The 56,867-nt window shown below is 68.5% G+C and carries 52 protein-coding genes, 1 tRNA gene and 2 pseudogenes (1 of these 55 running past the window's edge); 21 read left to right on the forward strand and 34 right to left on the reverse strand.

Annotation, left to right across the window (positions count from 1 at the left end; genetic code table 11):
• Positions 1-67: 67 nt before the first annotated feature.
• From folB to ftsH, 4 genes are read right to left on the reverse strand one after another with little or no spacing between them, the layout of a single operon-like run.
• Positions 68-502 carry a dihydroneopterin aldolase gene (gene folB, locus F6Q13_RS00185; RefSeq protein ID WP_293050486.1) on the reverse strand — a complete coding sequence of 145 codons (435 nt, stop codon included), beginning with the start codon at positions 500-502 and terminating at the stop codon, positions 68-70.
• Positions 495-1,316 (reverse strand): dihydropteroate synthase, encoded by an 822-nt coding sequence (gene folP, locus F6Q13_RS00190; RefSeq protein ID WP_293050489.1) that lies wholly within the window; start codon positions 1,314-1,316, stop codon positions 495-497. Before folP ends, folB begins: the two co-directional genes overlap by 8 nt.
• Positions 1,313-1,921: a GTP cyclohydrolase I FolE gene (folE, locus tag F6Q13_RS00195; RefSeq protein WP_293050491.1), complete on the reverse strand. Its 609-nt coding sequence runs from the start codon at positions 1,919-1,921 to the stop codon at positions 1,313-1,315. Before folE ends, folP begins: the two co-directional genes overlap by 4 nt.
• 15 nt (positions 1,922-1,936) lie before the next feature.
• Positions 1,937-4,303 carry an ATP-dependent zinc metalloprotease FtsH gene (gene ftsH, locus F6Q13_RS00200; RefSeq protein WP_293050493.1) on the reverse strand — a complete coding sequence of 789 codons (2,367 nt, stop codon included), beginning with the start codon at positions 4,301-4,303 and terminating at the stop codon, positions 1,937-1,939.
• Positions 4,304-4,440: 137 nt separating this feature from the next.
• On the opposite strand from ftsH, the gene F6Q13_RS00205 reads away from it, so the two are divergent.
• From F6Q13_RS00205 to F6Q13_RS00225, 5 genes are all read left to right on the forward strand, one after another.
• Positions 4,441-5,418, forward strand: coding sequence for an alpha/beta hydrolase (locus tag F6Q13_RS00205; protein ID WP_293050495.1), 978 nt, complete (start codon positions 4,441-4,443; stop codon positions 5,416-5,418).
• Positions 5,415-6,608 (forward strand): LLM class flavin-dependent oxidoreductase, encoded by a 1,194-nt coding sequence (locus tag F6Q13_RS00210; RefSeq protein WP_293050497.1) that lies wholly within the window; start codon positions 5,415-5,417, stop codon positions 6,606-6,608. Before F6Q13_RS00205 ends, F6Q13_RS00210 begins: the two co-directional genes overlap by 4 nt.
• Positions 6,608-7,612, forward strand: coding sequence for a zinc-binding dehydrogenase (locus F6Q13_RS00215; protein ID WP_293050499.1), 1,005 nt, complete (start codon positions 6,608-6,610; stop codon positions 7,610-7,612). The genes F6Q13_RS00210 and F6Q13_RS00215 overlap by 1 nt, the downstream gene beginning before the upstream one ends.
• Before the next feature lie 248 nt (positions 7,613-7,860).
• The gene (locus F6Q13_RS00220; protein ID WP_293050501.1) at positions 7,861-8,091 is read left to right on the forward strand and encodes a hypothetical protein; all 231 of its coding nucleotides are present in this window, start codon (positions 7,861-7,863) and stop codon (positions 8,089-8,091) included.
• 7 nt (positions 8,092-8,098) lie between these two features.
• Positions 8,099-9,127, forward strand: coding sequence for a fused (3R)-hydroxyacyl-ACP dehydratase subunits HadA/HadB (locus F6Q13_RS00225; RefSeq protein WP_293050503.1), 1,029 nt, complete (start codon positions 8,099-8,101; stop codon positions 9,125-9,127).
• Positions 9,128-9,195: 68 nt separating this feature from the next.
• Here F6Q13_RS00225 and F6Q13_RS00230 read toward each other — a convergent pair whose 3' ends face one another.
• The 3 genes from F6Q13_RS00230 to F6Q13_RS00240 are packed head-to-tail and all read right to left on the reverse strand — an operon-like array spanning position 9,196 to position 10,113.
• On the reverse strand, positions 9,196-9,423 hold the full coding sequence (locus F6Q13_RS00230; protein WP_293050505.1) for a hypothetical protein: 228 nt from the start codon (positions 9,421-9,423) through the stop codon (positions 9,196-9,198).
• Positions 9,420-9,743, reverse strand: a complete 324-nt coding sequence (locus F6Q13_RS00235) for an AAA domain-containing protein (protein ID WP_293050507.1) — start codon at positions 9,741-9,743, stop codon at positions 9,420-9,422. The genes F6Q13_RS00230 and F6Q13_RS00235 overlap by 4 nt, the downstream gene beginning before the upstream one ends.
• Positions 9,733-10,113: a nucleotidyltransferase domain-containing protein gene (locus tag F6Q13_RS00240; RefSeq protein ID WP_293050509.1), complete on the reverse strand. Its 381-nt coding sequence runs from the start codon at positions 10,111-10,113 to the stop codon at positions 9,733-9,735. Before F6Q13_RS00240 ends, F6Q13_RS00235 begins: the two co-directional genes overlap by 11 nt.
• 115 nt (positions 10,114-10,228) lie before the next feature.
• Between F6Q13_RS00240 and F6Q13_RS00245 the strand changes: the two genes are divergently transcribed.
• From F6Q13_RS00245 to F6Q13_RS00265, 5 genes are all read left to right on the forward strand, one after another.
• Positions 10,229-11,689 (forward strand): DUF3375 domain-containing protein, encoded by a 1,461-nt coding sequence (locus F6Q13_RS00245; protein WP_293050511.1) that lies wholly within the window; start codon positions 10,229-10,231, stop codon positions 11,687-11,689.
• A gap of 1 nt (position 11,690) precedes the next feature.
• Positions 11,691-12,293 carry a DUF4194 domain-containing protein gene (locus F6Q13_RS00250; protein ID WP_293050513.1) on the forward strand — a complete coding sequence of 201 codons (603 nt, stop codon included), beginning with the start codon at positions 11,691-11,693 and terminating at the stop codon, positions 12,291-12,293.
• A complete protein-coding gene (locus F6Q13_RS00255) occupies positions 12,290-15,679 on the forward strand; it encodes an ATP-binding protein (RefSeq protein WP_293050515.1) in 3,390 nt (1,129 codons plus the stop codon). Before F6Q13_RS00250 ends, F6Q13_RS00255 begins: the two co-directional genes overlap by 4 nt.
• Positions 15,676-16,848, forward strand: a complete 1,173-nt coding sequence (locus F6Q13_RS00260; RefSeq protein ID WP_293050517.1) for a Wadjet anti-phage system protein JetD domain-containing protein — start codon at positions 15,676-15,678, stop codon at positions 16,846-16,848. The genes F6Q13_RS00255 and F6Q13_RS00260 overlap by 4 nt, the downstream gene beginning before the upstream one ends.
• A 258-nt stretch (positions 16,849-17,106) precedes the next feature.
• On the forward strand, positions 17,107-18,096 hold the full coding sequence (locus tag F6Q13_RS00265) for an ERCC4 domain-containing protein (RefSeq protein ID WP_293050519.1): 990 nt from the start codon (positions 17,107-17,109) through the stop codon (positions 18,094-18,096).
• Between the two features lie 120 nt (positions 18,097-18,216).
• Here F6Q13_RS00265 and F6Q13_RS00270 read toward each other — a convergent pair whose 3' ends face one another.
• The 5 genes and pseudogenes from F6Q13_RS00270 to F6Q13_RS20215 all read right to left on the reverse strand — a co-directional run bounded on the left by F6Q13_RS00270 (position 18,217) and on the right by F6Q13_RS20215 (position 22,453).
• Positions 18,217-18,624, reverse strand: a complete 408-nt coding sequence (locus tag F6Q13_RS00270) for a type II toxin-antitoxin system VapC family toxin (RefSeq protein WP_293050521.1) — start codon at positions 18,622-18,624, stop codon at positions 18,217-18,219.
• Positions 18,621-18,881: a type II toxin-antitoxin system Phd/YefM family antitoxin gene (locus F6Q13_RS00275; protein WP_293050522.1), complete on the reverse strand. Its 261-nt coding sequence runs from the start codon at positions 18,879-18,881 to the stop codon at positions 18,621-18,623. Before F6Q13_RS00275 ends, F6Q13_RS00270 begins: the two co-directional genes overlap by 4 nt.
• A gap of 535 nt (positions 18,882-19,416) precedes the next feature.
• Positions 19,417-19,914: a DEAD/DEAH box helicase gene (locus tag F6Q13_RS00280; RefSeq protein WP_367140742.1), complete on the reverse strand. Its 498-nt coding sequence runs from the start codon at positions 19,912-19,914 to the stop codon at positions 19,417-19,419.
• Positions 19,903-22,020: pseudogene (locus F6Q13_RS20210) on the reverse strand (DEAD/DEAH box helicase); the annotation flags it as partial. The gene F6Q13_RS00280 and the pseudogene F6Q13_RS20210, both read right to left, overlap by 12 nt.
• An 82-nt stretch (positions 22,021-22,102) precedes the next feature.
• On the reverse strand, positions 22,103-22,453 hold the full coding sequence (locus F6Q13_RS20215; protein ID WP_367140712.1) for an SWIM zinc finger family protein: 351 nt from the start codon (positions 22,451-22,453) through the stop codon (positions 22,103-22,105).
• Positions 22,454-22,783: 330 nt separating this feature from the next.
• On the opposite strand from F6Q13_RS20215, the gene F6Q13_RS00290 reads away from it, so the two are divergent.
• The gene (locus F6Q13_RS00290) at positions 22,784-23,458 is read left to right on the forward strand and encodes an SIMPL domain-containing protein (RefSeq protein ID WP_293050524.1); all 675 of its coding nucleotides are present in this window, start codon (positions 22,784-22,786) and stop codon (positions 23,456-23,458) included.
• Positions 23,459-23,463: 5 nt separating this feature from the next.
• On the opposite strand, the gene hpt is transcribed toward F6Q13_RS00290, so the two are convergent.
• From hpt to dacB, 4 genes are read right to left on the reverse strand one after another with little or no spacing between them, the layout of a single operon-like run.
• Positions 23,464-24,066 carry a hypoxanthine phosphoribosyltransferase gene (hpt, locus tag F6Q13_RS00295; RefSeq protein WP_293050783.1) on the reverse strand — a complete coding sequence of 201 codons (603 nt, stop codon included), beginning with the start codon at positions 24,064-24,066 and terminating at the stop codon, positions 23,464-23,466.
• Between the two features lie 25 nt (positions 24,067-24,091).
• Positions 24,092-25,054, reverse strand: coding sequence for a tRNA lysidine(34) synthetase TilS (tilS, locus tag F6Q13_RS00300; protein ID WP_293050526.1), 963 nt, complete (start codon positions 25,052-25,054; stop codon positions 24,092-24,094).
• Complete coding sequence (locus F6Q13_RS00305; protein ID WP_293050785.1) at positions 25,033-26,070, reverse strand: zinc-dependent metalloprotease; 1,038 nt, start codon at positions 26,068-26,070, stop codon at positions 25,033-25,035. Before F6Q13_RS00305 ends, tilS begins: the two co-directional genes overlap by 22 nt.
• The gene (gene dacB / locus F6Q13_RS00310; protein ID WP_293050528.1) at positions 26,067-27,452 is read right to left on the reverse strand and encodes a D-alanyl-D-alanine carboxypeptidase/D-alanyl-D-alanine-endopeptidase; all 1,386 of its coding nucleotides are present in this window, start codon (positions 27,450-27,452) and stop codon (positions 26,067-26,069) included. The genes F6Q13_RS00305 and dacB overlap by 4 nt, the downstream gene beginning before the upstream one ends.
• A 102-nt stretch (positions 27,453-27,554) precedes the next feature.
• Here dacB and F6Q13_RS00315 point away from each other — a divergent pair, with 102 nt between their 5' ends.
• Positions 27,555-28,043 (forward strand): inorganic diphosphatase, encoded by a 489-nt coding sequence (locus F6Q13_RS00315; protein WP_293050530.1) that lies wholly within the window; start codon positions 27,555-27,557, stop codon positions 28,041-28,043.
• Positions 28,044-28,075: 32 nt separating this feature from the next.
• On the opposite strand, the gene F6Q13_RS00320 is transcribed toward F6Q13_RS00315, so the two are convergent.
• Complete coding sequence (locus tag F6Q13_RS00320) at positions 28,076-29,122, reverse strand: DUF475 domain-containing protein (RefSeq protein ID WP_293050532.1); 1,047 nt, start codon at positions 29,120-29,122, stop codon at positions 28,076-28,078.
• A gap of 220 nt (positions 29,123-29,342) precedes the next feature.
• Here F6Q13_RS00320 and F6Q13_RS00325 point away from each other — a divergent pair, with 220 nt between their 5' ends.
• The 3 genes from F6Q13_RS00325 to F6Q13_RS00335 are packed head-to-tail and all read left to right on the forward strand — an operon-like array spanning position 29,343 to position 31,616.
• Positions 29,343-30,584: a hypothetical protein gene (locus F6Q13_RS00325; RefSeq protein WP_293050787.1), complete on the forward strand. Its 1,242-nt coding sequence runs from the start codon at positions 29,343-29,345 to the stop codon at positions 30,582-30,584.
• A 7-nt stretch (positions 30,585-30,591) separates the two neighbouring features.
• A complete protein-coding gene (locus F6Q13_RS00330; RefSeq protein ID WP_293050534.1) occupies positions 30,592-31,278 on the forward strand; it encodes a glycosyltransferase family 2 protein in 687 nt (228 codons plus the stop codon).
• Complete coding sequence (locus F6Q13_RS00335) at positions 31,275-31,616, forward strand: DUF2304 domain-containing protein (RefSeq protein ID WP_293050537.1); 342 nt, start codon at positions 31,275-31,277, stop codon at positions 31,614-31,616. Before F6Q13_RS00330 ends, F6Q13_RS00335 begins: the two co-directional genes overlap by 4 nt.
• Here F6Q13_RS00335 and F6Q13_RS00340 read toward each other — a convergent pair.
• Positions 31,613-32,557 (reverse strand): NAD-dependent epimerase/dehydratase family protein, encoded by a 945-nt coding sequence (locus F6Q13_RS00340; RefSeq protein WP_293050540.1) that lies wholly within the window; start codon positions 32,555-32,557, stop codon positions 31,613-31,615. The genes F6Q13_RS00335 and F6Q13_RS00340 overlap by 4 nt on opposite strands.
• Between F6Q13_RS00340 and F6Q13_RS00345 the strand changes: the two genes are divergently transcribed.
• Positions 32,523-34,370: a hypothetical protein gene (locus tag F6Q13_RS00345; RefSeq protein WP_293050542.1), complete on the forward strand. Its 1,848-nt coding sequence runs from the start codon at positions 32,523-32,525 to the stop codon at positions 34,368-34,370. The two genes, F6Q13_RS00340 and F6Q13_RS00345, sit on opposite strands and share 35 nt — an antisense overlap.
• 94 nt (positions 34,371-34,464) lie before the next feature.
• On the opposite strand, the gene F6Q13_RS00350 is transcribed toward F6Q13_RS00345, so the two are convergent.
• Together F6Q13_RS00350 and F6Q13_RS00355 are read right to left on the reverse strand one after the other, a co-directional pair.
• Positions 34,465-34,537, reverse strand: a tRNA-Thr gene (locus F6Q13_RS00350).
• Between the two features lie 50 nt (positions 34,538-34,587).
• A complete protein-coding gene (locus F6Q13_RS00355; protein WP_293050544.1) occupies positions 34,588-35,805 on the reverse strand; it encodes a DNA polymerase III subunit delta' in 1,218 nt (405 codons plus the stop codon).
• Positions 35,806-35,823: 18 nt separating this feature from the next.
• On the opposite strand from F6Q13_RS00355, the pseudogene F6Q13_RS00360 reads away from it, so the two are divergent.
• A pseudogene (locus tag F6Q13_RS00360) lies at positions 35,824-37,504 on the forward strand (adenylate/guanylate cyclase domain-containing protein).
• Between the two features lie 207 nt (positions 37,505-37,711).
• On the opposite strand, the gene F6Q13_RS00365 reads toward F6Q13_RS00360, so the two are convergent.
• The gene (locus tag F6Q13_RS00365; RefSeq protein ID WP_293050546.1) at positions 37,712-38,644 is read right to left on the reverse strand and encodes a Brp/Blh family beta-carotene 15,15'-dioxygenase; all 933 of its coding nucleotides are present in this window, start codon (positions 38,642-38,644) and stop codon (positions 37,712-37,714) included.
• Positions 38,645-38,814: 170 nt separating this feature from the next.
• Complete coding sequence (locus F6Q13_RS00370; RefSeq protein ID WP_293050548.1) at positions 38,815-39,705, reverse strand: bacteriorhodopsin; 891 nt, start codon at positions 39,703-39,705, stop codon at positions 38,815-38,817.
• 193 nt (positions 39,706-39,898) lie between these two features.
• Here F6Q13_RS00370 and F6Q13_RS00375 point away from each other — a divergent pair, with 193 nt between their 5' ends.
• On the forward strand, positions 39,899-40,450 hold the full coding sequence (locus tag F6Q13_RS00375; RefSeq protein WP_293050550.1) for a TetR/AcrR family transcriptional regulator: 552 nt from the start codon (positions 39,899-39,901) through the stop codon (positions 40,448-40,450).
• Between the two features lie 90 nt (positions 40,451-40,540).
• Here F6Q13_RS00375 and topA read toward each other — a convergent pair whose 3' ends face one another.
• From topA to cspA, 3 genes are all read right to left on the reverse strand, one after another.
• Positions 40,541-43,303 (reverse strand): type I DNA topoisomerase, encoded by a 2,763-nt coding sequence (gene topA / locus F6Q13_RS00380; protein ID WP_293050789.1) that lies wholly within the window; start codon positions 43,301-43,303, stop codon positions 40,541-40,543.
• 231 nt (positions 43,304-43,534) lie between these two features.
• Positions 43,535-44,113 (reverse strand): hypothetical protein, encoded by a 579-nt coding sequence (locus F6Q13_RS00385; RefSeq protein ID WP_293050552.1) that lies wholly within the window; start codon positions 44,111-44,113, stop codon positions 43,535-43,537.
• Positions 44,114-44,282: 169 nt separating this feature from the next.
• On the reverse strand, positions 44,283-44,486 hold the full coding sequence (cspA, locus tag F6Q13_RS00390; RefSeq protein ID WP_083088599.1) for a cold shock protein CspA: 204 nt from the start codon (positions 44,484-44,486) through the stop codon (positions 44,283-44,285).
• Between the two features lie 272 nt (positions 44,487-44,758).
• Between cspA and F6Q13_RS00395 the strand changes: the two genes are divergently transcribed.
• Entirely contained in the window at positions 44,759-47,086 is a 2,328-nt protein-coding gene (locus F6Q13_RS00395; RefSeq protein WP_293050562.1) for a DEAD/DEAH box helicase, read from the forward strand.
• A gap of 306 nt (positions 47,087-47,392) precedes the next feature.
• On the forward strand, positions 47,393-48,427 hold the full coding sequence (locus F6Q13_RS00400; protein ID WP_293050564.1) for a PAS domain-containing protein: 1,035 nt from the start codon (positions 47,393-47,395) through the stop codon (positions 48,425-48,427).
• A 45-nt stretch (positions 48,428-48,472) separates the two neighbouring features.
• Here the strand turns inward: F6Q13_RS00400 and F6Q13_RS00405 are convergent, their stop codons facing one another.
• The 7 genes from F6Q13_RS00405 to ssd are packed head-to-tail and all read right to left on the reverse strand — an operon-like array spanning position 48,473 to position 53,001.
• Entirely contained in the window at positions 48,473-48,760 is a 288-nt protein-coding gene (locus tag F6Q13_RS00405) for an Rv3654c family TadE-like protein (RefSeq protein WP_367140745.1), read from the reverse strand.
• A gap of 31 nt (positions 48,761-48,791) precedes the next feature.
• Entirely contained in the window at positions 48,792-49,139 is a 348-nt protein-coding gene (locus F6Q13_RS00410; protein WP_293050569.1) for a TadE family type IV pilus minor pilin, read from the reverse strand.
• Positions 49,139-49,339 (reverse strand): DUF4244 domain-containing protein, encoded by a 201-nt coding sequence (locus F6Q13_RS00415; RefSeq protein WP_293050571.1) that lies wholly within the window; start codon positions 49,337-49,339, stop codon positions 49,139-49,141. Before F6Q13_RS00415 ends, F6Q13_RS00410 begins: the two co-directional genes overlap by 1 nt.
• Positions 49,340-49,387: 48 nt before the next feature.
• Positions 49,388-49,978, reverse strand: a complete 591-nt coding sequence (locus tag F6Q13_RS00420; RefSeq protein WP_293050572.1) for a type II secretion system F family protein — start codon at positions 49,976-49,978, stop codon at positions 49,388-49,390.
• Positions 49,979-49,997: 19 nt separating this feature from the next.
• The gene (locus tag F6Q13_RS00425) at positions 49,998-50,798 is read right to left on the reverse strand and encodes a type II secretion system F family protein (protein WP_293050573.1); all 801 of its coding nucleotides are present in this window, start codon (positions 50,796-50,798) and stop codon (positions 49,998-50,000) included.
• Entirely contained in the window at positions 50,795-51,958 is a 1,164-nt protein-coding gene (locus tag F6Q13_RS00430) for a TadA family conjugal transfer-associated ATPase (RefSeq protein WP_293050574.1), read from the reverse strand. The genes F6Q13_RS00425 and F6Q13_RS00430 overlap by 4 nt, the downstream gene beginning before the upstream one ends.
• The gene (ssd, locus tag F6Q13_RS00435; protein ID WP_293050791.1) at positions 51,955-53,001 is read right to left on the reverse strand and encodes a septum site-determining protein Ssd; all 1,047 of its coding nucleotides are present in this window, start codon (positions 52,999-53,001) and stop codon (positions 51,955-51,957) included. The genes F6Q13_RS00430 and ssd overlap by 4 nt, the downstream gene beginning before the upstream one ends.
• A 471-nt stretch (positions 53,002-53,472) precedes the next feature.
• On the opposite strand from ssd, the gene F6Q13_RS00440 reads away from it, so the two are divergent.
• The gene (locus tag F6Q13_RS00440) at positions 53,473-54,330 is read left to right on the forward strand and encodes an HAD-IB family hydrolase (protein WP_293050576.1); all 858 of its coding nucleotides are present in this window, start codon (positions 53,473-53,475) and stop codon (positions 54,328-54,330) included.
• A gap of 554 nt (positions 54,331-54,884) precedes the next feature.
• Here the strand turns inward: F6Q13_RS00440 and F6Q13_RS00445 are convergent.
• Positions 54,885-55,628, reverse strand: a complete 744-nt coding sequence (locus F6Q13_RS00445) for an oxidoreductase (protein ID WP_293050792.1) — start codon at positions 55,626-55,628, stop codon at positions 54,885-54,887.
• Positions 55,629-55,630: 2 nt separating this feature from the next.
• Positions 55,631-56,867: the 3' portion of an ABC transporter ATP-binding protein gene (locus F6Q13_RS00450; RefSeq protein ID WP_293050578.1), read on the reverse strand. The gene runs 383 nt beyond the window's last position; only the last 1,237 of its 1,620 coding nucleotides appear in the window; its start codon lies beyond the right edge, outside the window; the stop codon is at positions 55,631-55,633.

The following is a 56,867-nucleotide window of genomic DNA, read 5'->3' on the forward strand; positions in this document are numbered from 1 at the left end:
CCACGCCGGCATCATCGTCGTCGTCGCGGGTCATCAGCGCCGCTCCTCGATCCCGGCCACGCCGGCATCATCGTCGTCGTCGCGGGTCATCAGCGCCGCTCCTCGATCCCGGCCACGCCGGCATCACCGCACCACGGCCCCCGCGCCGGGACCGCCGCGCCACCACCGCCACGTCGGCGAAGGCCTGCCGGATGGGTGCCTGGGGTTTGTGCACCGTCACTTCGGCGGCATGCACCCGGTCGTCATTCATGATGTCGTCGGCGATCGCCCCGGCAACTGTTTCGATGAGGTTGCGCGGCGGACCCGAGACAATATCGGCGGCCCGCTGGGCCAGCACGGCGTAGTCATAGGTGTCCGCCAGGTCGTCGCTGGCGGCGGCGTCGAGCAGGTCGATCCACACGGTGATATCGACGACGAAGTCCTGCCCGTTGGCGCGCTCGGCGTCGAAGACCCCGTGCCGCCCGTGAATCGTCAAGCCACGCAACTCGATTCGATCAGCCATCGGCCCAAGCCTCCACGACCTTGAGCGCATCGACCGACGCCCGGACGTCGTGCACCCGCACACCCCACACTCCGTTCAGCGCAGCCAGCGCGGAGATCACCGCGGTGGCCGTCTCACGTCCGGCGGGCGGTCGCGCCACGCCGTCGGAACCAGCCAGCAACGTGCCGAGAAACTGTTTGCGGGACGCTCCCACCAGTACCGGGAAACCGGTCGAGACCAGCCGGGGCAGCGCGTGCAGCAGCGCCCAGTTATGTTGACCGGTCTTGGCAAATCCCAGGCCGGGATCGATGATCAGCTTCGCCGGGTCGACGCCCGCGCTCATTGCCTCGTCGGCGCACGCGAGCAGCTCGGTGCGCACCTCGGCCACGACATCCCGATACCGCGGCACCCGGTGCGGCTGGTCAGCTGCCACCGATCGCCAGTGCATCAGCACCCACGGCACTTGCGCCTCGGCCAGCAGCGGCGCCATGTGCGGATCGACCCGCCCGCCGGACACGTCGTTGACGACCTTGGCGCCACTGTCGAGCGCCGCCCGCGCCACATCCGCGTGCATGGTATCGATACTGACCGTAATACCTTCTGCCGCAAGCGCTTTGACGACAGGAACCACGCGACCGATTTCGACGTTCGGCTCGACGCGGACGGCGCCGGGCCGGGTCGATTCGCCGCCGACGTCGATGATCGCCGCGCCCTCGGCGGCCAGCGCCAACCCGTGCTCGACGGCGCTGTCAGAGTCGCGGTAGCGTCCGCCGTCCGAAAACGAGTCGTCGGTGACGTTCACCACCCCGACGACGCGCACACGTGTCGTGGTCACTTGCGCAAGATCAGTTCGAGCGCCTCGGCCCGCGATGCCTGGTTAGTCTTGAACAGGCCGCGAACCGCCGAGGTGGTCGTGATCGCGCCGGGCTTGCGCACTCCGCGCATCGCCATGCACAGGTGCTCGGCCTCAATGACGACGATGACGCCGCGCGGGTCGAGTTTGCGCGTCAGGGCGTCGGCGATCTGGGAGGTGAGCCGCTCCTGCACCTGGGGGCGCTTGGCATAGAGATCTACCAGCCGGGCGATTTTGGACAGCCCGGTCACCCGGCCGTCGTTCCCGGGGATGTAGCCGACATGGGCGACACCGTGGAAAGACACCAGATGGTGCTCGCAAACGGAGTACAGCGGGATCTGTTTGACCATCACCAGCTCGTCATGCTGCTCGTCAAAGGTGGTGTTCAGCACGGTGTCGGGGTCGGTGTAGAGCCCGGCGAACATTTCCCGGTAAGCGCGAGCGACCCGCGCCGGAGTGTCCTCCAGGCCATGGCGGTCCGGATCCTCACCGACCGCGAGCAGAAGCTCCCGGATCGCGGCTTCGGCGCGCGCCTGGTCGAACACCGGTGTGCCCAGGATGGCCGTCCGGGAATTCGGCTGCACCATGAAGCCTCCGTTGTCTCAATCGTGCGCGGGCGGGTCGGATCGGCCGGAGTCTCCGGCTTGCTGGTCGGGCGACGGGCCGGCCCCCGATGCCGGCGAACCAGGTGGCTGAGGCGGCTCGTAAGGAGGATACGGGTGGCCCGGCTGACCCGCGTACTGACGTTGCGGCGGGGGCGGCGGCCAGTACGCCGGCGGCTGCGTCGGCGGCGGATACCAGTAGCCCGGCGGCTGCGGTGGCGGTGGCCACCCCGGCGCGCGCCAGCCGGCCGGTGCACCGTAGTCGGGCTGGGTCCGGGTTTGCGGCGCAGCAGCATCGCGGCCGGGATGAGAGCCATAGCCGGCCGGTACCGCGTGCGAGCCGTTGGCGCCGTTGGTGCCCCGATCACCCTCTGTGCTCGCCGCCTCGGCGGTCGCCCGGGCGATGGCGGCCTTGAACGCAGGCTCGGGGGCGGGCTTGGGCCACGGTTCCCCGCGCTCGATCGCCAACTCGCCGGGAGTTTTGATCGGCGGCTTGTCCGACGGAATACGGCCGCCGAAGTCGTCGAACATGGTCAGCCGCGGCCGCTTTTCCACGTCGACGAAGATTGCCTCCAACTCCGCGCGGTGCAGGGTCTCCTTTTCCAGCAGTTCGCCGGCCAGGACGTCCAGTACGTCGCGGTACTCGGTGAGGATCTCCCAGGCCTCGGTGTGCGCGGCTTCGATGAGCTTGCGGATCTCCTCGTCGATTTCGCGGGCCACTTCGTGCGAGTAGTCCGGCTGGGTACCCATCGTGCGGCCCAGGAACGGGTCACCGTGTTCGGTGCCGTACTTGACCGCACCCAGCCGCGAACTCATCCCGAACTCGGTGACCATCGCGCGAGCGACCTGCGTGGCCTTCTCGATATCGGACACCGCCCCCGTCGTGGGCTCGCGGAACACCAGCTCCTCGGCGGCGCGACCACCCATCGCGAACACCAGCTGCGAAATCATCTCCGACCGGGTGCGCAAGCCTTTGTCCTCTTCCGGCACGGCCACCGCATGGCCGCCGGTGCGGCCGCGGGCCAGGATCGTCACCTTGTAGATCGGCTCGATGTCGGGCATCGCCCAGGCCGCCAGGGTGTGCCCGCCCTCGTGGTAGGCGGTGATTTTCTTTTCCAGCTCGCTGATGATCCGGCCCTTGCGGCGCGGACCGCCGATCACCCGGTCCACCGCCTCCTCCAGGGCTGCGCCGGTGATCACGGTGCCGTTCTCCCGGGCGGTCAACAGTGCCGCTTCGTTGATGACGTTGGCCAGATCGGCACCGGTCATGCCGACGGTGCGTTTGGCCAGCCCATCGAGGTCGGCGTCGGGCGCCATCGGCTTGCCCTTGGCATGGACCTGCAAAATCGCCTTGCGGCCGGCCAGGTCCGGATTGGATACCGGGATCTGGCGGTCGAAGCGACCGGGCCGCAGCAGCGCAGGATCCAAAATGTCGGGCCGGTTGGTGGCCGCGATCAAGATGACGCCGGCCCGCGGGTCGAACCCGTCCATCTCGACCAGCAACTGGTTGAGCGTCTGCTCGCGCTCGTCGTGCCCGCCGCCCAGACCGGCGCCGCGCTGGCGGCCCACCGCGTCGATCTCGTCGACGAAGATTATGCAGGGGCTGTTCTGCTTGGCCTGGTCGAACAGGTCACGGACCCGGGAGGCCCCCACACCGACGAACATCTCGACGAAGTCGGAGCCCGAGATGGTGAAGAACGGCACCCCGGCCTCACCGGCGACCGCGCGGGCCAGCAGGGTCTTGCCGGTGCCGGGTGGTCCATAGAGCAGCACACCCTTGGGGATCTTGGCGCCCAGGGCCTGGTAACGCGCGGGGTTTTGCAGGAAGTCTTTGATCTCGTAGAGCTCCTCGACCGCCTCGTCGACGCCGGCGACGTCGGCGAAAGTGGTCTTGGGCATATCCTTGGAAAGCTGCTTGGCTCGCGATTTGCCGAAGCCGAAGCCCATTCTGGCTCCGCCCTGCATGCGGGAGAACATCGCGAACAGGCCGACCAACAGCAGCAGCGGCAGCACATAGATCAACAGCGACCCCAGAATGTTGCCCTGGTTGACTACGGTGCTGACCTTGGCGTCTTTGCTGTTCAACGCGTCGAACAACGGCACGGCGTAGCCGCTGGGATATTTGGTGATGATCTTGTCGGATCCGTCGGTCTCGCTGTTCCCGCTTTTGAGGGTCAGCCGCAGTTGCTGCTCGCGGTCGTCGATTTGGGCGCTCTTGACGTTGCCGGCCTTGATCTGGGCCACCGCCACTGACGTGTCGACGGGCTTGTAGCCGCGGCTATCGTCGCTGAAGTAGAAGAATGACCAGCCGACCAGCAGAACGACAGCGATCGCCGTGAGCGTGCGGATCACGTTTTTCCGGTTCATCAATCATCGGCCGTGCCCGGCCAGGTCCTTCCCCGATACATGCAGCTCGAACATCTAGGCTACCGCGACGACGATTGCCAGCCCGGCCGAACCTGGAGACCTTCCCGGCGGACCCGACGTGTGCTTTGGTGAGACACGTGCCAGATACCGTCCCCGTCATCGAACGCAGCGTCGACACCAACGGTGTGCTGCTGCACACCTGCGAAACCGGCGAACGCGGCGCCCCCGTAGTGCTGCTCGCCCATGGCTTTCCCGAACTAGCCTACTCGTGGCGACACCAGCTTCCCGCGCTGGCCACAGCCGGATACCACGTGCTGGCCCCCGACCAGCGCGGCTACGGCCGCTCCAGCCGGCCCGACACCATCGCCGCCTACACCATCGCCGAGCTGTCGGCCGATCTGATCGGCCTGCTCGACGACGTCGGCGCGCAGAAAGCGGTGTTTGTCGGTCACGACTGGGGTGCGGTAGTGGCGTGGAGCACCGCCCAGCTGCACCCCGACCGGGTGGCGGCCGTGGTAGGGCTGAGCGTTCCGCCGGTGCCGCGCGCCCAGACACCGCCGACGCAGGCGCTCCGCAAGACTTTCGGCGAAAATTTCTTCTACATGCTCTATTTCCAGGAGCCCGGAATCGCCGACGCCGAACTGGGCGCCGACGCGGCCACTACCCTGCGACGAATGATGGGCGGTCTGCGGCCGCCCACCGACCGGGAAGCGGCGCTGCGAATGATCCGGCCGGGTCCGCAGGGCTTCGTCGAACGGCTCGCTGAACCCGACAGCCTGCCCGACTGGATCAGCCCCGAAGAACTCGACCACTACATCGCCGAATTCACCCGCACGGGCTTCACCGGGGGTCTGAACTGGTACCGCAACCTGGACCGCAACTGGGAGATCATGGCCAACCCGGTGGCTCCCACGATCGGGACACCCGCGCTGTTCGTCGCCGGCGCCGATGACCCCGTGCTGGGCTTCACCCGCCGCGACCGCGCTGCCGAGGTGGTGAGCGGGCCCTACCGGGAAGTGATCCTTGACGGTGCCGGCCACTGGGTGCAGCAGGAACGCCCCGAAGAGGTCAACGAGGCGCTGCTAGACTTCCTCGACACGTTGGCCCTGTCATGAACCGTCCGCTGAACTTCGGTGTGTTCATCACGCCGTTTCACCCGACCGGTCAGTCTCCCACAGTGGCGCTCGAGTACGACCTGGAACGGGTGGTGGCGCTGGATCGCCTCGGGTTCGACGAAGCCTGGTTCGGCGAGCATCACTCCGGCGGCTACGAGCTGATTGCCTGCCCCGAGGTGTTCATCGCTGCGGCAGCCGAACGGACCAAGCACATCCGCCTTGGCACCGGCGTCGTGTCGCTGCCCTACCACCACCCACTGATGGTCGCCGACCGCTGGGTGCTGCTCGACCATCTGACCCGGGGCCGGGTGATGTTCGGCGCCGGTCCCGGCGCCTTGCCGTCGGATGCCTACATGATGGGCATCGACCCGGTCGAGCAACGCCGGATGATGCAGGAATCCTTAGAGGCGATCCTGGCGTTGTTGCGGGCCGCGCCCGGTGAACGGGTTAACTGCCACTCCGACTGGTTCGCGCTGCGCGACGCGCAGTTACACATCCGGCCCTACACCTGGCCGTACCCGGAAATCTCCACGGCGGCGATGATCTCCCCGTCCGGCCCGCGACTCGCCGGGGCGCTGGGCACGTCGCTGCTGTCACTGTCGATGTCGGTGCCCGGCGGCTACGCCGCGCTGGAGAACGCCTGGGAGATCGTGCGCGAACAGGCCGCCAAGGCCGGACACGACGAGCCCGACCGCGCCGGGTGGCGAGTGCTTGGCATCGTTCATCTCGCCGACAGCAAAGATCAGGCGCTCGAAGACTGCACCTATGGATTACAGGATTTCGCGAAGTACTTCGGGGCTGCCGGCTTCGTCCCGCTGGCAAATCTGGTCGAGGGTGCACAGTCACCCCGTGAGTTCGTTGAAGATTATGCAGCCAAAGGCAATTGTTGTATCGGCACTGCGGACGACGCGATCGGCTACATCCAGGATCTGCTGGACCGCTCGGGCGGTTTCGGGACATTCTTGCTGCTCGGCCATGACTGGGCCTCACCACAGGCGACGTATCACTGTTACGAGTTGTTCGCGCGCAAAGTAATTCCGCATTTCAAGGGACAACTGGCGGCGCCGCGCGCATCGCACGACTGGGCACGAGGTATGCGGGATCAATTATTGGGCCGAGCCGGGGAGGCGATAGTGAAGGCGATCAGCGAGCACACCGACGAACTCAAAGCCGAAAGCGAGCAGGGCTGATGCGCGCCGCGGTCCTGCGCGACGGGCGCATGGTGTGCCGCGACGACGTGCCCGATCCGGTGCCCGGCCCGGGTCAGGTGCTGGTCGCGGTACGGGTGTGCGGAATCTGCGGGTCCGACCTGCATTTCGCTGCCCACGGCGCCGAGGTGCTGTCGCTGACCGAACAGATGGGGGGCGCCATGGGAGTCGATTTGAACCGCGACGTCTTCATGGGCCACGAGTTCAGTGCGGAAGTGCTGGAAGCCGGACCCGACACCGACACCTACCGGCCGGGAACTTTGGTCACATCCATCCCGGTTCTCTTGTCAGACAAGGGTTTCGAACCGATCGTCTACTCCAACAGCACGGTCGGCGGCTACGCGGAGCGCATGCTGTTGGCTGCCCCGCTGCTGCTGGCGGTTCCCGACGGTCTGGACCCTCGGTTCGCCGCGCTGACCGAACCGATGGCCGTCGGTCTGCATGCCGTCAACAAGTCGGGGATTGCGCGCGACGAGCAGGCGCTGGTGTTGGGGTGCGGTCCGATAGGTATTGCCATCATTGCCGCGTTGTGCGCAAAAGGTGTGGAGTCCATTGCGGCAGCAGATTTTTCCCCGAAGAGACGCGAGTTGGCGATCACCATGGGAGCACACCAGGCGTTCGATCCCGCCCAAGGTTCCCCGTTCGACGCGGTGACGCCCCGAGTGGTTTTCGAGGCGGTAGGCGTACCCGGAATCATCGACGACGTGATGCGCAGAGTGCCGCCCGGCAGCCGCATCGTGGTCGCCGGGGTGTGCATGCAGCCCGATACCGTGCATCCGTTTTTCGGTATCTCCAAAGAGATCAATGTCCAGTTCGTGCTGGCCTACGACCCAGCCGAATTCGCAGAGTCGCTGCACGCGATCGCCGAGGGCCGCATCGACGTTTCCCCGGTGATCACCGGGGAGGTCGGCCTGGAGGGGGTCGCTCGCGCGTTCGACGAACTGGCGGATCCCGAACGTCACTGCAAGATCCTCGTTACTCCCTAAAGTGCGGCGCGTAAATCGTGGAGAAGGAAGAGACCTTTTGTCTAGCTGCGTTACCCACAACCGCACTCGCCGCGGGGTTAACGCAGCGGTGGCGGCGGCGATGTGGATCGTCGCGGTCGCCTGCTCCTCGGCGGCGGCACCACCGGCTTCCCACTCGACACCGCGCACAGCTTCGGCGCCGGCCGGCTCGTTTCAGGTTCGGACCTTTCCCGCCGGCCCGCGCCGACTCCGGCGCCGACACTGTCTTGGTGCGACAGCCCGCCGGCACGCTATGGGTCAGCGCCACCGAGCACAACGATATTGCCCTGATCACCGGCGCATTCCGTCCCGGCGAGGCGATCACCGTCGTCACGCCGCGCGGAAAGGCCCATTATCTCGGGGAACTCAACCTCGACAAGGGCACGATTGCGCAGCTTTCCGGACTGTCTGCGGTGATTCCGGCGGGAGGTCTGCTGATGGTGTCCCCCGATAGGAGTTAGGCACGCGATGACGGCAGCAGAACCATCGGTGGTCGAATCGCGGGTCGGCCACTACTACCAGATGGCCGACACCTATCTGGTCGGCCGTGAAAAGCTGCGCGAATACGCCCGTGCCGTGCAGGACTATCACAGCGCACACTGGGATCTCGCCGCCGCCGCGGAGCTGGGCTACCCGGATCTGGTGGCGCCGCTGACATTTACCTCGGTGCCGGGCATGGCCTGCAATCGGCGCATGTTCGAATCGGTGGTGGTCGGTTACCACACCTATGTGCAGACCGAAGAAGTCTTCGAGCAACACCGGCCGATCGTCGCCGGCGACGAGCTGTGCGTGGACGTCGAACTGTCGTCGGTGCGGCGGATCGCCGGAAGAGATCTGATCACGGTGACCAACACCTTCACCGACACCGCCGGCGAGCGGGTGCATACCCTGCACACCACCGTCGTCGGTGTCACCGCCGAGGACGTCGATCCCGCGATCACGGCGGCGGCGCAAAAAACGATGATGCACGACGTGGACATCGCCGCGATCGGCCGATCGACCACCGCCTACGAAAAGACGGTGCGCCCGCACGGCGATGCTCGTATCGCCACCGGCGGAACCACCCGCACACCGGGGACACCGCTTTTCGAGGACGTCCGGGTAGGCGACGAGCTGCCGGTGCACCATTGTCGGCTATCGCGCGGTGACCTGGTTAACTACGCCGGTGTGGCCGGTGACGCCAACCCGATTCACTGGGATGAGGGCATCGCCAAGCTGGCAGGGCTGCCCGATGTGATCGCCCACGGGATGCTTACCTTGGGGTTGGGCGCCGGGTACGTCTCCGCATGGTCGGGCGACCCCGGCGCGGTGACCCGTTACGCGGTGCGGCTGTCGCAACCGGCGATCGTGTCGGCCGCCGAGGGCGCCGATATCGAGCTCAGCGGCAAGATCAAGTCGCTGGACGCGCAAACCCGCTCCGGTGTGGTCATTGTCGCCGCGAAGTCCGGTGGGCGGAAAATCTTCGGCCTGGCCACGGTGAACATCCGCTTCCGCTGACCGAGTTTCGCAGTCTGGCCGCTGGCCCGGTGGTCGTTCAGCGCGCTTGTCGACCAGGGCTCGTGCGGTTATCGCGGCGGCTGTGAGCACTCGACGAAGGCGTTGAGGGTGGCGATCAGCCGCATGTCTTCGACGGCGCGGGCGTTGAGCACCCCCTCGGTGCACACCAGGTAGGCCAGGTGTCCGGCGCAGGTGATCACAATGTCGAACCGGTTGCGGGAGAATAGGAAATCGGCGCTACAGGTGATGTCTTTGCCGGTGGAGGTGCCATGCTGAAGAACACCACCGCGGCTCACCGGCCCTGGAATTTGTCCACGGTCCCCACGAGCACCTCGGCGGTGTGGGTGTCGGCGGCCAGCCGCTGGCGAAGGAGGCGGACCTGTTCGTTGTAGGGGGTTACCACCATGAAATCCTCGGTGCCCAACGGGTTGACCTCGCCGTGTTGGTTGGTCCACGGGGTTGCGATCAGCCCGGCGATTTCGGCGGCGATCAGCTCGGCTTCCTGCGCGGAGCAGGTGGCCCGGCGGGTCTCATCAGCTGCGGATTCGCGGCGCAGAATGGTCAAGTCATCGGTAACGCCGCGCAGCAGCCGAAGAACTCGGACCTCATCGACCACGACGCACCGCCTCGGCGAACTCCTTGTGCGCCCTGGTGATTTGCGGCAGTTCGTCGAGACAGATCTTGCGCGTCGTTGCTTCCCACCCCACACGTGCCGCGCGATCCGTCTCGAATAGCAGCTTCCCGCGCAGGGCGACTCTGCCCGCAAGTTCAAGGGGAGCGTTGTCGAGCACCAGCAGATCGACACCCGGGGGCACAAGCACCTCGAAGGCAGCTGGAGGCGCACCACCGAAGTACGCGGCGATATCGATGTCGGAAGTGGGCCGGGCCGTGTGCTCAGCCCGACTGCCGTGCAGGTAGGCAAACACAGCGCCGTGCCGCCGCAGCACCTCGAGAGCCTCAGCGGTTCGCGTCGCGACGTCGTCCACGTGGGCAATTGTCGCACCGCCGGGGTGGCTAACCGGAACAGCGGCGCATTTGCTCGTCGCGGACAAGCCGGTGCGCTTGGGCCGCGGTGTCGGTGCCCGGCGATACGGTTGACCGGTGCGACATGAGGAGATCGGGGCGCTGTGCGCCGGAAGCCCGGCCTGGCGGCTGCTGCGCGCCGACAACGCGCCGCTGGTCTTGTCGTTTTTGGGCCGGGTGTTCGTCGAGGAGAACGTCCGCGACATCGCCGCATCCCAGCTGATCAGCCAGCTCGACGACGAGCTGTTCACCCTCGGTGAGCAGCTGGGTGAACACGCTTACCCCAAATCGGCGCGGGCCTACCTCGATGATTGGTCGGCGCCGGAGTGCGGCTGGCTGCGCAAATACTATCCACCCGGCAGCGACGAACCGCACTACGATGCCACCCCGGCGGTGGAGAAGGCCGTGGCCTGGGTGCGTGGGCTGCGAGAGCGCTCGTTCGTCGGCACCGAGTCGCGGCTCAACACCGTCTTCGAGCTGCTGCGCCAACTGGTATTCGGGTTGCAGACCGACGCCCGGACGCGCCTTGCCGAACTGGAACGCCGGCGCGCCGAGCTCGATGCCGAGATCGCCGCGGTCGCCGGCGGCGACTTCACGGTGCTGGATCCCGCCTCGGCCCGTGACCGCTATCAGCAGTTCGCCGACACCGCCCGAGGGTTGCTGGCCGACTTCCGCGAGGTCGAGGCGAACTTCCGCCGTCTCGACCGAAAGATGCGCGAGCGCATCGCCACTTGGGACGGCGCGAAGGGGCAGCTGCTCGACGACGTCGTGGGCGGGCGCAACCACATCAGCGATTCCGACCAGGGCCGCAGCTTTCAGGCGTTCTACGATCTGCTGCTCTCGCCGGGCCGCCAGCATGAGCTGACCGAGCTGCTGGACAAGGTGCACCAACTGGATCTCATCGACTCCGACACCACCCCGGAGAACACCCGGCTGCGTTTCATCCACCACGACTGGCTCGACGCCGGTGAACGCGCCCAAGCCACGGTGCGGCAGCTATCCGAGCAGCTGAGGCGTTTTCTCGACGACCAGGTGTGGCTGGAAAACCGCCGGGTGATGGAACTGCTGCGCAGCATCGAGGCCCACGCGCTGGGCCTCCGGGATCAGCGCACCGCCGGCTTCAGCCACCAGATCGACGCCAGCGCCCCGGCGGTGCGGCTGCCGATGGAGCGTCCGCTCTACAGCAGGGCCCGCACCGTCGCGGTGGACAGCAGCGCTGTCGAGGAAGGCCGTTTCGACGGCGAGCCCGCTGCGCTGTTCGAGCAGGCCCATGTCGATCCGGAACCGCTGATTTCCTCGGTGCGCCGGGCGTTGCAACGGTGTGGTCAGGTCGGGCTGTGTGAAGTCATCGCCGAAAACCCGATCCGCCAGGGACTGGCCGAACTCGTCACCTACCTGTCACTCGACGACCACGCGTTTCGCACCGTGTTCGACGAGACCGCCAGCGACACCGTGGAATGGACCGACCCGACCGGCCTGGTCCGCGTCGCCACGCTGCCGAGGATTATTTACGCGCGCAACGGATCACACGGAGATTGAGATGGCAACCACGCGCACCGTGCCCCGAGACGAGCTCAGCCTGCCACTGGTGGTGACCCACCTGATGAAGGGGGTGGTCTACCGCGACACCCATGACAAGGTGTGGCAGCACCTGGTCGCGCTGGTGCCGCGGGTCAGCGACTACGTCGCGACGATGGGGCTTGTCGTGGTGGTCGACGAGTCCGAGGGTTATGCGTTCCTGCGCTCCAAACCCGACGATCCCGACGAAGATCGAGACATTCCCCGGCTGATCCCGCGGCACGCGTTGTCGTTTCACACCAGCCTGTTGCTGGCGCTGCTGCGCAAAAAGCTCGCCGAATCCGACGCCACCGACGACGGATACCGGGTGATCCTGAGCCGTGAGCAGATCCTCGACATGATGGTGATGTTCATGCCCACCTCCACCAACGAAGCCAAGATCACCGACAACCTCGACCGCACCATCGCCAAGGTCGTCGACCTCGGGTTCTTACGGCGAATACCTAAGCAAGACAACCAATTCGAGGTACGCCGGGTTCTCAAGGCGTTTGTCGACGGGCAGTGGCTCTCCGATTTCGACACTCACCTGGCCGAGTACGCCGCTGAGCTGGAGGCAGACCGGTGACCGGCTTGTTTTCCCCGGTCGAGCTCGACGACGGTATCGACGCGCTGACCGGTTTCCGGCTGCAGCGACTCGAGGTGCTCAACTGGGGCACGTTCGACCGGCGGGTGTGGCAGCTGCACCTGCATGGCCGTAACGGTCTGCTCACCGGCGACATCGGCTCGGGCAAATCAACCCTCGTCGACGCCATCACCACCTTGCTGGTGCCTGCGCACCGCATCGCCTACAACAAAGCCGCCGGCGCCGCGGCACGAGAACGCGACCTGCGCTCCTATGTGCTGGGCCACTACAAGTCCGAGCGCAACGAGACGACGGGAAGCTCACGTCCCGTCGGCCTGCGCAGCGCCGGCAGCTACTCGGTGGTGCTGGGCTATTTCCGCAATGCTGGTTTTGGGGCCGATGTCACGCTGGCGCAGGTGTTCTCGATGAAAGAGGGCGTCAGCGGCCAGCCGGACCGCTTCTATGTCACCGCCGATGCGCAGTTGTCGATCACCGAGCATTTCAGCGGCTTCGGATCGGAACTGTCCGCCCTGCGCAAACGGTTACGCCAGGCCGGCGCGGCGGTTTTCGACCATTTCCCCGAATACAGCCGCGATTTCCGGCGCAAGCTGTCGATCGCCTCCGAGCAGGCGATGGAGCTGTTCCACCAGACGGTGTCGATGAAATCGGTGGGCGACCTCAACGACTTCGTCCGCGATCACATGCTCGAACCGTTCGACGCCGCCGCGTGGGTGGACAAGCTGATCGCGCATTTCGACGACCTGACCAAGGCGCACGAGGCGGTCGTGATGGCGCGGGCCAAACTCACCGACCTCGGCCCGCTGGTCAACGACTGCGACGTGCACGAGGACCTGACCGAACGGCTCGCCGAGCTGCACGCCCAGCGGGATGCGCTGCGCTACTACTTCGCCGGTCTGCGGGCGCGCCTGTTCACCGAGCAGGCCCAGGCGCTCACCCGGGCAACCGCCGACGCCGAGCATCGCCGCGCCGGGATCGAGGAGAACCTGACATCGATGCGCGCGGCGCTGGGCAGCCTGCAACTGGAGCAGGCCGGCCACGGCGGCGCCGAAATCGCCGAGATCGACCGGCAGATCGAGGACCGCTCGGCACGACGCGACGACCGGCAGCGCCGGCGCGCTGCCTTCGACGACTGCCTGCGGCGGGCCGGCCTGGACGGTGTTGCCGACGCGGCGCAGTTCGCCCGGCGCCAAGCCGAGATCATCGCCGCCTCAAAAGATGTGCAGGCGGCGATGGCCGAGGTTTACAACCACAGCACCGACGCGAAAGTCCTTCAGCGCGAGTTGCAAGCCGAAGCCACCGGGATAGCAACCGAATTGGCGAGTCTGCGTCAGCGCCCCAGCAACATCCCCGATCACAACATGCGCATCCGGCAGCGCTTGTGCGCCGACGTGGGTGTGAACCCGTCGGCGATTCCGTTCGCCGGCGAGCTGATCCAGATCGCCCCCGAGCACGCCGACTGGGAAGGCGCCGCCGAGCGGGTGCTGCGCGGGTTCGGGTTGTCGCTATTGGTGCCCCAGGAGCTGTATCGGCAGGTCTCCGACTGGGTCGATGCCAACCATCTCGGCGGCAAGCTCGTCTACTACCGGGTACCGGCAACGGTATCGCGGCAGGGCGGCGAAACACCCGGGCCCGGCGCACTTGCCCACAAGCTGCACATCAAAGACGGGCCGTTCTACGAATGGATCGAGCGTGAGCTGGTCAGGCGCGCGCCGCACGCCTGCGTGGACAGCATGGCGGATTTCCGCCGACACGAGTTCGCGCTCACTCGCGCCGGGCAGATCCGCAGCCGCGGCGGCCGGCACGAAAAAGACGACTCGCACCGCATCGACGATCGCCGGTTTTACGTCCTGGGCTGGAGCAACGAGGCCAAGATCGACGCGCTGCTCGCCGACGGGCAGCGGGTGCAGGCCGAGCTCAACCGCGCCGAAGCCACGCTGGCCCGGCTGGCCGCCGAGCAGGACACGATCAGCGCCCGCAAGTCCGCGCTCGACCAGCTTGAGGCACTGGCCACCGGTTACGACGACATCGACTGGGAGTCCACGGTCGCCGAGATCGACCGGCTCGCCGCCCGCAAGCGCGAGTTGGAGGCCTCCTGCGGTGAGCTGGCCCGCATCGGCCGTGAGATCGCTTCGGTCGAGGCCGAGATCGAGGCGGCAGACGAGCAGCGTCGCCGCATCGAGCAGGACATCGGCAAACTGTCCCAGGACCAGGACCGGGCCCAGGCCGGCGCGGCCGCCGCCGCCGCGATCGCAGCGGAGCCGGGCGCAGAGAACGCCGCGCGCCACTACGACGCGCTGGCGGCCCGCATCGGCGCTGAGCCGGCCACCGCGGAAGCCTGCGCGGACGAGGAACCGAAACACTATCGGGCGCTGACCGCCGACGCGGAAGCCGTCGGCGCCAAAGCCGAGCAGCTGGGCCGGCGGATCGTCGGGCGGATGGCCGAGTTCCGCCGCAAATATCCCCACGACACCCTCGAGATGGACGACCACGTCGCCGCCGCCGGCGAATACCGCGCGCTGCGCGAGCGGCTGCTCAGCGACGACCTGCCGCGTTTCGAGGCCGCGTTCAAGGAATACCTGAACACCAACACGATTCGTGACATCGCCGGATTCCATTCCGAGCTCAACAAACAAGTCGAGCTGATCGGCTCGCGCATCGGGGTCATCAACGAATCCCTGGTGGGGATCGACTACAACCCCGGCCGCTATATCCGGCTCGAAGAATCACCGACCCCCAACCGGGAGATCCGCGAGTTCCGCGACGAGCTGCGCCGCTGCAGCGACGGCTCGATCGGCGCCGAGGTGAGCGACCAGTACTCCGAAGAGCGGTTCTTGCTGGTCAAGGAGCTGATCGAAAAGTTCCGCGGCCGCGAAGGCGTGACCGAGGCGGACCGCAACTGGGTGAAACGGGTCACCGATGTGCGTAACTGGTGTACGTTCGCGGCCTCGGAACGGTGGCGCAGCGACGACAGCGAGTACGAAAACTACACCGACTCCGGCGGCAAGTCGGGCGGGCAGAAAGAAAAACTCGCCTACACCATCTTGGCCGCGTCACTTGCCTACCAGTTCAATCTGAAATGGGGAGTCAAGCGCTCCAAGGATTTTCGTTTCGTGGTGATCGACGAGGCGTTCGGCCGCGGCTCAGATGACTCGACCCGCTTCGCGTTGTCGTTGTTCGCCAAGCTGGGCCTGCAACTGCTGATCGTCACCCCGCTGCAGAAAATCCACGTGATCGAGCCGTTCGTGTCCTCGGTGGGCTACGTGGAAAACAAGCAGGGCAACAACTCTGCACTGCAATGCTTGACCATCGAGGAATACCGCGCCCACAAACGGCTGCGCGCCATGATCGCCATCGACGGTGCGCCGTGACCGCCTGGTCGACTCCGGTGAGCATCCGCGCTCGGCTGCGCAAAAAGTGGGACACCGGCGCGCCGCTGGCGCAGCGCGCCCGCGGTGAGGCGTTCACCCCGATCGATCTGCCGTTGCGGGGCCCGACCGCGAGCGAACTGGGTCCGCGATACGCCGAGGTTTCCGCCTGGGTGCGGCAGTGGGCAGACCAGCGTGGCCCGGCTCAGCTGATCACCAAGACGCTCGGTGGGCGCCGCATCGGGGCTAACGCGATCCCCGACCGCTTCCGTATCGAGACATTCGAGGATCTCTGCTGCTTTTTGGGCACCACCGCCGAGGCGCGCCGGCATCGCGAGCTGGTGGAGTTGACCGATGCGATGTCACCGCGGCTGCGGTCCTGGGTTGTCGACAAACCCCTGCGCGCCCTGGCCCACCAGGAGCACTTCGAGCGGCTGCTGGCCTGCGTGGGCTGGTTGGTCGACAACGCCGGCCGCGGCTATTACCTGCGCCAGATCGACGTGCCCGGCGTGGACACCAAGTTCATCGAAAACCACCGCGCGATCCTGGCCGAACTTGTCGACCTGGTCACGGGTCGCCCCCCGGTCACCGACGGGCGGGATTTCGCGGGCCGGTACGGCTTTCGGACCAAACCGGCGCGGGTGCGGATCCGCTTTCTTGACCCGGCGGTGTCGCCGTTTCCGCCGGGCATCACTGACGTGGAACTGTGCGCCGAGGAACTGGCCAGCCTGCCGCTGCGCGTGCAGCGGGTGTTCGTGGCAGAAAACGAGGTGAGCTGCCTGGCTTTTCCGGCGGTTGCCCGCGCGCTGCTGATTTTCGGCGGAGGATACGCGGTGCACCGGGTGAGCCGCGTGAGCTGGCTGCACGAGGTGCCGCTGTATTACTGGGGCGACATCGACACGCACGGTTTTGCGATTCTGGACCGGCTGCGCGCCGGATTCCCGTCGGCGCAGTCGATGCTGATGGACCGCGCGACGCTGCTGGCCCACGAAACCCAGTGGGATCGTGAACCCGCGCCGGTGAACACCGATCTGGTGCATCTGAGCGCCGACGAGGCCGCGCTGTATCGAGATCTCGTCGAGGACACCTTCGGTGCGGCGGTCCGCCTGGAACAGGAGCACATCGCCTACCCGATGCTGGAAGCGGCGGTGTCGGCGGCGGCATCGGTGTAACGGCGCGCGCCGCAGGCGATGCCGCGTAGATTTCGCCCGGTTGCGAAAAGACCTCGATCGGATAGCCAGCCAGCAGATCGCCCCTCGTGGCAGGTGCAGCGGGGACTCATCGACAGTTCGGTCGTGATCGGCCTGGACCGTCTCGACGCCAAGCGGCTTCCGGTCGACCTGCCGCTCTACACCCGCAACATCGACGACTTGCGCCGGCTCGACCACCTGCTGACCATCGTCGCCGTCTGAGCGGCAGACTAGGGGTTCATGGCGGAGTTGTTGATCGCGGCCAACCCGGACCGGGATTCCCGGCTGCCCTACCTGTTGCGGATTCCACAACCCGGGGGTGACCTGCTGTTTCGGACCGCCGGAACGTGGCCTCGGGTCAAGGCGTTGTACTGCTACCCGGTCGATCTGGCCGAGTGGCCGGCCGATCCGGTGATCGTTGACCGCGTGGCGCTGCGCTCGTGTCAGCGCCGGGGCGCGGCCATCGACGTGATCGCGGCGAGATCCCGGGAAAACCGTTCGCAGCTGGTGTTCACCACCGCGCGCGGGCGCGACGCGGTGTTTTGGCAATCCCCGCGCACCCGCAAGCAGGCCCGCCCCAACGTGCGCACCCCGACCGCACGCGCCCAGGGCATCGAGCAGCTGCAGATCATCGTCGACGCCCACGAGCAGTACCCCTACCGGTTTGCCACCCAGCAGGTGCACACCGTTCGCCGAGCATTGCCGTGCGGCGACTACGGACTGGTCGTCGACGGACTGCTGGTGGCCAGCGTGGAACGCAAATCCCTGGCCGATCTGGTCACCAGCCTCACCGGCGGCACGCTGCGCTACCAGGTCGCCGACCTGGCCGCGCTGCCGCGCGCAGCCCTGGTCGTGGAGGACCGCTACTCGCAGCTGTTCAAACTCGACCGCGTGCGCCCCGCCGTGATCGCCGACGGGCTGGCCGAACTGCAGGTCCGCTGGCCCACCGTGCCGGTGATGTTTTGCGAGACCCGCCAGCTGGCCGGGGAATGGACCTACCGGTTCTTGGCCGCCGCGTACCTCTGGGCGACTACTGAACACGCTGCACTACAACGTATTTCAGCGCCTCAGATCGACGTCACCGATCTGGATCAGGCCCCCGGGGCACCGGAGCCGAGCACCGCCGAGGTGCGCGCCTGGGCCCGCACTGCCGGATTGCCGGTGCCCGACCGCGGCCGCCTGCGCCCCGACATCTGGCAGGCCTGGCACGACGCCAACCACCCCGGATGATCGCGAAGGCGCGCCCCGGTGCCGCGAAAGTGCGACTGCCGACCTATTCCCCGCGTATGGGCGTCGCCAGTTGCACTGTCGCGGTTCACGTCCCGGCGCGCTGCGTAGACAGGCTGCCGGTCAGACCTTGATGATCGTCAGGCCGGCCGCGCCGTCGAGGGCGGCGAAGTCGTCGTCCTGGGTGACGACGGGCAGCGCTCGCGAAGCAGCGATGGCTGCGATCCATAGGTCGTTGATCCGGACTCGGCGGCCAGTCTCGGCCAGATGGATGCGTAGCCGCGCCCACATGCGCGCCGCTTCCTCATCGACGGGCAGTGTTTCCATGTCCGCAACGGATTCGAGGGTCGCCAGTCGTTGCGCGCGGCTGTCGGAACTGCGTGCGGCCAGCACGCCGACGGTGAGTTCGGCGAGAGTGATCACAGTAGTCGCGACCTCGGCGGGGATCAGCGACTCCTCGAGTTGACGGCCCGTTTCGGAGGCGATGAACACCGATGTATCGAGCAGCCCGGCCGGCGGTGTCTGGCTCATCGAACCGGACCGAGATCGTCGGTGCTGTCGCCGGCGAGGAGCGCAAGGTCGTCGCGCAAACCTGGATCCGCTTGCGCACGGTGCAACCGGGCCAGAAACTCGGTTTTGGCCAGCCAGCGCCGACGCGGCGGCTCAGCTGCGGTGAGCAGTGCGACGGGGCGGCCTTTGACCGTGATGGTGATGTCTTCTCCGGCTTGGACACGGCGAAGCACACCCGCCGTATCATTGCGCAACTCGCGGGAAGCTACCTCAGGCATGCTACAAATGTACTACGTTCGTAGCATCGCGCCCGCTAGGGTCGTGCCGGCCCGAACAAACTCCGCCATGCTGGCGCAGATCGACCGGTTAGTTTGGAGCACGGACTGATTCGATGACTCATGCGCCGAGCCGGCTAACGGCTGTCACATCACCATCGTCGGCCGATACTGTCCTGCGATCAAACCCTGTGCACTGTTTGGCATCACGTTGGCCAAAAACGTCAGCTCGGTGGGTTGCGTCGCCGCGCCCCGGCGGCGATGTCGAGCACGTCAGGCGATGGACACGCACTCGCCGACGGATGGACTTACCGGTTAGGCATCGAGTCACCGATCTGGACCGGGGTGCCGCGAAAGTGCAACTGCCGACCTACTTCTCGAGGCAGGCGTCGTCAGTTGCACTTTCGCGCGGGCGGCTGGTACACCTCGCTCAGGCGAGCAACCCGCGGATGTCGTCAGCGGTCAGCGCCGAGCCGAACGCGTTACCGTCATCGATGACGCTGGCGAAGAGCTTGGCCTTGCGGGCGTTGAGGGGCCATCACTTTGTCTTCGATGGTGTCGTGGGCGATGAGCCGATACACCATGACGTTGCGGGGGTCTGGCCGATGCGGTGAGTGCGGTCGATAGCCTGCGCCTCGGTGGCCGGGTTCCACCACGGATCGAGTAAAAAGCAGTAGTCGGCCTCGGTGAGGTTCAGCCCGAACCCGCCAGCCTTGAGGCTGATCAGGAACACCGGGGCGTGGCCGTCTTTGAATCTCGCCACCGCAGCCGCGCGGTTGCGCGTGCGACCGTCAAGGTAGCAGTAGTCGATTCCGTCAGCGTAGAGGCGGTCGCGGACCCGGCCCAGGAACCGGGTGAACTGACTGAACACCAGCGCGAGGTGCCCGCCGTCGGCGACATCGCGAAGATGCTCGGCGAGCACGTCGATCTTGGCGCATCCCAGCTTGTCATAGGCGGGATCGACCAGCCCGGGGTGTAGCGCCATCTGGCGCAGCACGGTCAACGACTTGAGGATGGTGAACCGGTTTCTCGCCATGTCATCGAGCAGACCAAGCACCTTTTGCCGTTCCCGTTGCAGCCGCTTGTCGTACAGGCCGCGGTGCCGCGGCGCCAGCTCGATATCGAGGATCTGCTCTTGTTTGGGCGGCAACTCGGCGGCTACCAGTTCTTTCGTGCGACGTTTGACCAGCGGCTTGATGCGGCGACGCAACAGCGCCATCAGCTCGGGGTCGCCGGTCTTTTCGATGGGCTTGGCGAAGAAGTCGGCGAACTTCGTCGGGTTGGGGAACAGCCCCGGAGCGGTGATCGACAGCAGCGCCCACAGCTCCATCAGGTTGTTTTCCATCGGGGTGCCGGTGATCGCCAACTTGAACGGCGCCGTCAGCTTACGTGCGCACTGGTAGGTCTTGGCGTGATGGTTCTTCACCTACTGGGCTTCGTCGAGGATCAGGCCCGACCACAAACGAGCGGCGTGGGCATCGAAGTCCAGCCGAAAGAGCGCGTAGGAGGTGACCACGACATGGGCGCCCGCCGCAAGCTCGTCGAGGTCGGCACCGGCGCGGCCGAAGATCGGCACCACCGAGAGCTCGGGCGCGAACCGCGCGGCCTCGGCGACCCAGTTGGCCACCACGCTGGCCGGCGCGACGACCAAAAATGGCGCCATGTCCGGATTCTGTTGATGGGCGCGGCAAATCAGCGCCAGTGTCTGCAGGGTCTTGCCCAGACCCATGTCGTCGGCCAAGATTCCGCCGAGCCCGGAGTCGTACAGGGTCGTCAGCCACAAGAGCCCCCCGGCCTGATAGGGCCTTAGCTCGGCATGAAGGCCGGCCGGCGCTGCCACCGGTTCCACACCCTGCAGTGCGCGCAGAGCGACAACCTGGCGGCGCCATTCGCGGGCTTGGCGCGTCACGACACCCAGCTCGGCCAGCTCGTCGAACAACCCGACCTGGAACCGACCGATCCGGGGCGGCCCCTCGTCGGCGTCGGTGAGTGCGCGAGCCTCCTCGATGAGCCGACGCAGCTTGACCAGCTCCGGCTTGTCCAGCGCGAAGTAGGCGCCATCGGCGAGCAGCAGGTGAGACTGACCGGAGGCGAGCGCGGTGAACACGGTGACGAAGGGAATCTTTTTGCCTTCGATGCTGATCGTGACGCCCAGGTCGAACCAGTCCGTTTCCCCGGCCACCGCGTCGGTTCTGACCGCGATGACCAGCGAGCCGCCCGTCTCTCGGTAATCCGCCGGGTCGCCGGTGACCTGCAAGTCGACTTCGGGAAGCTCGGCCAGCAGCGGTTGCGCCTCGGTGCAAAACCGCATCGTGTCCAACCCGGATAGCCGCACCCTGTTGATCAGCGTGCCATCGTCGGCGCGCAGCCCCCATCGCTCCAGCGGTGCATCGATGTGTGCGGCCAGTCTGCGCTCCGCTTCCAGATCGCGGCTGGCCGCATACACCGATCCACCGAGCGGCGCGCGAAACTCGTCGTCGCCGACGCGGTATAGCCACTCCCAGGTCAACTCGAGTTCGTGCTGACCCTGGTAGTCGGCCCGCAACAGCAATCTCGGCCCTACGATCTCGGGCGGGCAGAACGATTCGTCCGACGACGTGATGACCGCGACGCGGCGCAGCCGCGGGTAGTACTCCGCAGCGAACCTACCCGCCTCACCGGCCGGTATGACAAGCGGCTGGCCGCTGAGCGCCATGCGTTGCAACGCTTCGGCTGCCGGCTTGTCCAGTTGAGCTAGCCGTAGTCCGCCGTCGGCGTACACCACGCCATGACCCGAGGACCCGATAAACCCGATCGGCCGGGCAGCGATGCCGTCGACGCGAAGCACGGGCTTGACCAGGAGGGTGCCGGCTGCCTCGACCGTGACGTCCAGGCACAGCTGCGCCGCGTCGTAGACCGGCACCTCCGTGGCGGGCTTAGCCTGTATCAACCGGAGCCCGACGCGCCGGGCCTCGCTCAGCAGCGGCCACAGCCGCGGAGACTCGAAATGCAGAAGCGATATCGTTTTCGGCTCGCCGTAGGCATAGCCTCCGTAGGAATAGCTGTAATAACCGTTCGAATTCGGGCTCGACGCCCGGTAGGTCGCGTAGAGTTCCTGCAACAACCGAACCTGGGCATCCGGATTACCACTGTGGCGCAACATGGTCAGCCCTGCCCAGCTCAGATCGCCGGCCACCCAGCCGCCGCGCTTACCGGGCCGCACGAGCCGGGCGTCAAGGCTTGGCTTAAGCCCGCTGCCGGATAGGTTCAGCTCGATCGCCAAGGAGTTCCCCCCTGATCGGCGGTCGAAAGCGGGGGAAGTAGCGCCTCCAGCGACTGGCGCCAATGCGAGGGTGCCGCCGCACGCAACGCATCATGCTGGCCCGAATCTCCGCTGCTCCACCAGCGGCGATCACCAATGCCGCGACATGCTTACAGGCCGCTCGTATCGGGCAACTGCAAAGCCCGCTTTCGACACGCCAGGTCTCATCGTCGACTGGCCTCAGCCGCACCGTGGTGGTGTAAGTGCGACCCCGGCTACCGCGAACACTACCGACGAGATCGTTGGCGTCGGCGTTCCACAGGCACCGCAGCACGCGGCCCTGGCGTGCATAGGCTATGCCGCGGCGATAGGACTCCCCGCCGACCAGTTCCAGCGCGCTGGCACCATCAACCGAGGGGAATATCAGCGACTACACGACCACACCGTAACGGCGGACTCCGACACGACAGCCCAGCCAGACCCACGACACGCGACATTGGTGACGATGGGGTTCTTGTGTCTGACGTGACAAATGTATGTCACCGAGGGTGAAGTTGTTGCGAAAAATCGGCTGAAATCTCGCAACGACGTCACATTCGACGCGGAGCGGGCGGGCCCGTCGGGTCCGGAAGCGTCGTGCGGCTCGGCTAGAGTGCCGGGCATTATGCTTCGTCTCCTGGTCGCATCGGCTCTCGCCGTCGCAGCCCTAGCGGCGTGCGACAGCCACCCCGGCCCAGCCGCTGGTACGCGCCAGGTCACAGTCACCGGCGCGGGCGCTGTCGAAGGCGTTCCCGACACCCTCACCGCTGATGTCGCTATCGAGTTCACCGCGCCTGACGTGGCCGCTGCAATCGACCGGACGGGCCAGCGACAGCAGGCCGTGATCACCGCGCTGACCGGGGCCGGAGTGGACAGCAAAGACATCAGCACTATCGACGTCACCGTGCAGCCGCGCTACGACGGCGGCGGCACCGTGATCGGCTACCGCGCGGCCGACTCGATCCGGGTCAGGGTCCGCAAGACCGACGCGGCATCGCAACTGCTGGACCTGATCGTGAGCACCGGCGGTGATGCGACCCGGATCGACTCGGTGAGTTATTCCATCGACGACGACTCCGAACTGGTCAAGAACGCACGCGCGAGGGCTTTCCAGGACGCCAAAGACCGCGCCGGGCAGTACGCCGCGCTGGCCGGGCTGCACTTGGGCAAGCTGATCTCGATCTCGGAAGCCCCGCCTGGCAGCACGCCACCGCGGGCGCCGATGGCCGCCGACGTGCCGCTGCCGCCCGGCCGCCAGACAGTGAACTTCTCGGTCACCGCGGTGTGGGAACTGCGCTAGCCCCGTCACCCCTGGTATACCCGCGGGTCCAGGGTCCCGATATAGGGCAGGTCCCGGTAGCGCTCGTCGTAATCCAGGCCGTAGCCGACCACGAACTCGTTAGGGATCTCGAACCCGACGTAGGCGATGTCCACGTTCGCCCGCAGCGCATCCGGCTTGCGCATCAGCGTGCACACCCCCAGCGACCGCGGGTGGCGAGTGGCCAGGTTGCGCAGCAACCATGACAACGTCAGCCCGGAATCGACGATGTCCTCGACGATCAGGACGTCCCGACCGTCGATGTCGCGGTCCAGGTCTTTGAGGATGCGCACCACTCCCGACGACGAGGTCGACGAGCCGTAGGAGCTGACCGCCATGAACTCGAACTGGGTGGGCAGTGGAATCGCGCGCGCCAGGTCCGTGACGAACATGACCGCGCCCTTGAGCACGGTGATCAACAGCAGGTCCTGGCCGTCGTCGCCGATGCGCGCCCGGTAGTCCGCGCCGATCTGCGCGCCCAGCTCAGCGGTGCGGGCCTTGATCTGCTCCTCGGTGAGCAACACCGATTTGATGTCTCCCGGGTACAGCTCGGCCGAATCTGCTGCCACGACCACAGCGTGCCATGCCAGCGGTCCGGCACCAAAGCCGGCCGCCTCAGACGGGCTCCCGCCGCAGTGTCAGCGTGCCGCCGCATCGGCCCGCGACCAGGCGCTGACCGCGCAACGTCGAGCCGACAGCCACCCCGCCCTGGCCGCGCCACGCGGTGACCAGCGCGTCGACCCCGTGAATCTGTTTGGCTGTCAAATTGATTGCCCCGCCGGCCAGCAGCCAGCGGCGGATGACGCCGCGGCGAACCGGATCCGGCAAGTCCGTCAGTGCAGCGACGGCGAGCCCGTCGTCGATCGTCGAGGTGGTCAGCGCGTCGGTGATCAGCACGTCGATGAACTGGGTCTGTTCCCGCAACGCCGCCGCGGTGCGGGCCAGCGCCTCGGCCACCCCACCGCCCAACACCTCCTCGAGCAGCGGCAGCACCTCTTGGCGCAGCCGGGTGCGGGTGAAGCGGCGGTCGGTGTTGTGCGGGTCCTGCCATGCGGTTAAGCCCAGTTCGACGCACACGGCGTGCGTTACGCTGCGCCGCACCCCCAACAGTGGGCGGTACCACGGCGGATCGCACGGACGCATCCCGGCCATCGACCGGGGGCCCGAGCCGCGACCCAGCCCGAGCAGCACGGTCTCGGCTTGATCGTCGAGGGTGTGCGCCAGCAGGACCGGCTGATCCCGGCGCGCGGCGTCGAGGGCACGGTAGCGGGCGGTGCGCGCTGCCGCCTCCGGGCCGCCATCGGCGCCGACGACGACGGAAAGGATTCGGGCTTCCACGCAGCCCAGTCCCAGCGCCTGGGTGCGGGCAGTCGCGGCCACCTCGGTCGAGCCGCTCTGCAGTCCGTGGTCGACGATCAGCGCGGTCGTTGGCAGGATGGCCGCGGCGACGGCGGTGAGCGCCAGCGAATCCGGGCCGCCCGAGAGCGCCACACACCAATGGTGGACAGCGGGCAGGTGCTCCTTGGCGAATGCCGCGACAGCGGCGTGCAGCCGGCCTAGAGCACCCGATCGATCCATCGCCCCGGATCTTCGATTTCGGCCGGCACGGGCAACGTTTCGGGGCCCGACCACACGGTATTGAACCGCTCCATCCCGACCCGGTCCACCACCGCGTCGACGAACGCCTTGCCGCGGGTGTACTGGCCGAGCTTGACCTCGATGCCCAGCACGGCGCGCAGCAGGCGTTGCAGCGGCGGCTGCTTGCGTTGACGGCGGTTGTCGAAACGGTGCCGGATGGTGGCCACCGACGGCACTACCTCCGCTCCGACGGCGTCCATCACGTGGTCGGCGTGTCCCTCCAGCAAGGTCCCCAGCACCAGCAGCCGATCCAGCGCCTGGCGCTGCGGTTCGGACTGCACGGCGCGCACCAGGCCCAACACCCCCGGCGCATGGGCGTCGGCTGATCCGCCGCGGCGGCGGAGGAAATCGGCCAGCCGGGCGGTCACCGCGACGACGTCGTCACCGCTGTCCCGGGTCAGCACGCCCAGCGCCTGCGCGAGGTAGCCCGACAGCCACGGATTGGCCGTGAATTGCACCCGGTGCGTCACCTCGTGCAGGCACACCCACATCCGGAAATCGGACGGCGCGACCCGCAATTGACGCTCGACCGCAATGACGTTGGGATACACCAGCAGCAGGCAGCCGCCGTCGGCGAAGGGGTCGTACTGGCCGAGGATTCCGGACGCGACGAACGCCAGCACCGCGCCGGTTTGCGCGCCGGTGACCCGTCCGGTGATCAGCCCGCGCGGCTTGTCGGTTCCGCCGGTCATCACCCGCATCGATTCGGCCGCCGCACGAATCCAGGCGGGCCGGTCGACGATGCGGGCGTCCGACATTGCCTCGCCGGTGTGCAGGCCGGTGATCTCGCGCACCAGCGGCTCGGCCGCCCTGGCGGCGCGGGCCAGGTCGGCGATCGCCTGCCCGCGGGTGTAGTCGGTGGCCGGCGGGCCCGGGCGGGCCAGCCGTTGCCCGACCGCGGCCGCGAAGCGCCAGTCGACGGCCCGACCGACGGTCACCTCGGTCGCCGAGATCACGTCCTGCATCCGCACGACCTTAGAGCCGCAGCCAGGTTCTCGACCGCACTGCGGCCGGTCGGCCCGGAGTCGTTGGAGATCAAGGCGAAGGTCAGCACCCGCTCGTCGATGTCGGTGACCACCCCCACCAACGCGTTGACGGCGGTCAGCGAACCGGTCTTGGCCCGCAGCCAGCCGGCTGCCGGGCCCGGTTCATAGGCCCGATCGAGGAACCGGTTACTGAGCGTGCCGCTGCCCCCGGCGACGGGCAGCAGGTCCAGCAGCGGCCGCACTGCCGGCTGGTCGGGTCCGGCCGCGGCCTGCACGACGTCATCGAGGTCTTTCGCCGTGAGCCGGTCATCGACTGACAATCCGCTGGAGTCCTGCAGCACAGCGCCTGTCACGTCGATGTGCGCGGTGCGCAACCGGTTGAGCACGGCGTCGACGGCGCCGGCGAAGCTGCGGGGTCGGTGCATGGCCGCTGCCACCTCGCGCCCGATGCATTCGGCCAACACGTTGTCGGAGACGTCCATCATCTCTTGCAGCCGAAGGCTCAACGGCGCGGACTGCACCGCGCCCAGCTGCCGGGCGCCCGCCGGCGTCGGATGCGCGGTGACCGTCACGCGGCCCGGGTCGACCCCGACCGCGGCGGCGAAGACGCGTCCGGCATCCAGGGCCGGGTGGTGCGACCGGCTGGAGTCCACGGTCGCCGGCTGGATCCGCCCGCCGTCGAGCATCAGCGACTCGATCGGAGCGACGTCACCGCCGTCGACGTCGCCCGGATCCCAACCCGGTGCCAGCGTGGGTCCGCTAAACGCCGAAAGGTCCACTTCCACCGCCGTCGGTGTCACGCCGCTGCGGCGAACCTGATCGGCGAGATCGCTGATCCGCGCCGCGCCCTGATACCAGGTCTTCTGCCCCGGCGGAGCTCCCGACAGGGTCGGATCGCCCCCGCCCACCAGCACCACGACGCCCGGCCCGTCGCCGGCGACCACCCGGGTGGTGACCCGTGCGTCGCGATGCAGCGCCAACAGGGCGGCGGCGGCGGTCAGTGTCTTGTTGGTCGACGCGGGCACCATCGGCACCCAGTCCTGCTGTTGCCACAGCTCGTGCGCGGTCAGCGCGTCGGTGACCCGCCCGGCCAGGTTGCCCAGGCCGGGGTCGGCCAGCGCCGGCGCCAGGGTCGTCGCCAGCCCGAGCGGGGTGGGCACCGGCGCGGTGCCGGGCACCGGCACAAAAGCCGGCCTGGCGGTGACGGTCGGCGGCGCCGGAATTTGGGCTCCCCGCGCCTCGCGGCGGCTGGCGGTCAGCACCGCCGCCGCGGCCACTAGGCCGGCGACTATCGCCACTACCCCGGCCCCCATTATCAGGTGGGTCGACGGTCGCCATCGGGTGGGATGCATGGCTCTCCTGACTCCTCTGGGGTCCCATTCTGCCTAATCGGCCACTCCACTAGGGTGGACCTTCAACCTGACGAACAGCGACCCCACGAAGGAGCCGAACCAGTGGAATTCGACGTGACGATCGAAATCCCCAAGGGCCAGCGCAACAAATACGAAGTCGACCACGAGACCGGGCGGGTGAAGCTGGACCGTTATCTCTACACCCCGATGGCCTATCCCACCGACTACGGCTTCATCGAAGACACTCTCGGTGAAGACGGCGACCCGCTCGACGCGATGGTGCTGCTGGCCGAGCCGCTGTTCCCGGGTGTGCTGGTCGAGGCGCGACCGGTCGGCATGTTCGAGATGACCGACGAATCCGGCGGCGACGCGAAGGTGCTCTGCGTGCCGGCCGGCGACCAACGATGGGACCACATCCAAGACATCGGCGACGTTTCCCAGTTCGAGCTCGACGCGATCAAGCATTTCTTTGTGCACTACAAGGACCTGGAGCCGGGCAAGTTCGTCAAGGCCGCCGACTGGGTGGACCGCGCCGCCGCCGAGGCCGAGGTTCAGCGCTCGATAGAACGGTTCAAGACCAGCGGGCATTAAGACCGCGCGACGCCGATCGGTCCGCTCACGGGTTACCCGGCGACATACGGGGGCCGTTCGCTCGGCCCAGGGGCGGACCGGCGACGGCTCCGCATGCTCCAACCCGTCGCCGCGCCGATGACGACGACACCGACCAGGGCGGTCACCACCTCGGGCACCCGGAACCGCTGATCGACGGACAGCAGCAAGATCACGGCCAGCGCGCCGATCGCCCAGTGTGCGCCGTGCTCGAGATAGACATAGCGTTCCAGCACGTCGTGACGGACCAGATACACGGTGATCGAGCGCACGAACACCGCGCCGATCAGACCCAGGCCCAACGCGATAATGACCGGGTCGGCGGTGATCGCGAACGCGCCGGTCACTCCGTCGAGGGAAAAAGCACCGTCGAGCGTCTCCAGGTACAGGAACACGACGAGCCCGGCCCGACCGACGATCCTGCCCGCTCCGCGACCGGGCGGGGCCAACACGCCGGCGAGGCTGGTCACCACCAGGAACGCGACCAGGCCCACCACCCCGGCTGTCAACACCTGCGCACGGTCGGCGCCGGAGTCGGTCACGTGCGCACCGATGAGCAGCAGCAACGCGCCCGCCAGTGCCACCGGCTGCTGACCGGTCCGTCCGATCCGGGCAAGCGGCCTCTCGACCCAGGTCAGCCACTTGACGTCGCGGTCGTGAAAAGCAAAGTCCAGGAACACCATCAACAGAAACATCCCGCCGAACGCGGCGATCTGCGGGTGCGCCGCGGTGATCAGATGCTGGTAGCCGGGTGAGCCCGGCGCGCCGCCGGCGAGCGGATCCAGGTCGGTGGTGAGCCACACGATGACCAGCGGAAAGACGAGCCGAGTCCCGAATACCGCGATCACGATGCCGATGGTCAAGAACATCCGCTGCCAAAACGGGCTCAGCTGCCGCAGAACCGAGGCGTTGACCACGGCGTTGTCGAACGACAGCGAGACCTCGAGCAGGGCCAGTGCCGCGAGCAGAAGCATCGCCGTCGGCCCGCCGTGCAGATATCCGGCCACCATGGCCGCTGCGGTTACCGCCACCGAGACGCCGAAGATGCGAAGCCCTGCCATGGATCCTTCCCGACCGCGGCTCACGATAGCGGGCCCCGCTCCGATGACTGTGCGGGCCGCGACACGTCCTGTGGAGAAACGATCCCCGCGAACGCGCCTTGAGTATTCGCGTTGAGTATTTTCAAACCGTGGCGATGCCGGCGGTCCCCCACCAGCTGACGGCACGGTGACCGAGGCCGGCGGTACCGCCGCGGCCGCCGGGCCGATAGCGCGAAGCAGTATGGCCCGGGTGGGGTCGGCGACCGTGCTGACCGCGCTGTGCGGCTACGCCGTGGTCTACCTGGCGGCTCGCGATCTGGCGCCGGCCGGCTTCTCGGTCTTCGCGGTGTTCTGGGGGGCGTTCGGCCTGGTGACCGGAGCCGCCAACGGCCTGCTGCAGGAAACCACCCGGGAAGTCCGGGCGCTGGGCCGCCCTCGAGGCGACCCTAACGGCCACACTAACGGCACAGCCGACGGGCGGACCCACCCGTTGCGGGTGGCCGGGCTGGTCGGCCTGGCCGCGGCGGTGGCGATCGTCGGGAGCTCACCGCTGTGGAGCGCGCAGGTGTTCTCCGACGCCCGCTGGCTGTCGGTCGGTCTCCTGGGCGTCGGACTGGCCGGTTTCTGCCTGCACGCCACCCTGCTGGGGATGCTGGCCGGTGCCGGCTACTGGACGCAGTACGGGGCGCTGATGGTGACCGATGCCGTCATCCGGGTGACGGTCGCGGCGGCCACGTTCGTGATCGGTTGGGGTTTGGTGGGCTTTTTGTGGGCCACCGTCGCCGGTGCGGTGGCCTGGCTGGTCATGCTGGCGAGTTCGCGGTCGGCCCGGGCCGCGGCCCGGCTGCGCACACCCGGGGACATCACCACATTCCTGCGGGGAGCGGCCCACTCGGTCACCGCGGCGGGAGCCAGCGCGATTCTGGTGATGGGTTTTCCGGTGTTGCTGAAGGCCTCGTCGTCGCAACTGGGCGCTGCGGGCGGAGTGGTGATCCTGGCGGTGACGTTGACCCGGGCGCCGTTGCTGGTGCCGCTGACCGCCTTGCAGGGCAACCTGATCGCCCACTTCGTCGACGAGCGCAGCGAGCGGCTGCGAGCGCTGCTCGGACCGGCGGCGGTCATCGGCGGGATCGGTGCCATCGGTGTGCTGGGGGCCGGCCTGGCCGGTCCGTGGTTGTTGCAGCTCGGATTCGGGCCCGACTATCGCACCGGCGGCGCGCTGCTGGCCTGGTTGACGGCGGCGGCGGTGGCGATCGCCATGCTCACGCTGACCGGTGCGGCCACCGTCGCGGCCGCGCTGCACCGCGCCTACGCGCTGGGGTGGATCGGGTCCACCGCGGCGGCAGCGGTGTTGCTGATGTTGCCGCTGCCGCTGCAGACCCGCACGGTCGTCGGGCTGCTCTGCGGTCCGCTGGTGGGGATCGGCGTCCATGTGGTCGCCCTCGCGCGTTCGGGTAACCGACCCGCGCGACGTGTAGCGTGAGATCGAGATGGGCTACCCCGACGTCTGGATCGTCGTTCCGGCTTTCAACGAAGCCGCTGTCATCGGCGAGGTCATCGCCGAAATCCGGTCGGTCTTCGATCACGTCGTGTGCGTGGACGACGGCAGCACCGACGGCACCGGTACGATCGCGCTGCACGCGGGGGCTCACCTGGTGCGCCACCCGGTGAACTTGGGCCAGGGCGCGGCCATCCAGACCGGCGTCGAGTACGCCCGCCGGCAGCCCGGTGCGCAGGTCTTCGCCACCTTCGACGGCGACGGTCAGCATCGGGTCGAAGACCTCGTGGCGATGGTCGCCCGGCTGGCCACCGGCGACGTCGACGTGGTCATCGGGACCCGGTTCGGCCGTGGCGTCACCCGGCCGCCACTGCTCAAACGCGTCGTGCTGCGGACCGCGGCCTGGCTGAGCCCCCGTGGACGGAGGCTGGGTTTGACCGACACCAACAACGGTCTGCGGGTGTTCAACAAGACCGTCGCCGACGGCCTCGACATCACGATGAGCGGGATGAGCCACGCCACCGAATTCGTGATGCTGATCGCCGAACACGGCTGGCGCGTCGCCGAGGTACCGGTCGAGGTGCTCTACACCGCATATTCCACGTCCAAGGGCCAACCGCTGCTCAACGGGATCAACATTCTTTTCGACGGGTTCCTGCGAGGAAGGATGCCACGGTGAATTGGATTCAGGTGCTGCTGATCTTCGCGATCATCACGCTGCTGATCTACCTGCTGCGGTCCCGGCGCAGGCCACAGTCGCGGGCCTGGGTCAAGGTCGGCTACGTCGTGTTCGTCTCGGCCGCGGTGTATGCGGTGCTGCGCCCCAACGACACCACGGTGGTGGCACACTGGGTCGGGGTGGCGCGCGGCACCGATCTGATGTTGTATGCGCTGATCGTCGCGTTCAGCTTCACCACGATGAGCACCTACCTGCGGTTCAAAGACCTGGAGTTGCGCTACGCCCGGCTGGCACGCGCGATCGCGCTGGAGGCCGCGCAGCCACCGCAGCTGCGTTAGGTCCGGTGGGCCGCACGGAAGTACTCGACGGTGCGGCGCACCCCGTCGTCGAGCGCAACCCGCGGCCGCCAGCCCAACACCCGCTGCGCCAAGGTGATATCGAGGCATGAGCGCTTCAGGTCACCAAGCCGCGGCGGGCAAAAATCCGGGTCGTCGGGCGCACCGACGGCGGCCGCTACCACGGAATGTAGTTGACGGTCCGAGGTTTCCACGCCGGTGCCGATGTTGAACCGGCGCCCGTCCCCGATCGCCGCGGCTGCCAGAACGAAAGCTTCCACCACGTCGTCGACGTAGACGTAGTCGCGGGTGTTGGTGCCATCGCCGAACACCCGGGTGGGTTTGCCGCTGAGCAGCGCCTGGGTGAAGATCGCCACAACCCCGGCCTCGCCGTGTGGATCTTGGCGCGGGCCATAGACATTGGCCGGCGCGATGTGCGAGCACTGCAGCCCGTAGAGATGCCGATACGTGTTGAGGTAGATCTCGCCGGCCACTTTGCCCGCGGCGTACGGTGACGCCGGATCGGTCGGGGCCGTCTCGCTGGTGGGGTAGGTCGGCGGGGTGCCGTAGATGGATCCCCCCGACGAGGTGTAAACGATCTTGCGCACCCCCGCCCGGTGCGCAGCCTCGGCCAGCCGTATTGTCCCGATCACGTTGACCGAGGCATCGAACTCCGGGTCGCTCACCGAGTGCCGTACGTCGATTTGGGCGGCCAGGTGAAAAACCACCTCGGGGCGCTGCTCGTCGAGAACGGTCTGCAGGTCCGCGGTCACGATGTCGGCCTCGACGAAGACGAACTCCGGTACCTCGGCCAGGTGCTCCAGGTTGGTCGCCCGGCCGGTCGCGAAGTTGTCCAGGCCCACCACGGCGTGACCGTCGGCCAACAGGCGGTCGACTAGCGTCGATCCGATGAAGCCGGCTGCCCCGGTGACCAGTGCGCGCACCGGCCCACCATACCGGCGGGCTCCCCGGATCCCGCCGCGGACGCGCGTGCCCCGGGTCGCACTGGTTGCCGCCGCACTGGTCGCGGTGCAGCTGGCGGTGCGGGCGGTGATCGCGTTCGGGGGCTACTTCTACTGGGATGACCTGATCTTGACCGGCCGGGCCGGCACGCACGCGTTGCTGTCGGCGTCGTACCTGTTCGACGATCACGACGGCCATCTCATGCCCGGCGCCTACCTGGTCGCCGGTGTCGTGACCCGACTGGCCCCGCTGAACTGGACCGGCCCGGCGGTCAGCCTGGTGGTGCTGCAACTGTTGGCGTCGCTGGCGCTGCTGCGCGCGCTGCGCGTGATCATGGGCTGGCGACCGGCGCTGCTGGTGCCGCTGGCCTTCGCGCTGTTCACGCCGTTGGGCATTCCGGGTTTCGCGTGGTGGGCCGCGGCACTGAACTCGCTGCCGATGCTCGCGGCGCTGGCCTGGGTGTGCGCTGACACGATCCTGCTGGTCCGCACCGGCGACCAGCGCTACGCACTCACCGGCACCCTGGCCTACCTGGGTGGTCTGCTGTTCTTCGAGAAGGCGGCGGTGATCCCGTTCGTCGCGTTCGCCGTCGCCGCGTTGCTGGGCCACGTTCAGGGCAGCCACGAGGCGCTATCCACGGTGTGGCGCGCCGGTGTCCGACTGTGGACGGCGTCGCTGGCGCTGACCGCAATCTGGCTCGCCGGGTATGCAGTGGCGGTCGACCAGCACCGGTGGAGCGCCGACCTGGCGATGACGGGGGATCTGGTGCGGCGTGCGATCACCCACGGCATCGTGCCGGGGCTGGTCGGCGGGCCGTGGGTGTGGGACCGCTGGGCGCCGGCCTCGCCCTGGGCAGCGCCGCCACCGCCGGCCCGAGTGCTCGGTTGGCTGGTGCTGGCGGGGCTGCTGGCGGTCACGCTGATCCGCAAACGTCGCATCGGCCCGGTGTGGCTGACCGCGGCCGGCTACGTGGTGGCCGTCCAGGTGCCGATTTATCTGATGCGCTCGTCGCCTTTCACCGCGCTGGAGCTCGCCCAGACCCTGCGGTATTTCCCCGACTCGGTCGTTGTGCTGGCGCTGCTGGCCGCGGTAGGGTTCTGCGCGCCGAACCGGCCGTCATCCGGCTGGCTGGACAACTCCACGCCGCGCACCCTGGTGACGGCGGCAGTGGCGGTGCTGTTGGTGGCCAGCAGCGGGTATTCGACGATGACGTTTCTGCGCTCCTGGCGGGACAATCCGGCCCAGCCCTATCTGCAGAACGCGCGCCGCGCTCTGGCTCAGGCGCATGCGACGTCCAACGCGCCGCTGCTCGACCAGGAAGTCGACCCGTTGGTGCTGCAACGGGTGGCCTGGCCCGAGGACCTGGCCAGTCACATCTTCGCGCTGCTGCGTGATCGGCCGCAATTCGCTTCGGCCACGACACAATTGCGGATGTTGGATAGCGCGGGTCGGCTGGTCGGCGCCCGGGTGAGCTGGGTCCGCGCGATAGAGCCGGGGCCCACCCCGCGGTGCGGATACTTCGTGCAACCCGACCGCCCGGCCCTGCTGAGGCTCGACGGCCCGCTGCTGCCGGCGGACTGGACCGCTGAGATCAACTACCTGGCCAACAGCGACGGGTCGCTGACCCTGAGCCTGTCGGAGGGGCCGCGGGTGAAAGTTCCGCTGCATCCCGGACTCAACCGGGTCTATGTCCGGCTGCCCGGTGCGGGCAACGCGATCACGGCGCAAGCCGACACCGCGGCCCTGGCGGTCTGCATCGCCGCCGGCCCGGTGGGCTATCTGGCGCCGCAGTAGGCGCGAGCGTGCGCAGAATGCGGCGCTACGCGGCGTGTCGGTGCGGCGACACGCACGCTCGCGGCGGAAGCCACGTGCGTGAGCCACCTACGTGAGCCACCTAGGAGAATCGAACTCCTGACCTGCTCATTACGAGTGAGCCGCTCTGCCGACTGAGCTAAGGTGGCGTGCCCTGCCGGGCGGGATGAGTCTACAGGCCGGCGCTGAGCAGGCGCGCTCAGCGCAGCGCCTGCCCGATGGTGGCCACCATGGCATCGACGGCGACACGGGGCTTGACGTTGACCGCCAGCGCCCGGCGGCATTCCAGAACGGCTTCGATGCAGCGCAACAGCCGTTCGGGGGTGCTCTGTGCGGCCATCGCCGCCACGTGCTCGGCCATGTCGGGATGGTTGGCTCGCACCGCGTCGGCCCCGGCGGCCACCACCAGCGCATCGCGAAAGTAGGTGGCCAGATCGATCAGCGCGCGGTCCAACGCATCTCGTGCCGCCCGGGTGTGACGTGATTTCTGTCGACGTTCGAGGTCTCGGATCGCCCCGGTGGCGCCGCGTAGCGCCCCTGCGGTGTTCCTGCCGGTGCCGCCCGCCCCCAGCGCGGTGCGCAGATCCTCGGTCTCGGCCTCGTCGCGCGCGGCGGTCAACGCCGAAGCCTCGGCCTCGGCAGCGGCCACCAACTCCTCGGCGGCCTGGTAGGCGCGCCCCGGCGTCGCCGCGTCGCGGGCCAGCCCGAGTGCCCGCTGACGTCGCTCCCGGGCAGCCGGGTCAGTAGCCAACCGTCGTGCCCGGCCCACATGTCCAGCACTGACCGCCGCCGCCCAATTCGCCGTCTCGGCGGCCAGCCCGTCGCGGTCCACCAGCACCTGCGCGATCGCGGCCGCCGACGGGGTGACCAACGCGACATGCCGGCAGCGGGACCGCAGCGTGACCGCGATGTCGTCGGGGTCCACCGACGGTGCGCACAGCACGAACACCGTCGACGGCGGCGGCTCCTCGACGACCTTGAGCAACGCGTTCGCCGCACCCTCGGTCAGCCGGTCGGCGTCCTCGATCAGCACCACCTGCCAGCGCCCGGTGCTCGGCCGCCGGGAAGCGACCTGGACGATGGTCCGCATCTCGTCGACACCGATCGACAACCCCTCGGGGACGACTCGGCGCACGTCGGTATGCGTGCCGGCCATCGTCGTCGTGCAGGCGCGACACCGGCCGCAGCCCGGCGTCCCGTCCGAGGTGCACTGCAGTGCCGCCGCGAAGCACAGCGCCGCGATCGAGCGGCCCGAGCCGGGTGGACCGGTGATCAGCCAGGCGTGGGTCATCGCGGCTTCGGCAGCGGCTCCAGCACCGGTCCTGTGAGCCGAATCACCCCGGGCCGCCTCCGCGGCGGCCACCAGCTCGGTTTCCACCCGGTCCTGGCCGACCAGCCGCGCAAATACCCCGGACATCACCGCCAACAGTAGCGACTGGCCCAAACACCCCGGGCCTACCGGCCGAATGCCGAAATTTTTGGATACTTTTTGATCTGTGCCGACCGATACGGTTGTGCCTGTGAGCACCACGAGGGCATTCGGCGAGCGAGCCGCAGCGTTCGTTCGCTGGGTGGTGCGCACCCCGTGGCCGGTGTTCTCGCTCAGTCTGCTGCAGGCCGACATCATCGGCGGGCTGTTCGTGCTCGGCTTCCTGCGTTTCGGCCTGCCTCCCGAGGACCGCATCCAGCTGCAGGACCTGCCACGGGTCAATCTGCTGATCTTTTTCTCCACAGTGTTCGTCCTGTTCGTCGGCGGGATGTCCCTGAGCCTGCGGCTGTTGATGCCGGTGTTCCGGTGGCAGCGCCGCGACGGTCTGCTCGCCGATGACGACCCGGCGGCTACCGAGCTGGCCCGGTCCCGGGCGCTGCGGATGCCCTTCTACCGAATGCTGATCAGCCTCGGTAACTGGTCGCTGGGCAGTGTGGTGTTCATCACCGCCAGCTGGCCGGTGGCCAGCCACGCCGCGCCCGTGGTGGCCGTCGCGACTGCGCTGGGCGCCGCCGCCACCGCGATCATCGGCTACCTGCAGTCCGAGCGGACCCTGCGACCGGTGGCCGTGGCCGCGCTGCGCGCCGGACTGCCGGAAAACCTGAAAGCCCCGGGGGTCATCGGGCGGCAGATGCTGACCTGGGGCCTGTCCACCGCGGTGCCCCTGCTGGCGATCGTGCTTGCGGTGGCGGCGGACAAGATGTCGCTGCTGCACGCCTCCCCCGGCGAGCTGTTCACCCCGATCCTGTTCATGGCGTTGGCCGCGCTGGTGACCGGGTTGGCCAGCACACTGCTGGCGGCGATGTCGATCGCCGATCCGCTGCGCCAGCTGCGTTGGGCGCTGGGGGAGGTGCAGCGCGGCAACTACAACGCCCACATGCAGATTTACGACGCCAGCGAATTGGGACTGCTGCAGGCCGGCTTCAACGACATGGTGCGCGGTCTGGCCGAGCGGCAGCGGCTGCGTGACCTGTTCGGCCGCTACGTCGGCGAAGATGTCGCGCGCCGCGCCCTGGAACGCGGTACCGAGCTCGGCGGACAGGAACGCGATGTCGCGGTGCTGTTCGTCGACCTGGTCGGCTCGACGAAGCTGGCGGCGACCCGACCACCCGCCGAGGTAGTCAACCTGCTCAACGAGTTTTTCCGGGTCGTGGTCGACACCGTCGGACGCCACGGCGGCTTCGTCAACAAATTCCAGGGCGATGCCGCGCTGGCGATCTTCGGCGCACCGATCGAGCATCCCGACGGCGCGGGCGCGGCGCTGGCCGCAGCGCGCGAGCTGCACGACGCGCTGCTGCCGGTGATCGGCACCGCGGACTTCGGCATCGGGGTATCGGCCGGGCGGGCCATCGCCGGGCACATCGGCGCTCAGGCCCGATTCGAGTACACCGTGATCGGCGACCCGGTCAACGAGGCCGCGCGGCTGACCGAGCTGGCCAAGCTCGAAGAAGGCCACGTGCTGGCCTCGGCGGTTGCGGTCAGCGGAGCGCTGGACGCCGAGGCGCTGTGCTGGGACATCGGCGAGGTGGTCTCGCTGCGGGGCCGCACCGTGCCCACCCAACTGGCCCGGCCGCTGCACCTGGCCGCCCCGGAGGGGGTTTCCAGCGAGGTCGCCAACCAAAGCTAGCCCGGCGCAGGCAAGCTAGGCGCGCACGCCGTTCGGGTTGCGCCCGGCAGCGCACGTCCCCGCCTACGGGATGACCGGAACCACGGCGGCGGCTGCGTGGACCGGGACCATCGAGCGCGGGGTCGCCAACAGCGGACTGTTGGAGAGCGTGGTGGACGCGCTGAAATTGTTGTTCACCTGTTCTGATCGTCGTCGACAGCCTTCACGTCAAGGACAGTCGATCGGTCGGCGCGCGGTGTCGCGACGAATGGTCCGGTCGGCCCAGAGGACGACCAGCGCGTGCGGCGCCGTCAGCGCGAGCAGCAGACGCAACGCCTGGGCCACGACCGCGAACGGATCCGGCGCCGCCACCGTGAACCAGGCAAGTCCGGCCAAGGCGATCCACGCCGCCAGCGATGGCAGCGCGGCCAGTCGGACCAGCCGCACGACTGCAGAACGGTGTCGGCCGGCGGCCAGCATCGCCGCGCAGCCCGGCTCGATGGTAAGCAGCCGCGCGCAGTGCCGCAGCGAATGCCAGCCGCCGAACCAGACCGCGAAGGCGAGCAGCGGCGGTGCGAGCATCCCGACGGCCCCGAGGATCACCACGTCGAGGGCGATCGCAGGGTGAGCGGCCCGCAGCGACGCGATCACCGCGACCAGCGCCGCCACCAGCCACCCCGCTACCAGACCGGCGTGCATCGGTGGCCAGCCGAGCGCTCGTGCCAGACCCGGTGAGACGGTCGTCGCCACCGCCCTGAGCTGATCCCCGCCGCGAGCCAGGGGCAGCGCCAGCGCCCCGGACCCGGCGACGACGATCGCCGCGGCCACCGGGTGCGGAGGCTGCCACCCGGTGAGCCGACGGGCAACCTCGAGTTCGCCGAGGCCGAAGTGCAGCGCCCCAAACGCCACCACCACGATCAACGCGGTCGGATCGGCCCACTGCAGCAGCGCCCACGCACCGGCTGCCACGCCGGCGTACAGGGCCGCCACCAACGGCATGGGCCTGCTGCCGGCCAGGCGCGCGAGAACAGCATGGTCGGCCGCGCCGTGCGGGACTCCGGCCACGAACCCCACGCCGGCGAGTGCCAGCACGATGGGCGCCGGGATCGCGGGCAGCCCCGCGGTGTGGCCGCCCGCCACCAGCGCTGTCCCCGCCACCACCCATCTCGACCACCTGGCGGCGGTCGCCAGCGGCGCACGCCCGGGGGCCGGGCTGCGGTACGCCTGCCGGCAAGGGCCGGTGGCCGCGGGCGTCGCGCCGGCGACGCGTGTGCGGCTTCCGGGGGCCATGCCAACCTGCCCTGCCCGCAGGACGACGGCGGCTGCTTGCGTTACGCCGTTGCCGCAATGGTGCTGTCTCGGCCGCCGTCGGCGAACAGTCTGGCCGTCTTGGCGCTGTCGGCAGGTGCCACCGCCGGCTCGTCGCCGTGAGCGCCCTCCTGGGCCGCGAAGCCGGGGTCGTCGGCCACGGACTTCAGCCGGGCGATCTTGTAGATCAGCAGGCCGTACAGGCACTTGGACAAGATGTCGGCAACCGAGTAGCCACCTTGCTTGACCACCCACGCGGCCGCTCCCGCATGGGACGCGTACAGCGGGATGATGTAGGCGATGGGGTAGACGCCCCAGGTGGCTAGCAACAAAAACCGGATGCCGCTGACGGTGTTGCGCACGGCCTCAGGCTGACGGTCCAGGGAGCGGGTCAGCTCGACGAACAACACGTATAGGATGTAGATGAATGGAATCGTGGACAGTAGCCCGAACACGTTGCGCACGACGTTGTCGCCGCTGATTTCCCCGGGATAGCCCAGCCCGATCATCAGCGCCGACGCCGGAATGAGCCGATAGAGCAGCGAATTCTGCAGCTTACGCGCCAGCGCCAGCACGACGACGAGCTCGGTCAGCAGCAACGGCACCGTGAGGAACCAGTCGACATAGCGGTAGGCCTCGTTGAACGACTGCCCGGCCGCTTGGGTGTAGGTGCCGCGTCCGCCCGGAGCGGTCGTGACGAACGCCTGCCTGAACGAGTCGAAGATGCGGAAGTAGTGGTAGGCGGCGATGCCGCAGACGATCGCGGAGATCACCACGGCCTGCCGGTAGCGGGCCAGCACCCGTGTCTGGGTGGCCAGCAAGAAAATCGCGGTGAACAGCTGCGCCGCGATCGAGAAGGACAGGACGTTGTAGACGGTGTCGAATTGGGAGCGGGTCAGTTCTTCAGGGATCATCGTCGAACCTTTGAACGTGGAGGGAAGAGAGACAGAACGAAGCGTACACTAATGAACAATTTATTCACTAGTGTTCAGCTAGTATATTTTCGGTCGCCCCGATCACCGGGTAGTTTTGACCAACGACTCATTCAGACCGCGTGCGGCGGGAAAGGACACTCGGATGCCACCTGCTCATGGCCGCCAAGCAGGCGTGCCAGGCGAGGACGCCCGGATCATCCGAACCCGAGCCGATGTCGCCCGCACGGCCTTCAACGTGCTGACGGAGGAAGGTTCCGAGGCGCTCACCCATGCTCGCGTCGCCGAGCGGTCCGGCTACTCGAAGACCACCCTCTACAAGCACTGGCCATTGAAGTCCGACCTGGCGGCGACGGCCCTGGAGCTGCTTCGGGGCTCGAAGCGCTGCGAACGCACCGGCGATATCCGCCTCGATCTGATCGGACAACTCAAGGCCTTCCGCCAGCAGGTGCTCGAGCTGCGGCTGGACCGGGTGCTCGCCGCGATGGCCCAATGGGCGACGGTCGACACGATGAGCCGGATCCGAAACGAGGTCAACGCCGAGGGTCAACGACCGATCCGCACCATCCTCGCCGACGCCCTCGAAGGCCCAGAGCTGGACGCGGCGGTGTCCATGCTTTCCGGTGTGGTCGCCTGCCCGTCGCTGATGTTCGGCACGCTGCCTGACGACGACGTCATCGAGGCGGCCGTCGACATGGTCCTGCGCAGCGCCCGCGGGCATTCTTAGGTGATGCACCGAGGACGTCTCGCGCGCCCTTTTCGTGATGCTTACCGCAGGCGCCGAAGCGGCATCTGATCAGGTGCAACCAGAGCGTATCTAACGTTTGACGGCTTTCGTCGCCGACGCTTTGCGGGTGGTTTTTTTGGCCGGTCGCTTGACCGGGCCGCGGGCACGCCGCTCGGCCAGCAACTCCGCGGCGCGTTCGTCGGTGATCGACACCACGTCGTCGCCCTTGCGCAGACTGGCGTTGGTCTCCCCGTCGGTGACGTACGGACCGAACCGGCCGTCTTTGATCAGCATCGGCCTGCCCGACGCCGGATCGGTGCCCAGCTCACGCAGCGGCGGCGCCGATGCGCCCTGGCGGCCGCGCCGCTTGGGCTCGGCGTAGAGCTTGAGCGCCTCCTCGAGCGTGATGTCGAAAATCTGATCTTCGTTCGCCAGCGAGCGAGAATCGTTGCCGCGTTTCAGATACGGCCCGTAGCGACCGTTCTGCGCGGTTATTTGCTCACCCGACTCGGGATCTACCCCGACCACCCGCGGCAACGACAGCAGTTTCAGGGCATCCTCGAGGGTCACGGTCTGCAAGTCCATACTGCGCAACAGCGATGCGGTCCGCGGCTTGGGCCCCGCGGGCTTCTTGGCTTTCTTCGCCGGCGCCGTGCCGTCGTCGGCCTCCGGTGGCTGGGGCAGGATCTCGGTGACGTAGGGCCCGTACCGGCCATCGCGGGCGACGATCTGGTGCCCGGTGTCTGGATCCACGCCGAGCACGCGGCCCTCGCTCGGCGCGGCGAAGAGCTCCTCGGCGACCTCGGGCGTCAACTGATCCGGGGTCAGCGTGTCGTTGAGGCTCGCGCGCTGCGGTGTGGGCTCCCCGTCCTCGCCGGTGACCATGCGCTCCAAATACGGCCCGTTCTTGCCCACCCGCACATAGACCGGACGTCCTTGATCGTCGTCAAAAACCTTGATCGAGTTGACTTCGCGCGCGTCGATACCCTCAAGGTTGACGCCGACGAGCTTTTTGAGACCGCCGGAGCGGGCCACCGAGTCGGGCACTCCGTAGTCGCCGCCGAAGTAGAAGTGGTTGAGCCAGGTGGTGCGCTGGGCGTGACCGGCCGCGATCTCGTCGAGCTCGTCTTCCATCGCGGCGGTGAAGCCGTAGTCGACCAGCCGGCCGAAATGTCGCTCCAACAACCCGACGACGGCGAACGCCACCCAGGACGGCACCAGCGCGCTGCCCCTCTTGTACACATAGCCGCGGTCCTGGATGGTCTTGATGATCGACGAGTACGTCGACGGCCGACCGATGCCCAGCTCCTCGAGCGCCTTGACCAAGGACGCCTCGGTGTAGCGCGGCGGCGGGTTGGTGGCATGTGCTTCCGGAGTCGACGCGGCGACGTCGACTCGCTGCCCCTGCCGCAGCTGCGGCAACCGCCGCTCGGCGTCGTCGGCCTCACCGCCGGCCAGCTCGTCGACCGTTTCCACATAGGCTTTGAGGAACCCCGGGAAGGTCAGGGTGCGCCCGCTCGCGGAGAACACCACCTGTGCCTCGCCCGACGTGCCACCGATGCGAAGGCTCAGCGTGGTGCCGCGGGCATCGGCCATCTGCGAGGCGACGGTACGCTGCCAGATCAATTCGTAGAGCCGGAAGTCGTCACCGTCGAGCTCGCGGCGCACTGCGTCGGGAGTGGCGAACATGTCACCGGCGGGACGAATCGCCTCGTGGGCTTCCTGGGCGTTTTTCACCTTGCGGGTGTACTGGCGCGGCGACGGCGAGACGTACTCCTCACCGTAGAGCTGGCGGGCCTGGGTCCGCGCGGCGGCGATCGCCGACTCCGAGAGCGTGGTCGAGTCGGTGCGCATGTAGGTGATGTAGCCGTTCTCGTAGAGCCGCTGGGCGACGCTCATCGTCCGTTCGGCCGAGAACCGCAACTTGCGGCCCGCCTCCTGCTGCAACGTCGACGTCATAAACGGCGGATACGGGCGACGGGTGTAAGGCTTTTCCTCCACCGACGTCACGGTCAGCTGCGCACCGCGCAACCCGGCGGCCAACTCGCCCGCGCGGGATTCGCCGAGAAGCACCACGTCGTCGGGCTGACGCAGGACACCCGACGAGTCGAAATCGCGGCCGGTGGCCACCCGCAGCCCGTCAACGCCGGTCAGGCGCGCGGTGAAGGTCGGCGGCGAGGCGTGCGGGTCGGAAACAGCGGCGTCGAGCTCGGCGACCACGTCCCAGTAGGCGGCGCTGCGAAACGCCATCCGGTCACGTTCGCGCTGGACGATGATGCGCGTGGCCACCGACTGGACCCGGCCCGCCGACAGCTTCGGGGCTACCTTTTTCCACAGCACCGGGCTGACCTCGTAGCCGTAAAGCCGGTCCAGGATACGGCGGGTTTCCTGAGCATCGACGAGGTCGATGTCGAGGTCGCGAGGATGCTCAGCGGCCGCCCGGATCGCCGGTTCGGTGATCTCGTGGAAGACCATCCGCTTGACCGGGATGCGGGGTTTGAGGGTTTCGAGCAAATGCCAGGCGATCGCTTCCCCTTCGCGGTCGCCGTCGGTGGCCAGGTAGAGCTCGTCGACGTCTTTGAGCAGCCCTTTGAGCTCGCTGACCGTGCTCTTTTTCTCGGGGCTGATGATGTAAAGCGGTTCGAAGTCCGCGTCGACATTGACACCGAGCCGGGCCCAGGGCTCGGACTTGTACTTCGCGGGCACGTCGGCCGCTCCGCGCGGCAAGTCCCGGATATGGCCCCGGGAGGACTCGACGATGTAATCCGAGCCCAGAAAGCCGGCCAATTTGCGCGCTTTGGTGGGCGACTCGACGATAACGAGTCGCCGCGCGCTTCCATTTCCCCTGTTGATTCCCCTGTTGACAGGGCTGCCGCGGTCGCCACCAGCCAACTGTGATTACGCTCACTTTCCCTCGTCGACACCGAGCCTCGTGCGGTCCCCGGCTGCCACGCAGGTCCCGCGCCCGGCCCTTAGCTGCACCGAGTCGGTCGGGCCGGTAGACACCTGCCAATGTGACACCCGGTCCGGGTCCGCGCAAACCGACCCTCCGTCAGCACCGTTCCGAAGCTCTCCCGATCGACGCTAAACGCACGGCCAGACCGACAACGCTTCGGCGCCGTCGGGCGGTTCCCCGATGTTTTCTATCAGGCGCAATAACCGGCGCCGACCGCTGATCCGCAGCGCCGGCCGGGCATTGCGGCTCCCGATCAGAGTGGGAGCGATCCCGACCCGCATCAGCGCCGCGGCCAGTGACGAATGGGTATCGGGCGCATGGGGGTCCAGACCGAGCAGGTACCGGTCGGCTTCCGGACTGCCGGCCGCCAGTGTCCAGGCCCGCAGCTCCCGCGGCCCCGGCAGCCACAGCCTGGGCACCGTCTTGACCGCGCCGCGGGTCCATTCGGCGGCGATACGGCGCAGCCGGGCATCCACCGCCGTGCGTACCAAAGGAGTGTTCTCCTCGGTGCGGGTGATCTCGGCCACCAGGCCGGCCTCGTCGATCATCTCGGCCAGGGCTTCGGCCCGCCAGAAGTCATCCACCACCACTGACAGGCGTGCTCCCCCATCGAGGAGCACCACGTGACCGGTGGCCGCCAGCACGCCGGTCAGGTCGGTGACGGCAGGCGGCACCGACTCGGCCGAGAAGAACGACAGCTGCCTCACGCCACCGACAGTAAGCCCCGCCCGGCGACGACGAGCGCCGAACACGGCGCGAGGAGGAGCCGGGCCCTCAAATCCGGCGCCGCGGCGCGGCGCGCGAGGGGCCGTCGGCGCCGACTACCCCCGGGCGCAGCCCGATGACCCGAACGCCCGGGGGGTAGTCGACAGTGGTTCAGATGGAGCGAACGCCGGTGGCCTGCGGTCCCTTGGGGCTCTGGCCGACCTCGAACTCGACTCGCTGGTTTTCCTCAAGGGTGCGGAAGCCCGTTCCCTGGATCTCCGTGTAGTGGACAAACACATCTGCGGAACCGTCCTCGGGGGCGATAAAACCGAACCCCTTCTCCGCGTTGAACCACTTCACAGTTCCCTGTGGCATTTCTTTCCTTACTCTTCTTGGGTGCGGGGCACCGTGCTTCGGTGACCCGGGCCCGCTGTGACCGCCATACCCGTGGAGGAGCCGGAACTTGACCCGGCCCATGACCCTCGCAGGAACCGCGGCCGCAACGAGAGATCCTGCGAAAGTTTGACACGAACACAGAAGCTGCGGCCGCACATCAGTCAATCATGTTCATCGCGTCGGCGACAGCTCGGCCGGGCCATCCGGCAAGCGAAACGCACGAGGCGCCGCAGTTTTGATAGAGGGGTGAAATGCCCGACTTCGGCCGCGAATTGCTCGGCGCCGTGGCCGCCGGTTGTGCACCCGGCGAGCAGCCGCTGCGCCATGTGGCCGAACTGCCGGCCCGGCCCGGGCGATCACGACCCTGGCCGAGCTGGGCCGAGCCCGATGTGGTGCGCGCGTTCAGCGAGCGTGGCATCAGCGCGCCGTGGTCACACCAGGTCGACGCCGCGCAACTGGCCCATAGCGGGTGTCATGTGGTGATCGCCACCGGCACCGCCTCGGGCAAGTCACTGGCCTACCAGCTTCCGATCCTCAATGCACTGGCGACCGATCCGCGGGTCCGGGTGCTCTACCTGTCGCCGACCAAGGCGCTCGCCCGTGATCAGTTGCGCGTCGCGCAGGCCTTGACCGCGGCGATCCCGCGGCTGCACGACGTCACGCCCGCCGCCTACGACGGCGACAGTCCCGCCGAGGTGCGCCGCCTCGCGCGGGAGCGTTCCCGGTGGGTGTTCTCCAACCCGGACATGGTGCATCTGGCGATGCTGCGCCACCATGAGCGCTGGACGGTTTTCCTGCGCGGCCTTCGCTACCTGGTGGTCGACGAATGTCATCACTACCGGGGAATTTTCGGGTCGCATGTGGCAATGGTGCTGCGTCGGCTGCTGCGGTTGTGCGCGCGCTATGGGGTCGGCGCGACGCCGACGGTGATCTTTTCCAGCGCGACCACAGCCGCGCCGGGAGCCACCGCAGCCGAGCTGATCGGCCGGCCGGTGCGGGAGGTCACCGAGGACGGTTCGCCGCAGGGCGCCCGCACGGTGGCGCTGTGGGAGCCGCCCCTGCTGGCCGGCCTGGCCGGGGAAAACGGCGCTCCGGTGCGGCGGTCGGCCGGCGCCGAGGCGGCGCGCGTCATGGCCGATTTGGTCGCCGAGGGGGCCCGCACGTTGACGTTTGTCCGGTCGCGCCGCGGCGCGGAGCTGACTGCGCTGGCAGCCCGCGCCCGACTCGACGCCGTTGCGCCGGAGCTTTCCGGGACGGTGGCGTCCTACCGGGCGGGCTATCTGCCCGAGGACCGCAGCGCGCTCGAACACGCGCTGGCCGACGGGCAGCTTCGCGGGCTGGCGACCACCAACGCGCTGGAGTTGGGTGTGGACATCGCCGGGCTGGACGCGGTGGTCCTGGCGGGCTTCCCGGGAACAGTCACCTCGTTTTGGCAGCAGGCCGGCCGGGCGGGGCGCCGCGGCCAGGGTGCGCTGATCGTGCTGGTCGCTCGCGATGATCCGTTGGACACCTACCTGGTCCATCACCCGGCGGCGCTGCTGGACAAGCCGATCGAGCAGGTTGTCATCGATCCGCTCAACCCGTATGTCCTTGGTCCCCACTTGCTTTGTGCAGCAACTGAACTACCTGTCGATGACACCGAGATCCGGGCACTGGGCGCCGAGCAGCTGGCCGGGGCTCTCGTCGACGACGGATTGCTGCGGCGGCGATCCGGCAAGTATTACCCGGCACCGGGCCTGGACCCGCATCCGGCGGTGGACATCCGCGCGACCACCGGCGGCCAGGTGATGATCGTCGAGGCCGGCACCGGGCGGGTACTGGGCACCATCGGTATCGGCCAGGCTCCTGCCTCGGTGCATCCGGGGGCGGTCTACTTGCACCAAGGCGAGAGCTACGTCGTCGATGCGCTCGACTTCGAGCAGGGCATCGCCGTTGTCCGAGCCGAGGATCCCGGCTATGCGACGTTCGCCCGGGAACTCACCGACATCGTCGTCACCGGCACCGGTGAACGGAGGGTGTTCGGATCGGTCACGCTGGGCCTGGTGCCGGTCACGGTCACCAGCCGCGTGGTCGGCTACCTGCGCCGCCGACCGTCCGGCGAGGTGATCGACTTCGTCGAGGTGGAAATGCCGACGCAAACATTGCCCACCACGGCAGTGATGTACACGATCGCGCCGCAGGCACTGCACCGCCATGGGGTCGGCGCAACGCAGATCCCGGGTGCGCTGCACGCCGCTGAGCACGCCGCGATCGGGCTGCTGCCGCTGGTCGCCAGTTGCGATCGTGGCGACATCGGCGGCCTGTCCACCGCGATCGGCCCCGAGCCGGACGGATTGCCCAGCGTTTTCGTCTACGACGGTTATCCGGGCGGCGTCGGATTCGCCGAACGCGGATTCCGCCGGGCCGCCGCGTGGCTGGGCGCCACCGCCGCGGCTATCGAGGCGTGCGACTGCGTGCAGGGCTGTCCGTCGTGCGTGCAGTCGCCCAAATGCGGCAGCGGTAACAATCCGCTGGACAAGGCCGGCGCGGTGCGGGTGTTGCGCCTGGTTCTGGCCGAATTCGCCCACCCGGCGGGCTGAGGCACACAGGGATGACGACCGACCCCTCGACGGTCGACTTCCGAGGCTGTGCGGCTACTACCGAAGCGCTTACCTGCTGACGACAACGGCGTCGCGGACACATGACGGCGGTGACGAACGGTCGGACAACGCGAACCGTTTTCAGGCCCTGCAGGTGCAGCAGCAAAATACCCGGCCGCGGGGTCGGTGTGCAACTCTGCAGTCGCCGCCTCGGCCGCACCGACAATCGGCAAACGTCCCATGGTGTCGTATTGCCCAGCACAGCAACAGAAAACCTGGCCTCTATCCGGCCGGTAAAGTTGCGTCATGCCGCACGACTGGCTGCTGGTGGAAACGCTGGGCAACGAACCGGCCGTGGTCGCGCTGGGGCGCCAGCAGCGCAATCTCGTTCCGATCACCACGTTGCTGCGCCGCAATCCTCATCTGGCCGCCATCCAGACGGCGATCGCCGAATCGATGCGAACCGCCCAGAGCCTGGTGAGTATCACGCCCAAAAATGATCGGGTGATCCGGACCGAACCGGTGGCGATGCCCGACGGCTGGATTCACGGCGTGCATGTCTGGAGCGGGCCGGCGCAGGCCGAGCCGCCGGAGCGGCCGATCCCGGGTCCGCTCAAGTGGGACCTGACCCTGGGCGTGGTTACCGATACACCCGAGTCGCTGGCTAACAGCGGTAAGAATCCCGAGGTGGAGAAGACCGACGGTCGCTCTGTCGCGGAGAATTGGCCGTCGCGGGATCTGCAGCCCGACGAGATCAGGCTGCTGGCGTTGGCCCTGCGAGCCCAACCGGGTCAGACACTGTGCTCCGGCTGCGACGGCACCGATTGGCAGGGCAACCCGATCCGGGTGAGTTTCGTCGCGCGCACCGGGCTGGAACCCGGCCCGGACGGAGGCGACCACCTGATCGCCCGGGGCATGAACTGGCGGGCCGAACCGAGCCCGACACCAGAGTCGACCGATGTGCTGGCCCAGCGGATTCTGCACGGCCCGGCTCAGCCGGGAGTGCATCGGGCGCTGATCGATCTCAGCAACTGGAGGCTGCTCAAATGGCTCGACGAGCCCTGCCCCTTCTGCGATTGGCGGCGTAGCGGCCTCGACGCGCAGCCGACCCACCCCGGCGACGAAGCGCGGCTGGCGGCCATGACCGCGGAGTTCGCCGACGGTGTCACCTCCGGGGTGTTGCGGCTGCCCGGCCACGACAACACCTGGGTTGCGGTGCATGTCACCGTGAACCGGGTGGAGCTGGACGAAAAAGCGTTCGCCGGCCTGGTCTCGCTGCGGTTGCCCACCGAGGCCGAGCTCGCCGCCGCCGGCCTGCCCGCGGTCGAAAACCAGACCTGATCTATTGCATTGCCAAGCTATTTCGGCTTAACAGCAAGAGCGCCGCTATCGGACGGGACCGGCCCGGGCGCCGGCGCGTGCCCTACCCCATCGACTGATCGCCACGTCGACGGTGACGACGACATCCAGGCCGGCCACGGTACATCGGCTGTCGGCCCGCATCGCGCGGGCCACCGCCGCTGCCTGGGCGCAGGCCGACTCGGGTCCTGCGGGCAGCCGCGCGGCGGCGGCCAGCGCGGCTAGGTCTGCCGCCGACTGGGCGCGGTGACGTGCCAGTACGGCCGCCCCCAGGACTGCACCACCGCCGGTGACGACCAGCAGCACCGCCACCATCGCGACGGCGACCACGGTGGCCGATCCTCGTTCACCGGGTCGGCTCCAGCGCCGCGACGCCGGTGGCCCCGATCGCCAGCGCGGGCAGCAGAGGTGATCGCACAGTGACGGTTGCGATGACGAATTCGCCGTCGCGGCGCAGCTGCAGCTGTGCCCCGGCCGGCGCAACTCCGCGGGCCGCGCCCACCGCCGAGCGTTCGTCGCCTCGCGCGGCCAGCCGGGCGGCCTCGCGGGCGGCGTCCACGCAGCGCACCTGCATCGACACCGCGGTGATCCCGGCCAGGCACAGCACCAGCACCGCCACCAGCGTGGCGATGCCCAAGGCCGCCTCGACGGTGCTCGTCCCCACACTTGAGCTGACAAAGTCGACAGAGGCCATCACACCTTGGTGCTGAGGGCGCGACCGATGATGCGGGTCAACGCCGCGACGACGGAATCGCCGGTGACGACCGAGTAGAGGATCGCGCCGAACGCCGCCGCGGCGATCGTTCCGATCGCGTACTCGACGGTCGACATGCCCGACTCGTCGACGGCCAGCAGCGCCAGCCGTGCCCTCAGTGCCGCTAGTTCCCGAAACATGGTCAGCCACTCCTCCTTCGTGAATATCCGTGTTCACCGTGCGAAGCCTCACAGCAGGCCCGACTGCAGCAGGTCGCCGGCCAGTCCGGCCACCACCGGCACGACGCCCAAACAGACGAACGCCGGCAGGAAGCACAACCCCAGCGGTCCGGCGATCAGCACCCCGGCCCGCTCAGCGGCCGCGGCCGCGGCGTGGCCGGCGTCCCGGCGACACTGCGCGGCGAGGTCGGCTACCCCGTCGGCGAGCGCCGCGCCCGATTCGGCCGACCGTCGGGCCAGCCGCAGCAATGCCTCGGTCTGCGCGTCGACGACGCCGGATCGCAGGTCCGGCGGTACCGACCAGGCGACAGCCGGGTCGGCACCCAGGGCGAGCAGATCCGCAGATCGCCGCAACACGTCGGCCAGCACGGGTGGCGCCGAAACAGCGGTGGCAGCGGCAGCGGTCGAGACCGCCATCCCCGCGGCCAGACACACCGCCAGCACATCGAGGCTGGACGCAACCGCCAGCGCATCCGGGCCATTCTCCGGGCGGCGCAGCACGCGACGCGGGCGGACCGCCAACCCGGCACGGGAGCGCACTGCCGCGGGCCCGACACCGCTCAGCAGCGCCATCGCCAACAGCAGCGCCGCCGTGCTCATGTTTCGTCGCGGTCGCGAGTCACGACGTCACTCGTTCGGTGAGGTGATCCGCCCACAGCAGGCCGGCACACACCAGCGTCACACCGGTCACCAACAGCCAACCGCCGGCATGCCCGGCCAGCAGGAATGCCACCGGCTGTGCTCCGATCAGCTGACCCAGCACCAGCATCACCGCCGGCAGGCTCGCCAGGATCGTCGCGGTGGCACGCGCGCCGGCCATCGCCGACGTCACCTGCGCGGCAAAACGTTGCCGCTCGGCGATATCGTGTTGAGCGGCGCGCATCAGGGTCGACATCGCCAGCCCATGGTCCCCGGCTAGCTGCCAGCACACCGCGAGCCGACGCCACTGCGCCGGCAGCGCCGACCTCTCGGCCGCACCGCGCAGACCGGCGGCCACGTCGGCGCCGAGTCGGGCCCGCGCGGCCACCGCCCGGCAGGAATCCGCGACCGCACCGCCCGACTCGTTCGCCGCGACCTCGAACGCGCGCACCGGATGCGCTCCGGCCCGCAGCTCGCCCACCAAGACGTCGATCGCGGCTTGCAGTGCCCGGCCCTCGGCTCCGGCGCGGCGGCTGCGACGGCGCCGCCGGTGGCGCACCGCCGTCGTTGCCGACAGCACCGCGGCGGCGACAACCGTAGTCAGCGGCAGCAACACGGTGACCGCCAGGACCGCTGCCGCCGCGCATCTGGCCGCCCATCGGCCGGCCCGCGCAACCCGCGGGCCGGCGGGCCTCGCCGAAACCAACCGCCGCCGTGGCGATGGCGGCAACACCACGAGCGCCCCCGCCAGCGCCAGCGCTGCGGCCGCCGCGCCCGTCACGATATCGCCCGGTCGTGCAGCAGCCGGCGCAGCGCAGCGACGTCGGCGGTCAGGCCGCGATCAGCGTGCCACACGGTGACGGAGCGCACCCGTCCGTCGACGATCTGCAGCACCGCTATTTCGCTGAGCCGCCGCCGCCCGGCGCGGTCCCGGGCCATGTGCACCAGCACCTGCACCGCCGCGGCGAGCTGGCTGTGCAGCGCGCCGCGATCCAGGCCGCCCAGGGCGCCCAACGCCTCCAACCGGGCCGGTACCTCGGCCGGGTTGTTGGCATGCACGGTGCCGGCACCACCGTCGTGACCGGTGTTCAGCGCAGCCAGCAGATCGACCACTTCAGCGCCACGAACCTCACCGACCACGATGCGGTCGGGTCGCATCCGCAACGCCTGCCGGACGAGTTGGCGCACCGTCACCTCGCCGACGCCTTCGACGTTGGCGCACCGCGCGACCAGTTTGACCAGGTGCGGGTGGGCCGGTGACAACTCAGCGGCGTCCTCGACACACACGATCCGCTCGTCGGGTGACACCGCGCCCAGCATCGCTGCCAGCAACGTGGTCTTGCCGGCCCCGGTGCCGCCGCAGACCAGAAACGCCAGCCGGGCGGCGATGATGTCGTCGAGCAGTGCGGCGGCCTGCGGTGCGATCGCGCCGGTCGCGGTCAGTGCCGCCAGATCCTGGGTAGCCGGCCGCAACACCCGCAACGAAAGGCAGGTGCCGGCGGCGGCGACCGGCGGCAGCACCGCGTGCAGGCGCACCGCGAACTCTCCGGTGCCCACCCCGGTCAGCCGGCCGTCCACCCAGGGTTGCGCATCGTCGAGACGGCGACCGGCGGCCAGCGCCAGCCGCTGCGCCAGGCGACGAACGGCCGCCTCGTCGGCGAACCGGACCGCGCTGCGCCGCAACCCGTTTCCGTCGTCGATCCAGACCGCGTCCGGCGCGCTGACCAGGACATCGGTGATGCCCTCGGCGCGCAGCAGCGGATCGAGGATGCCGGCGCCGCTCAGCTCGGTCTGCAGCACCCGCAGGTTGCTCAGCACCTCGGTATCGCCGAGCACACCCCCGGATTCGGCCCGGATCGCCGCAGCGACCACGGTGGGCCGCAGCGGGGCGGATTGGGCGGCCAGCCGCTCACGCACCCGGTCGATCAGCGACCCGCTCATGCGGCCCGGCCTTCGGTTCGCCCCGCCGGCAACGCGGTGAGGACCGCACGGGCCGCGGCGGCCAGGGCAGAGCGCCGGCGCAGTCGCAGGCCGCCGTGCTCGAGTTGGTCGACCAAGCGCGGCTCGGGCCGCATCGCGGCCAGCAGCGGTACCCCCGCGACAGCGGCGACCTCCGATGCCCGCAATCCGCCCGGCGACGGCCCGCGCACCACCAGGCCGATATTCGGGTTTATCCCGGCGAGCGCGCCGACGACCGTTGCCGTGGCCGCGCAGGCCCGAACATCGGCTTGGCTGACGACGACGACCAGATCGGCGCTCTTCAGGGCGGTGTGAACAGCATCGGTCAATCGCCGCGGAAGATCGCAGACCACGGTCGTGCCGCCCCGGCGGCCGGCGTCGACGACGGCGTCCAGGGCGGCCGCGTGCACGTCGTAATCGGCGCGGATGCCGGACAGCAGGCTGACCCCCCGGTGCCGCGGCAACGCCGCTCGCACCGCCGACCAGCTCACCCGCCCACCCTGGACCGCGAGGTCCGGCCAGCGCACTCCAGGGGTGTCTTCACCGCCTACCAGCAAATCGATGCCACCGCCCCACGGATCGAGATCGACCAGCAGCGACTCGGCGGCGACCTGGGCCAACGCGGTCGCAAAGAGGGATGCGCCCGCCCCGCCACGCCCACCGATCACCGCGACCACGTCACCACGAGCCCGGTCGTCGCGCGCCGATTCAGCGGCGTCGGCGAGTTCGTCTACCAGCGCGTGCTCCTGCGCGGGCAGCACCAGGACCTGCTGAGCACCGACCGCGACAGCACCCGCCCAGGTCGCCGGCGCCGGCTCAGCACTGACCACCACGATGACGTGAGCGCGCCGCGGCAGCCCGCCCTGTGCGCAGCGCTCCGCCGCAGCAGCGTCCAGCAGCACCGCCGTGGCCGCTAACCAGGTTCTGTGGTTCACCGGCGCTCCGCCTGCGGCATGGATGACCCGCGCGCCGACGGCCGCAGCGACGCGGTCCACCGCGTCACGCAGGGCGGGCTCGGTCAGCATTGCCAAGACTCCGGCGGTGCCGGTCGCGGTAGTCACCCGCTCACCGTGCCCGATAGCGGAGCCGCAGCGCCGGCATCGATCCGGGCAGCAGGGCCGATCTGTGCACAAAGCCCGATCTGTGCACAAAGCCCGATCTGCGGATCGCCCGAGCTGCGGACCGACTGTGCCAGGGCCGACCGGTGGGTTGCCGGGGACGACATACCCCGCAACGGGGACGACCCCCGCCAGGGGGGGAGGAGGCGAGGGTCGTCGTATATCAGCCCCGGGGGGTCGGGCTGATATACCCTCGGCGTTACGCCGAGTTAGTTTCACTATACACACGACAGCACGGCTCGACGCAAGTCCTGCACGTCGCGCAAACTAGAACGGCCGACTCGCCGCCGAAGCCGGTGGCGGGTACCGGGGGCGTCGCTGACCTGCTGGTTTATCCACACTTCGCGGCCCGGCGCGCTGCGGCCCTATGCTGAATCGGTGAGCGTTCCCGACTCGGCGGCTGGGCAGCAACCAGCGCCGCCCCCGGCGGCCGACCCGGGCGGGCAGCCCCGCACGGCCGCCTTTTTCGACCTGGACAAGACGATCATCGCCAAGTCCAGCACGCTCGCGTTCAGCAAACCGTTCTTCAACCAGGGGCTGATCAATCGCCGCACGGTACTCAAATCCAGCTACGCCCAGTTCCTGTTCCTGTTGTCCGGTGCCGACCACGACCAGATGGATCGGATGCGCTTTCATCTGACCAATATGTGCGCCGGCTGGGACGTCGAGCAGGTGAAATCGATCGTCAACGAGACCCTGCACGAGATCGTCACCCCGCTGGTGTTCGCCGAGGCCGCAGAACTGATCGCCGGGCACAAGTTGTGCGGGCGCGACGTCGTGGTGGTCTCGGCGTCCGGCGAGGAGTTGGTGGCCCCGATCGCCCGCGCGCTCGGCGCGACCCACGCGATGGCGACCCGCATGGTCGTCGAGGACGGCCGCTACACCGGCGAGATCGAGTTCTACTGCTACGGCGAAGGCAAGGTGCAGGCCATCGGGGAGTTGGCCGCTCACGAGGGCTATGCGCTCGAGCACTGCTACGCCTATTCGGACTCGATCACCGACCTGCCGATGCTCGAGGCCGTCGGGCACCCCTGCGTGGTCAATCCCGACCGGGCGTTGCGCAAGGAGGCAGCAGCGCGCGGTTGGCCGGTGCTCAGTTTCTCCCGCCCGGTGTCGCTGCGCGACCGCATCCCGGCGCCGTCGGGGGCCACGCTGGCGACCACGGCCGCGGTAGGGGTCAGCGCACTCGCCGCCGGAGCGGTCACCTTCGCTCTGCTGCGCCGCTTCACCTCGTAGCAGCGGAGGTCGGGAACAGCGCTGCCGGGCATTGTGCGGGCATTGTGGGTTTGTGCTGACGGCGACGACCGCCTGCATCCAAGCCCCGTGTCGATTGCCAGCCGCCGGTCCTCAGCAAACTATTCGTCATTCTGATGCAGGGTCGTTTCGACCTTTTAACACGTCAGGCTCTTGATGTGATGCAGGCCACGTAGTACAAAGGAGTCACGGAAGCCCGGCGAGGCCAAGGCCGATCCGGAAGAGAAGGTTCGGTCTCCCGACCCGGGCGACCCAGCACGGTTCTCGGCACCCACGCGGAGTCATAGCCGCGATAATGGCATAAGTGTTGCGGGCCTGCGTAATTGCGGAGAGCGGCGGGAATCGGTAGCCCTTTGGGTGGGGTGATTGCCCGTCGGGTCGCAAGATCGCCGAGGCCAACCCACGCAGCCCACAGGTGCACGCATGGTAACCGAGGTCCGTGCTAGCGGGCGGCGCGCCGGACTCACCCGGAACGCCGCCCGCTTTGCGTGCTCACCACCGGCGGGACCGGTCGCCACGAGGCGGCGTCGGCAACCTTACCGGCTCAGTGAATCGGCGATCCAGAGCGCTTCGCGCGCGCCGTCTTGCATGGCGCCGCAGCACAGTTTCAGCCAGGCCGCCATGCCGTCGCGGGTGCCTGCGGCAAAATCGCGGGCGGCGTCTCGATAGGCGGCTGCGCGCCGCATCCAGGCCACCTCGGGCACGCCCAGCCCGTGCGGGTCGAGGCCGCCGGCGATGGTCACCAGTCGGGACACCGCACGCGCTACGACACCGTCGCCGCTGCCGAACGGTCGCAGCGTCAGCAGCTCGCCGTGCGCGACCGCGGCGAGCACCGGCACCGGGACCCGGGTGCCGCCGCTGAGGAGGTCCGCGAGCAGCTCGAGACGGGGTGCGACCTGGGCGTCGGTGCGCGGCCGGCCCAACCGGTCCTTCTCGACCAGGTCGGCGGCGGCCAGTATGTGCAGCCGGGCCAGCGCCTGCAGGGGTGCCCGCTGCCACACCGCGACCAGATGGGTTTGACCACCTTCGAGTGCCTGCGCCACTCGCAGCGCGCCGGCCAAGACCGGTTCGGTGGTACCGGATTCGCCGAGCCGGCGCGCTCCGCCGTCGAGCATCGACGACGCCCGGGCCGCCCGCAGTGCAGCCTCGGCAGCGGTGACCGGCCAGCCCCGCACATTGGCGCGATGCCGATGTACGCGACCCAGCGCGTCGCGCGCCTGCTCGACGGCCGGTGCGACCCCGGGCAGTTGCATCAGTGGCGCCAGCGGGTCAGTGGCCATGGTCATGGCCTGCCGCCGCGGGCGCCCGTTCGCCATCCCGGGATCGCGGCCAACAACTCACGGGTGTAATCGTGGCGCGGCCGGGTGAAGACGTCCTCGGCGGCGCCGTGTTCGATCACCCGGCCGGCCCGCATCACCAGCACCTCGTCGGCGAGCTGCCGGATTACCGCCAAGTCGTGGCTGATGAACAGATACGTCAGACCGAGCCGGGCCTGCAGGTCGGTGAGCAGATCCAGGATCTGCGCTTGCACCACGACGTCGAGGGCGGACACGGCCTCGTCGCAGACCAACACCTGCGGGCGCAGGGCCAGCGCGCGGGCGATCGCGACGCGCTGGCGTTGACCACCCGACAGCTCGCGGGGTCGGCGGTCCAGGACCGACGACGGGAGCGCAACCTGCTCGGCCAGCTCCAACACCGTCTTGCGGCGTTGTCGCCGGTCGCCGAGTCGGTGGATACGCAGCGGTTCCTCGATAGCGCGCAGCACCGAATACCTGGGATCCAGGCTGCCGTAAGGGTTCTGCAATACCGGTTGCACCCGCCGGCGAAACGCCAACATCTCGCGTCGGTCCAGCCCGGCGATATCGCGGCCGTCGAAAACCACCGTGCCCGCGCTCGGTGCCTGCAGACCCAGGACTATTCGCGCCAGCGTGGACTTCCCCGCGCCGGACTCTCCCGCGATCGCCAGTGTGGTCCCGCGGCGCAGCCGAAACGATACCGCGTCGACTGCGCGGAATTCAGCCTTGTGCCACGGCGCACCGCCGGTGTGCCGGTAGATCTTGGTCAGCCCGGTGACGACCAGCACGTCGTCGTCCGGCTTTTCTACCGCCGGCCGACGCGGGGCCGGGCGCCGCATCGCGGGTGCGGCCGCCACCAGCCGCCGGGTGTAGTCGTGTTGTGGATCGTCCAGCACCTGCCGGACCGGGCCGGTTTCCACGACGGTACCGCGGTGCATCACCACCAGCTGCTCGGCCCGCTGCGCGGCCAGCGCCAGATCGTGGGTGATCAGCAGCACGGCGGTTCCCAGGTTCGCGGTGAGGTGCTGCAGGTGGTCGAGCACCTGGCGCTGTACCGTGGCGTCGAGGGCCGAGGTCGGCTCGTCGGCGATCAGCAGCTGCGGCCGGCCCGCCAACGCGATTGCGATGAGCACGCGCTGGCACATGCCGCCGGACAGCTGGTGGGGATATCGTCTCAGCTGGGTTGCCGGATCGGTCAGCCCCGCGTCGGCGAGCAGCTGCACA

It is taken from the genome of Mycobacterium sp., from assembly GCF_008709575.1.
Classification (GTDB): Bacteria; Actinomycetota; Actinomycetes; order Mycobacteriales; family Mycobacteriaceae; genus Mycobacterium.

What these genes read in the sequence shown, in the direction of transcription:
- folB (WP_293050486.1), bottom strand. Translation starts at nt 502, where the DNA reads ATGGCTGATCGAATCGAGTTGCGTGGCTTGACGATTCACGGGCGGCAC.
- folE (WP_293050491.1), bottom strand. Translation starts at nt 1,921, where the DNA reads ATGGTGCAGCCGAATTCCCGGACGGCCATCCTGGGCACACCGGTGTTC.
- ftsH (WP_293050493.1), bottom strand. Translation starts at nt 4,303, where the DNA reads ATGAACCGGAAAAACGTGATCCGCACGCTCACGGCGATCGCTGTCGTT.
- F6Q13_RS00210 (WP_293050497.1), top strand. Translation starts at nt 5,415, where the DNA reads ATGAACCGTCCGCTGAACTTCGGTGTGTTCATCACGCCGTTTCACCCG.
- F6Q13_RS00215 (WP_293050499.1), top strand. Translation starts at nt 6,608, where the DNA reads ATGCGCGCCGCGGTCCTGCGCGACGGGCGCATGGTGTGCCGCGACGAC.
- F6Q13_RS00225 (WP_293050503.1), top strand. Translation starts at nt 8,099, where the DNA reads ATGACGGCAGCAGAACCATCGGTGGTCGAATCGCGGGTCGGCCACTAC.
- F6Q13_RS00250 (WP_293050513.1), top strand. Translation starts at nt 11,691, where the DNA reads ATGGCAACCACGCGCACCGTGCCCCGAGACGAGCTCAGCCTGCCACTG.
- F6Q13_RS00265 (WP_293050519.1), top strand. Translation starts at nt 17,107, where the DNA reads ATGGCGGAGTTGTTGATCGCGGCCAACCCGGACCGGGATTCCCGGCTG.
- F6Q13_RS00270 (WP_293050521.1), bottom strand. Translation starts at nt 18,624, where the DNA reads ATGAGCCAGACACCGCCGGCCGGGCTGCTCGATACATCGGTGTTCATC.
- F6Q13_RS00275 (WP_293050522.1), bottom strand. Translation starts at nt 18,881, where the DNA reads ATGCCTGAGGTAGCTTCCCGCGAGTTGCGCAATGATACGGCGGGTGTG.
- F6Q13_RS00280 (WP_367140742.1), bottom strand. Translation starts at nt 19,914, where the DNA reads ATGGCGAGAAACCGGTTCACCATCCTCAAGTCGTTGACCGTGCTGCGC.
- F6Q13_RS00290 (WP_293050524.1), top strand. Translation starts at nt 22,784, where the DNA reads ATGCTTCGTCTCCTGGTCGCATCGGCTCTCGCCGTCGCAGCCCTAGCG.
- tilS (WP_293050526.1), bottom strand. Translation starts at nt 25,054, where the DNA reads ATGGATCGATCGGGTGCTCTAGGCCGGCTGCACGCCGCTGTCGCGGCA.
- dacB (WP_293050528.1), bottom strand. Translation starts at nt 27,452, where the DNA reads ATGCATCCCACCCGATGGCGACCGTCGACCCACCTGATAATGGGGGCC.
- F6Q13_RS00320 (WP_293050532.1), bottom strand. Translation starts at nt 29,122, where the DNA reads ATGGCAGGGCTTCGCATCTTCGGCGTCTCGGTGGCGGTAACCGCAGCG.
- F6Q13_RS00325 (WP_293050787.1), top strand. Translation starts at nt 29,343, where the DNA reads ATGGCCCGGGTGGGGTCGGCGACCGTGCTGACCGCGCTGTGCGGCTAC.
- F6Q13_RS00330 (WP_293050534.1), top strand. Translation starts at nt 30,592, where the DNA reads ATGGGCTACCCCGACGTCTGGATCGTCGTTCCGGCTTTCAACGAAGCC.
- F6Q13_RS00345 (WP_293050542.1), top strand. Translation starts at nt 32,523, where the DNA reads ATGAAGCCGGCTGCCCCGGTGACCAGTGCGCGCACCGGCCCACCATAC.
- F6Q13_RS00355 (WP_293050544.1), bottom strand. Translation starts at nt 35,805, where the DNA reads ATGTCCGGGGTATTTGCGCGGCTGGTCGGCCAGGACCGGGTGGAAACC.
- F6Q13_RS00370 (WP_293050548.1), bottom strand. Translation starts at nt 39,705, where the DNA reads ATGATCCCTGAAGAACTGACCCGCTCCCAATTCGACACCGTCTACAAC.
- cspA (WP_083088599.1), bottom strand. Translation starts at nt 44,486, where the DNA reads ATGCCACAGGGAACTGTGAAGTGGTTCAACGCGGAGAAGGGGTTCGGT.
- F6Q13_RS00395 (WP_293050562.1), top strand. Translation starts at nt 44,759, where the DNA reads ATGCCCGACTTCGGCCGCGAATTGCTCGGCGCCGTGGCCGCCGGTTGT.
- F6Q13_RS00400 (WP_293050564.1), top strand. Translation starts at nt 47,393, where the DNA reads ATGCCGCACGACTGGCTGCTGGTGGAAACGCTGGGCAACGAACCGGCC.
- F6Q13_RS00405 (WP_367140745.1), bottom strand. Translation starts at nt 48,760, where the DNA reads ATGGTGGCGGTGCTGCTGGTCGTCACCGGCGGTGGTGCAGTCCTGGGG.
- F6Q13_RS00410 (WP_293050569.1), bottom strand. Translation starts at nt 49,139, where the DNA reads ATGGCCTCTGTCGACTTTGTCAGCTCAAGTGTGGGGACGAGCACCGTC.
- F6Q13_RS00415 (WP_293050571.1), bottom strand. Translation starts at nt 49,339, where the DNA reads ATGTTTCGGGAACTAGCGGCACTGAGGGCACGGCTGGCGCTGCTGGCC.
- F6Q13_RS00420 (WP_293050572.1), bottom strand. Translation starts at nt 49,978, where the DNA reads ATGAGCACGGCGGCGCTGCTGTTGGCGATGGCGCTGCTGAGCGGTGTC.
- F6Q13_RS00430 (WP_293050574.1), bottom strand. Translation starts at nt 51,958, where the DNA reads ATGAGCGGGTCGCTGATCGACCGGGTGCGTGAGCGGCTGGCCGCCCAA.
- ssd (WP_293050791.1), bottom strand. Translation starts at nt 53,001, where the DNA reads ATGCTGACCGAGCCCGCCCTGCGTGACGCGGTGGACCGCGTCGCTGCG.
- F6Q13_RS00445 (WP_293050792.1), bottom strand. Translation starts at nt 55,628, where the DNA reads ATGGCCACTGACCCGCTGGCGCCACTGATGCAACTGCCCGGGGTCGCA.